We start from the raw sequence: 55927 nt of genomic DNA on the forward strand, positions 1-55927 counted from the left end.
TGGAAGTCCCGTAGCGGTACCAGCCCGGGCCCGTCGGTGTGTCCCGCTTGATCACGCGGTCCACGACGCCGAGCGACGCGGTGACGTCCGGGTCGTTCGCGGGCAGCACACCGAGGCGCGTCAGCTCGAGGAACCCGGCGTCGACGACCGCGCGCTGGTCGGCGTCGACCGAGCCGTTGCCGAGGTTGTAGATCCACTCGGAGTCCGGGTCGCCGTTCTTGGTCAGCCGCAGGAAGTACCGGCCGCCGTACGGCCCGGTCGACGTGACCGTCCACCCCTTGATGCCGCGCTGGAAGTGGTCCGCGGTCGCCCGGTAGACGCGGGCGCGCGCCGGGTCGCCGTTGCGGTCGGCGATCACGCCGGCGGCGACGAGCCCGGCGATCTCCGCGGCGATCGTCGAGGGGGAGTAGCCGCCCTGTTCTTCCCAGCGCTCGGAGCCGAACGACGGCCCATGTGCGACGACGAAGTCCGCGGCCGCGCGGATGTGGTCGGTGTAGAGCGTGCGGTCCCGGTCGAGCCCGGCCTGCAGCGCCATCAGGATCGGGTACGCGCTCTCGTCGAGCTGGTCGCCGCCGGAGTCGGGCGCCTTCTTGCCGTTGAGCATGGAGTTGCGCGGGAACCGGCCGTCCGGTTGCTGCTGGCGGCCGAACAACCACCGGACGCTCGCCCGGGCCGTCTCGCGGTCACCCGCGGCGAGCAGGCCCGAGAAGCTTTCGTAGAGGTCGCGGGCGAAGATCTCGCGGTAGGACCCGAAGTAGACGGGCTTGCCGCCGGGCGCGTCGCCCGCGGGAACCGCCTGGCCCCACGGGCTGCCGAGCGAGGCGACCACCGCACCGGGGAAGGTCTTGTCCTCACTGGCCTTCAGCACGTTGACCGACTGGTAGTAAGCGTCGGAATCCTTGCCCCGTAAGGGGATCAACCCGTTGTCGTAGTCACGCCAGCCGCGTGCGTAGTCCCGGTAGCTCTGGTCGAACGGCGTGCGCAGGCTCGCGCCGGCGGTCTGGACGGCCGCACGAGCGTCCGGGCCGAAGCCCAGTGCCAGCGTGGCCGGGCGGCGCGGCTGCAGGTCCAGCTGCGCGGTCTGCACGACGTTGCCGTTCACCGCCGACGGCGTCCGGTCGGTGAGCCGGTGGTCGCGGTCGAGCTGGGCCAGCCCGTCGCCGGCGGTGCCGGCGAAGCCGCTGGACGTGCCGAGGAACCGGCGGTCGGCGCGCAGGGCGGCGGCCAGCGGGGTGGCGTAGTCCCGGGCCGGCGCGCTCGACACCGTGTTCGCGTCGGCGCTGACCAGCGCGCTCGTCGCCGCGTCGACGGTCGCGGTGTCCCCGCCGCCGTTCGCCGGGCCGCCACCGCCGTTGCCGTTGATGCTCGCGTCGAACCGCACGTACACCTTGAGGTCCTGGCCGGACCCCCGCAGCGGGTCCAGCCGGGTCCGGATGAGCACGCCGGTCCGCGCCGGGTCGGCCAGGTACTCGGTGACCAGCCGGTACCGGCCGCTGCGCGGGGTCGACGTGATCTCGCACGCCATCCCGCCCGCGCTGGTGCGGACGGTGTAGGTCATGTCCCGCGCCTGCAGGTCGGTGAACGTGCGGCCGTCGGTGACGGCGAACTGCAGCGTCTCGACGTTCGTGTTGTCGATCACCGGCGCGTACACGTCGGACAGCACGCCGCCGGCCACCGTGAACCACGCCTTGCTCGTCGTGTTCCGCGCGGTACCCAGGCAGTCCTTGCGGGCCAGGCCGAAGTGCGAGATGGCACCCGGCCCCGGATCCGCGGCGGCGACCGCCGCCGGTGCGGGGAGGAGAGCCGCGGCGAGCACCGCGCAGAGCACCACGGACCACGTCGACCGAGTCATCCGCCCATCCGATCACGCCGGTCCGCGGCGCACCAGAGCCGAACGCAGCAGGAAAGTCGTGACCCGTGATTGAGAAATCCGACCGGTGGGTAGCAAACGAACAGTCCCCCGAGGAGGTGAACGTGGAAGAGCACGGAGCGGACGGCTGGCGGTACCGCGGCACGATTTCGCCACGGACGCTGCCGAGTTTGCGGCGGCACCTCGTGTCGTGGCTGCGCAGACGCGCCGGTGACGAGGTCGGCAGGCAGGCCGACGACGTCGTCCTGGCCTGCTGGGAAGCGATGGCGAACGTGCTGGACCACGCCTACCGCGGCCGGCCCGGGCTGATCGACGTCCGGGCGAAGATCGACGAGGACGTCCTGATCGTCACCGTCGCCGACCAGGGGCGCTGGACCACGATCGCGGACCGGTCGGACGGCGGGCGCGGCCTGCGGCTGATCCAGGCCCTGGTGGACGGGCTCGATCTCCGGTCGACCGACGACGGCACGGTGATCACGCTGACCTGGCCGTTCCCGGTCCGCCGGACCGCCTGAGCGTCAGCCGGTCGAGAGGCTTTCGACGAACCGGGTCGCGACGTCCCGGAGCTTCACGTTGCTGTGCTGCGACTCCGCGATCAGGCGTTTCATGGCCTCGTCGGCGGGGATCCCGTGCACGGCCATGAGGATGCCCTTGGCCTGCTCGATCACCGCCCGCGAGGTCATCGCCGTCTCCAGCTCGGTGGCCCGCTGCCGGGCCCGGTGGTAGCGGCGCGTGGTGCGCAGCCCGAACGAGACGATCGTCGTGTAGAGCCGCAGCAGCCGGGAGTCGGTCTCGGCGAAGCCGTGGCCGCCGTAGCCGAAGAGGTTGAGCGCGCCGGCGAGGGAGCCGTCCACGCGCAGCGGCGCGGCGAGGTAGCTGCCGACGCCGAGGCTCAAGGCGTGGCTGGTGAACTCGGGCCACAGCGCGCCGGCCGTGGCGAGCGGCAGCCGGACGATCTCCCCGGTCTCGGCCGCCCGCAGGCACGGGCCTTCGCCCGCCGCGTACTGGACGCGGTCGATCTCGACGGCGCGTTCGTCGGTGGAGGCGGCGGTTTCCGGCTCGCCGTCGCGGATCGCGGTGATGCTGGCCAGGTCGGCCCCGGGGATGGCCCGGACGGCTTCGGCGCAGACGGCGTCGAGGATCTCCTGCTCGGAGGGCTCGGCCTCCAGAGCACCCGTGAGGTCCGCCATCGCCGCGGTCAGCTCGTCGAGGTGCTCGGACGGGATCGGGTCCCCGGTCACTGCGCTCACCTCCGTCCTCGGTTCCTGCGCGCACAGTACCCGCGGGCAGCACGGCTCCGGCGATCGAGGAGGGCGGTGACTCCGGACCGGCGCTCGCTGCTGAACGTCATGGGTTGGGCGCCGGGGTCACCTCGCGACGACCGGCGCAACCCACCCGGCGACCGTCACTGAGCTGTGCGTACCCGGGTGCCGCGACGACCAACCCCTCAGCGGATCATCACTTTCGTCACCTGGGCGAGGCCGGAGACGCGCAGGACGCGCTCGAGCAGACGGGGCGCGGCCAGGCGCAGGTCGTGGGTGGCGGTCCGGTCGAACAGGGCCGCGATGCCCGCGCTGTCGACGTAGGTCACCCCGGTCAGGTCGACCGTCAGCGAGACACCGGGAGCGAGCTCGCGGTCCAGGGCCGCGCTGAACTCGGCCACGTTGCTCAGGTCGACCTCACCGGTCACGGTCAGGGTCCGGTTCCCGTCGTCGCCCGCGGAGGCGACCAGCGTGAGTGCCGTCGTCACGAACCGAGTCTCCATTCCAGCATGACGGTGGTGCCGTGTTCGTCGTGGCGGACCGCGACCGCGTCGGCGAGGGCTTCCATCATCGGCATCCCGCGGCCGCGCAGTACCTGGTTGTCCGGCGGCGGCCGCTTCCAGTGGCCGCGGTCGGACACCGTGACGACCAGGCGCGGACCGGCGAAGCGGGCCGAAAGGTGCGCGTTGCCCGCCGCTTCGGGGTAGGCGTGCTCGACGGCGTTCGCGCAGGCTTCGCCGGTGGCGACGAGCACGTCCTGCGCGAGGTCCTCCCCGAGCGAGGCCGTGCCCAGCCACGCGCGCAGCCAGTGGCGCGTCGAGGCGAGGCTGTCCGGGTGCGCCGGGAAGTCCAGCTCCAGCGGCGGCACCGAGCGGCGGTAGAGCAGCAGCGCGACGTCGTCCTCGTAGCCGTCCGCCGGCCGGAGCCGGCCCATCAGCGTGGCCGCCAGGTCGGTGAGGTCGGCTTCCCGCGCGTCGTGGGCGACCGAGGTGGCCCGGTCGATGCCGTCGTCCAACGACTCGCGGCGGCGCTCGACAAGACCATCGGTGTAGAGCATCAGCAGCGAGCCGACCGGGACGACCGCCGTGGCCTCCGGGCGGACGGCGGGGATGCGGACCGCGAGCGGCACGCTGCCGCCCGCGTCGAGGAACTCCGCCGTGCCGTCGCGGTGCACCAGCGTGGCCGGTGGGTGCCCGGCGCTGCTGTAGGTCAGCGTGCCGGTGGCGGGGTCGAGGACCCCGCAGAAAACGGTGGTGCACAAGGCACCCGGCAGCCGGTCGGCGAAGCGGTCGAGCGTGGTCAGGGTGTGCGCCGGGCCGTTGGCCTCCAGCAGCAGCGCGCGGCACGCACTGCGCAGCTGGCCCATCACCGCGGCCGCGGCGAGCCCCCGGCCGACGCAGTCGCCGACGACGATGCCGATCCGGTCGCCGGCCAGCGGGACGACGTCGTACCAGTCGCCGCCGACTTCCAGCGGCGGGTTCGCCGGTTCGTAGCGCACCGCGAAGCCGTCGGGCAGCAGGGCCGGGCCGAGGATCGAGCGCTGCAGCGCGATGGCGACCTCGCGCTGCCGGTCGTCGCGGTGGGCGCGGCGCAGGGCGTGCGCGACCGTCCCGGCCAGCAGCGCCAGCAGCGTCCGGTCCTCGGTGCCGAGCGGGCGGCGGGGGTCCGGTTCGACCCAGAGCGTCAGCCGGCCGCCGGGGTGGTCGAGAGTCGCGCCGACCCCGCTCCCCGCCGCGGTCGCGTGCAACGCCGGGAGCGAGCGCACTTCGTCGAGCTTCGCGCGCAGCGGCGCGGCGAGGCCGGTCCACAGCCGGTCGCCGGGGTCGGTGGACGTCAGCTCCGGCTCGCCGTCGTGCGGCCAGGTCACCGCGAGCACCCGCTCGGCCTGCCACAGCTCGCGCAGCAGGTCCAACGCGGTGTGCAGCGCGTCCGGCACCCCGCTGACCCCGGCGAGGCGCTGGTTCATGGCGGCGAGCGCGTTCTCCCGCTGCACGGCGTAGCGCTCCGCGGTGACGTCGCGGATCGTGCCGACGAACCGGCGGCTGCCCTCGTCGTCGTGCAGCTCGTTGTAGGCGACCGCGGCCCACACCCGGTGGCCGTCGCGGTGCCGCAGCGGCAGCACGAAGCTCCCGGCGGGCTCGTCCCGCGCCCGGGCGAAGGCGTCGGCGACCTGCCGGTACGCGTCGGGGTCGGCCTCCCGGCCCGGCCACCACGGGTGCGGCGGCGCGTAGGGGGCTCCGTCGGGCTCGAAGCCGAGCAGCTCGGTGCACGCGGCGTTCAGCTCGACGACCCGCCCCTCGGCATCGCAGACGAAGAAGCCCTCCTGCAGGGAGTCGATCATCGCCGCGCGCCACCGGGCGTGCTGCGTCCGCAGCCGGGCCAGCCGGATGGTCGTGCGGACGCGGGCGAGCAGCTCCAGCGCGGAGAACGGCTTCACGAGGTAGTCGTCGGCCCCGGCGGACAGCCCGTCGACGGAAGCCTCCTGGCCGGCGCGGGCGGACAGCAGCACCACGGGTACGGCGGCGGTGCGCGGGTCGCGGCGCAACGCGGCGAGCAGGCCCAGGCCGTCGAGGCGCGGCATCATCACGTCGCTGATGATCAGGTCGGGCGGCTCGGCCGATGCTGCGGCGAGCGCCTCGACGCCGTCGCGCACGGTGGTCACCGTGTAGTCCTCGCGCAGCAGCCGCAGGAGGTAGTCGCGCATGTCGGCGTTGTCGTCGGCGACCAGCACCCGGGCGCCCGTCGCCGGCCCGGGGGCGACGTCGGGAGCCGGCTCGCCCTCCGGCAGCCAGCGCAGGGCCTCCTGCACGTACGGCTCGGCGGTCTCCGCGGCGATCCCGGCCGCCGACGGCGCCGGCGCGACGTGTTCGGGCGGCAGGTGGGCGGTGCCCAGCGGCAGCCGGATCCGGAACGTCGTGCCGGCTTCGGGGATGCTCTCGGCGGTGACGGTGCCGCCGTGCATGCCGACGAGCTCGCGCACCAGGGCCAGGCCGATCCCGCTGCCCTCGTTCGAGCGCGCCCGCGCCGACGGGATCCGGTGGAACCGCTCGAACAGCCGGGGCAGCTCGGCGGGCTCGATCCCGATCCCGGTGTCGGACACGGTGACCACGGCGTGCTCGCCGTCCAGGGCGGTGCGGACCCCGATCTCGCCTTCGAAGGTGTACTTGACCGCGTTGGACAGCAGGTTGAGGACGACCTTCTCCCACATCCCGCGGTCGACGTGCACCGGGCGGCCCAGCGGGTGGCAGCCGACCTCGAACCGCAGCCCGGCCCGTTCGACGGCGGCGCGGAACACGCTCGCCAGCTCCGCGGTGAACGCGGCGAGGTCCACCGGTTCGAAGCGGGCCTGCATCCGGCCGGCCTCGATCCGCGAGAAGTCGAGCAGGTTGTTCACCAGCCGGCCCAGCCGCAGCGCGTTGCGGTGGATGACGGCGATCTCCTCGCGGACGCGCTCGTCGGCGTCGCCGAGCGTCTTGTCCAGCTCGGCGACCGGGCCGAGGATCAGCGTCAGCGGCGTCCGGAACTCGTGGCTGATGTTGGCGAAGAAGGTGGTCTTCGCCGCGTCCAGCGCGCTCAGCTCCTCGGCGCGCCGCTGCTGGGCCTGGTACGCGAGCGCGCCGTTGACCAGCGCCGCGGTCTGCTGGGCGACCAGCCCGAGGAACGTCCGGTAGGACTCGTCGAGCGCGCGCCCGGCGCTCGCCGCGAGCACGACCACGCCGCTCGCGGCGGTGCCGGGGGCGCCGGGCAGCGGCAGCACCATCGCCTCGGTGGGCGGGGTCGACCACTCGCCCGAGGGCAGCTCGCCGAACGCCGCCGTCAGGTCGGCCACGGTGCGCGCGGTGCCGTCGGCGAGCACTTCCCGGAGCGGCCAGCCGCCGGAGTGCCCGGCCTCGCCGGGGGTGACGGCCGCGAGGGCGAGCTCACCGTCGTCGCCGCGGACGTGGATCGAGGAGTAGGGGACGTCGGCGCCGGCCCGCCCGAGCACGTCGGCGACCAGCTCGCAGGCTTCGCCGACCGTGTGGGCGATGCCGGCCTGGGCGCCGAGCTCGCGCAGGGTCGCCATCCGGCGTTCGCCGATCACGCGCTCGGTGGTGTCGGTGACCGCGGTGAACACGGCACGCACGGCGCCGTCGTCGTCGTACACCGGGCTGTAGGAGTAGGTCCAGTAGGTCTCTTCCCAGTAGCCGTGCCGGTTCATCGGCAGCAGCAGGTCCTCCGACCAGGTCGCCTCGCCGGTGGTCATCACGCTGTCGAGCATCGGGCCGATGATGTGCCAGATCTCGCCCCAGACCTGCGCGCCCGGCTTGTCCAGCGCCGGGTGCTTGGTGCCGAGCAGCGGCAGGTAGGCGTCGTTGTAGAGGAACCGGAGCTCGGGTCCCCACCAGACGATCATCGGGAAGCGCGAGCTGAGGCAGATCCGCACGGCCGTGGTCAGGCTGGCCGGCCAGTCCGCCGGGTTGCCGAGCGGTGACGACGTCCAGTCGAACTCCTGCATCCGGGCGGCCATCTGGCTGGTTCCCGGAAAGGCGGCGCGCTGGCCCGATTCCTCGCCGACGCTCATCACCACTCCCGGTTGACGCGGTCCCGGCGAGCCTACCCGCCCGGAGCCGGAGCCGCCGTGTCGTGGACCGGGGGTGCTCAACCGCCGGAAAGCCAGGTCATCGTGACCGTCGTGCCGTCTTCGCGGTGCACCTGCACGCTGTGGTCGGCGAGGCTGTCGATGAGCAGCAGGCCGCGTCCCCGCAACCCGTTCGTCGCGGCCGGGGCGCGCCAGGCGCCGTAGTCGGTGACCGTCACCGTCAAGCGGCCGTTCAGCGCCTCGGCGTGCACGTCGATCGTGCCCGCGTCCCGGTCGCGGTACGCGTGCTCGGCGGAGTTGGCCATCGCTTCGTAGCCCGCGAGGACGACGTCCTCCTGGCGTTCTTCGCTCAGCCCGAGCGTGCCCAGCCAGTCCGCGAGCGCCCCGCGCAGCTCCGGTAGCCGGTTCGCCACGGCGGCGGTGCGCCGGTGGAACGTCGCCGGGGGCGCGGGCGCTCCCGGGGGGAGAGGGTCCGTCATGCTTCGTCCTCTCCGCGGTGGTGCACGTGGATCAGCGCGATGTCGTCGTCGTGCCGGCCGCGGGTCAGCTCCGCGACCAGCTTGTCCCAGGCCTGGCCGAGGTCGGCCGCGCCCAGTACCGCCGGGATGCCCGCCACGAGCCATTCCACACCCAGAACGAGGTCGCGCGTGCGGCTTTCGACGAGTCCGTCGGTGTAGAGGACGAGATCCGCCCCCCGTGGGAACCCGGTGCTGCGCTGGGGGAACTCGGTGCCGATGCCCAGCGGTTGCGCCAGCGCCTCGCCGATCTCTTCGGGCGCGGCGCCCGGGCGCACCAGGATCGCCGGCAGGTGACCGGCGTTGGCGAAGGTCAGCGTGGCGTCGTCCGGCCGGTGGACCGCGTAGAAGCACGTGACGAAGCTTTCGCCGAACAGCCCGCCGGTGAGCGCGGAGACGGCGCGCAACACCTCCGACGGCGGCAGCTCGAGCAGCGCGTAACAGCGGATGGCCGTGCGGACCTGGGCCATCACGGTCGCGGCCGTGACGCCGTGGCCGACGACGTCGCCGATCACGAAGGCCGTCGCGCCGGACGGGAGCCGGATGACGTCGAACCAGTCGCCGCCCACCTTGCTGCCGGTCGCCGCGGGCAGGTACCGGGTGAGCACGTCGAGGCCCGGGGCCGAGGGCGCGACCGGCAGCATGCTGCGCGACAGCTCCGAAGCGAGGGTGCGCTCGCGCTCGTACAGGCGGGCGTTGTCGAGCGCGATGGCGGAGTAGGCGGCGATGCCTTCGGCGAGGTACTCGTGGCGCGCGGTGAACCGGTCCGGCCGCGAATGCCCGAAGAAGAACCCGCCCAGTACCTCTTCGCTGGTCGGGCTGATCACCGGCACCGCGAGGTAGCTGCACACGGGCAGGTGCCCGGCCGGCATCCCGTGGTGCGGCGCGTTCTTCCCGAACCGCGGGTCCCGCGTGATGTCGGGGCTGCGGACGGTGCCGTCGCCGTCGAACGTCGGCGCGAACACCGCGGTGTTGCGCGGCATGGGGAACCGGTCGAACGTCTCCCGCGGCACCCCCGAAATCGTGTACAGCGTGTAGGACTCGCCGAGCTCGTCGATCAGGTTGTAGAAGAACGCGCCGAACTCCGCGCCGGTCGCCCGGGTGGCCGCGTCGGTCGCGTCCTGCACCATTCCGTCGATGTCGAGCTGCGCGGTGAGCTCGCGTCCGGTGGAGTGCACCGCGTCGAGCACCGCCGCTTCGTCCCGCAGCTGCCGCACGGTGGCCGCCAGGTGGGCGGTCGCGGCTTCGACGGCTTCGGCCACGGCCGAAGGTGTCCCGCCGACCTCGCCGGTGGTGTGGACCAGCACGCCGTGCCCGTCGCCGGCGACGGCGATCGCGGCGGTGACCTCGCGGCCGGGCAGCAGATCCGCCAGGACCGCGCGGTCGGTCACGGCGACCGCGACGTGGTCGCCGAGCACCCGGCGCGCTTCGGCCGGTTCGAGAGGCCGGACCTCGGTGGCCGCGGCGGTTCCGGCGCCGTCGACGAACGCCCGGCGCACGGCGTCGATCAGCTCGGCGAAGTCCGGTGCCGTCATCCGGTGGCCAGCGCCTCGGAGAGCGACGGGTAGATGGCGAGCTCGTCGGTCAGCCGGGTCAGTTCCAGCGGCCGCAAGGTGATCCGGCCGGTGGCCACCACCCGCAGCGGGGTGGACACGGTCCGCCCGCGGTGCGCCCGCACGAGCTCGGCCATGCCGGCGGAGGCGAGGAACGTGACCCCGGTCAGGTCGATGACGAGGACCGCGGGCCCGAGGCGGGCGGCGCGTTCGGCGAGCTGCCGGAGCTTGGGGGCCAGCGCGAGGTCGAGGTCCCCGTCGACCCGGAGCACGGCGGTGCCGTCCCGGTCCTCCAGTGCCACCGCGCCCGCCGAGCTCGCGGCGTCGCCGAGGGTGTTCCCGGTCTCGTCGGTGTCGGCCATGACGCTCATCCTGCCTGCTCGTGGGCGGCGCGCAAAACGGAAGTGGTGCTGACACGGCGGTCTCCGGCGAGGACGGGCATGATTGATCCCGGTTGAGCAGACAGCCTTGGCGATCACGCGCGCCCACCGGAGGGTCGCGGGCGCTGCCGAGGGCAAGGAGAAGCACGATGACGGAGCACGTTCACACTGAGGGCTCGGCCACCCCTGTGCCATTCGGCGAGTTCCGGATCGCCCGAATGGAGCAGGGCGACGCGCTCGTCCTCGAGGTGGCCGGGGACGTGGACACGACCACCGCGCCGGCCCTCGTCCGGGCGGCCGGAGAGGCACTGGCCGAGAAACCGTCCCTGCTGGTGGTCGACCTGACCGGGGTGGAGTTCCTCGCCTCGCCCGGGTTGACGGCGCTGCTGACCATCCACCGCGACGCCGGCCCCGGCACCGCGGTGCGGATCGTCGCGTCCGGCCGGGCGACGTTGCGCCCGATCCAGCTGACCGGGCTCGAGGAGAGCCTTTCGCTGTTCCCGACCCGGGAAGCGGCGCTGGCCTCGTCCTGACCGGTGTCGTCCCGGCCCGCCTCATTCGCCGACCGGGACGACCTGGCGCTCGATGACCAGCAGGGCGACGTCGTCCTGCGCGGCCTGGTGGCCGATCAGCGAGGCCATGATCTGCGCGCAGGCCCGTTCGGGGTCTCCGGCGCGCAGGGCCTCCGCCAGCTGCAGCATCCCCACGTCCACCGGCCGGTCCCGGCGCTCGACCAGGCCGTCGGTGTAGAACGCGAGCACACTGCCCGGCGTCAGCTCGACCACCGTCGTGCGCCGCCGGGGCTGCCCGATGGTCAAGCCGATCGGGGGGTCCGCGGGCACGTCCAGCAGCCGGCCTGCTCCGCCGGCCGCGGTCTGCACGGGCGGCAGGTGCCCGGCGAGGGACAGGGCCATGGTGTCGCGGCCCGGCTCGACGATCCCGTAGGCCACGGTGGCCATCGCGCCGTGCTCGAAGTGGTTGGCCTTGCGGTCGAGCTTGGCGAGCACCTCGTCCGGGCTTTCGCAGTCGAGGGCGTAGGCACGCAGGGCGCTGCGCAACCGTCCCATGATCACGGCGGCCTCGAGTCCGTGGCCGGAGACGTCGCCCATCACGACGCCGAGCCGGTCGCCCGGCAGCATGAACAGGTCGTACCAGTCGCCGCCGAGGCCGGTTTCCGCGCCGGGCACGTACCGGGCGCCGAAGGCGAGGCCGGGCACGTCGGGCAGGCTGCTGGGCAGCAGGCTGCGCTGCAGCGCCATGGTGGCGGAGCGGTTCTCCTCGAGCGACTCGACCTGGATCGCCATCGCCAGGCGATCGGCGAGCAGCTGCATCGTGGCGATTTCGGGCTCGGTGAACTGCCGGGGCGAGACGGCGCCGACGTGCAGCACCCCGACGAGCTCGCTCCCGGCGAGCATCGGCACGCCGAGCAGGGAACGCAGTCCCCGTTCCCAGAGCAGGGAGTTCACGACGGTGGTTTCGTCGACGCAGTCGAGGACGACGGGCGCGCGCTCGAGCGCCACCCGGCCGGCGAAGCCGCTGCCGATCGGCACCCGCACGCCCTGGTGGACCTCTTCCTCGATGCCGGCCGCCGCGAAGGCCACCAGCTGACGGCCACTGGGCTGGTACCGCAGCACGGTCGCGGTGTCGACGCCCATGACCCCGCGCAGCCGCTGCAGCGTTTCGGCGAGCAGCTCGGCCAGCCCGAGGTGCTCGGCGGGCACGCCGATGATCTCTTCCAGCTGCCGGAGCCGGTCCTGGGTGTCGAGACTTCGCGACATGGAAAGACCCTAACCGGAAGTCCTTGGGGCGCCCAGCCGTGCCGGGTTTCACCGGCGGGTCCCGGCGGGTAACCAGCCCGGCGTGAGCGTCGACTTGGAGTGGGTGGCCGTGCTGCGGCACGGGCAGAGCACCGGGAACGTGGCCAGGGAAGAGGCGGAGTCGGCCGGGGCGGATGTGATCGACGTCGCCGAACGCGACGCCGACGTCCCGCTGACCGACCTGGGCCGGGAACAGGCGAAGGCGGCGGGGGAGCTGTTCGCCGCCCGCCCGCCGGACCTCGTGGTCACCTCGACCTACCGCCGGGCCTGGGACACCGCCCGCCTGGCCGCACCCGCGGGGGTGCCGATCGTTCCAGACGAGCGGCTGCGTGACCGCGAACTCGGCGTCCTGGACCTGCTGACGTCGCACGGGGTCCGCGAGCGGTGGCCCGACGAGCTGCGGCGCAAGCGGCGGCTGGGCAAGTTCTACTACCGGCCGCCGGGCGGGGAGTCCTGGGCGGACGTCGTGCTGCGGCTGCGGTCCCTGCTGCGCGAGCTGAGCGCGGACCACCCCGGCAAGCGCGTTCTGCTGGCCGCGCACGAGATGACCGTCTACGCGCTGCGCTACCTCCTCGAAGGGCTGCCGGAACCCGACCTGCTGCGCGTCGCCGGCAGCACCGAAATCCCGAACGGCTCGGTCACCTCCTGGGAGCGCGACCGCGACGGCGGGTTCACCATGGTGCTGGCCCAGGAGGTCGGCCACCTGCGCGCCACCGACACCCCGCCGACGGCGGACGACGATGCCGCCGAGCAGCTCTCCTGACCCGGTCCCGATCAGCCCGGCCCTGTTGCGGGACAGGCTGATCGGCACCGGGGACCGCGGAACCGTGCTCGTGCTCGGCGGCGCCCGGACGGTGCCGGGCGCGCCGGCGCTGTCCGGTACCGCCGCCCTGCGCGCCGGCGCCGGCACGCTGCAGCTCGCGGTCAGCGAACGGCACGCGGTCGCGATCGGCGTCTCGGTCCCCGAGTCCTCGGTGTACGGGCTGCCCGAGACCGGGTCCGGCGCGATCGGTGCCGACGCCGTCGACCGGCTCGCCGAGGTGCTTCCCGGCGTCGGCACCCTCGTCGTCGGTCCCGGCCTCACGGGCGCCGGGGAAACCGAAGACCTGCTGCGCCGCTTGGTCCCCGCCCTCGCCCCGGACGCCCGGGTGGTGCTCGACGCGTTCGCGCTCGGGGCGCTCAGCCGGGCCCCCGAACTGGCGAAACCCCTGGCGGGCCGGCTCGTGCTGACGCCGAACCGGACCGAAGCCGCGTTCCTCGACGACTGCGCCGAAGAGGACGTCGACGACCTCGAGACCGCGGTCCGGATCGCGGATCGCTACGACGCGGTCGTGCTGCTGATGGGCGTGATCGCCGAGCCGGGCGGGCGCACCTGGCGCGACGGCAGCGGCCACGTCGGGCTGGCGACGTCCGGCAGCGGCGACGTCCTGGCCGGGCTGACCGGCGGTTTCCTCGCCCGCGGGGCGGACCTCGGCCAGGCCGCCTGCTGGGCGACGCACGTCCACGCCGTGGCGGGCCAGCGGCTGATCCCGGACACCGGGAGCACCGGCCTGCTCGCGCGGGAGCTGGTCGCCGAGATCCCCCGCGTGATCGCGGAGCTGGAACGCTGAGCCGTCACCGCTGCGCGGTCGGGCGCACGATGACCTCGTTCACGTCGACGCCGTCGGGCTGCCCGATCGCGTACGAGATCGCCCCGGCGATGGTGTCCGGCGGCAGCGTCACCGCGCGGTAGGTGCGCATGGCTTCGCGCGCACCGGGCTCGGTGATGGTGTCGGCCAGCTCCGACTCGACGACGCCCGGCGACACGGTCGTGACGCGGATGCCGGGGTCGGCCTCCAGGCGCAGGCCTTCGGTGATCGCGCGGGCCGCGTATTTCGTGGCGCAGTAGACCGCGGCCGTCGGCACGACCTCGTGCGCGCCGGTGGAGGCGATCGTCACGAAGTGCCCGCCGCCTTGGCGCCGGAAGTGCGGCAGCACCGCGGCGATCCCGTGGAGCAGGCCGCGGACGTTGACGTCGAGCATCCGGTCCCACTCGTCGACGTGCAGGGAGTCCAGGCGGGACAACGGCATCACGCCGGCGTTGGCGACGAACACGTCGAGCCGGCCGTGCGCCGCCACAGCGGCGTCGGCGAAGGCGGCGACCTCCGCGCGGTCGGTGACGTCGAGGCGGTGCACGTCGGCGGTGCCCCCGGCGTCGTGGATCTCCTTCGCCAGCGCGGTCAGCCGGTCTTCCCGCCGGGCGCCGAGCACGACGTGGTGGCCTTCGCGGGCCAGCCGCAGCGCCGTGGCGTGCCCGATGCCGCTGCTGGCACCGGTGATGAGAACGATCTTCACGATTTCTCCTTGGCTGGGAAGTCGGCGCCGAGAGTGGTCTCGCGCCAGGTGTCGAAGCCGGCCCGGAGGGTTTCGAGCCGGGCGGTGGCGATGTCGTAGGCGGCCTTGCCGAGGAGCAGCCGCAGGGGCGGTTCCTCGGCGTCGACGGCGGCGAGGACGGCTTCGGCCGCGCGGACCGGGTCGCCCGGCTGGTGGCCGTAGGTCGCGGTGGTCGCGGCCCGGCGGGCACCGGCCGTCTCGGCGTAGTCGTCGATGTGCGTCGCGGACTGGCGCATCGACGGGCCGGACCAGTTCGTGCGGAACGCGGCGGGCTCGACGATGGTCACCTTGATGCCCAGGGGGGCCACTTCGGCGGCCAGCGACTCGGAAAGCCCTTCCACGGCGAACTTCGTCGCGTGGTAGTAGCCGGTGGCCCCGAAGGCGGCGAGCCCACCGAGCGAGGACACGTTCACGACGTGCCCGCTTCGCCGGGCGCGCATGCCGGGCAGCACCGCCTTCGTGACGTCGGCGAGGCCGAAGACGTTGGCGTCGAAGAGCTTCCGGACTTCGTCGTCCTCGCCTTCCTCGATCGCGGCGAGGTAGCCGTAGCCGGCGTTGTTGACCAGGACGTCGATCCGGCCGAACGCGGTTTCGGCCCGTTTCACCGCGTCGAGGACCTGCGCGTGGTCGGTGACGTCGAGCGGCAGGGCCAGGGCGCGGTCGCCGTGCTTGGCGACGAGGTCGGCGACCCGCGCGGGGTCGCGGGCCGTGACGACGGCCCGCAGGCCGCGGTCGAGCACGGCTTCGGCCAGCGCGCGGCCGAGGCCGGTGGAGCAGCCGGTGATGAACCAGTTTTCGGGCATGACGAAGTACTCCGTCCATGGTGGAAATGACAGAAAGGGGGTGTGCTCAGCCGGCGGCGAGGCTGCCGAGCAGGGCGAGCCCGGCTTCCGACGGGCTGCCGGGCTCGGCCTGGTAGACCACCAGCTGCTGGCCGGGCGCGCTGTTCACGGTCAGCGCCTCGTAGCTCAGGACCAGCTCGCCGACCAGCCGGTGGTGGAACCGCTTGGTCTCGTGGGTCTTCTGGCGGATGTCGTGCCGGGCCCACAGTCGGCGGAAGTCCGCGCTCTTGACCGACAGCTCGCCGACCGTCTCGATGAGCCGGGGATCGTCCGGATCGAGGCCGGCGGCCACGCGCAGGCCGCCGACGGTGTTCACCGCGACGCGCTCCCATTCCGGGTAGAACTCGCGCGCGTCCGGGTCGAGGAACACCAGCCGGACGAGGTCACCGCTGTGGGTGTGGCCGCCGAACAGCGCCTCGCCCAGGGCGTTGTGCGCGAGCACCTCGAGGCAGCGGCCGAGCACGAGCGCGGGCGTGTCCGGCCAGCCGTCCATCAGCCGCAGGAGGTTCGGGCTGACCTGCTCCCGCCGCCGCGCGCGACGGCGTTTCGGAGCGGGCTGGGCCAGCCGGTGCAGGTGGGCGGTGGCGTCCTCGTCGAGGGCCAGCCCGTGGGCCAGCGCGTCGAGGACCTGCGCCGACGGGTTGCGCTCCCGGCCCTGTTCGAGCCGGACGTAGTAGTCGGTGCTGACGCCGGCCAGCACCGCGACTTCTTCGCGGCGCAGCCCGGCGACCCGGCGCGACCCTCCCGCGGGCAGGCCGAGGTCGTCCGGTCCGACCTGTTCGCGGCGGGCCCGGAGGAACTCTCCGAGAGCGTTTTCCCTGGCCATGATCCGAGGCTAACGCCGATCAGCCCGGGAAGGGTGGCCGCGCCGCACCCACCCTCACGCTCAGGTGAGCTTGATCGGCTGCCCGTCCTGTTCCGGCCGCAGCAGCGTCGCCGTGGCCGTGCGCCCGTCGACGTCGAAGGTCATCACGGCGTTCCCGAAGTGCGGTCCCGAAACGCAGCCCCAGGTCAGCGGCGCGGGCGGGACGCCGACCCGGCGGGCCAGCCCCTCGCTGAGCCGGGTCAGGCCCCGCGCCCAGCCGGCGCGGAACAGGCGGTTCATGTACCAGGGGACGGTGTTGTGCACCGGCGAGCAGGTGAGCTGGTGGACCGGCGCTCCCGGCAGGTCGGCCCGGGCGACGTACGCGTGGTGGACGTCGCCCGAGAGCACGCTCACCGACGCCGGGCCGTCGTCCGCGACGCGGGCGATCAGCCGCGTCAGCCGGTCGAACGAGTCGCGGAAGGCCGGCCAGTGCTCGAGGTCGGCCAGCTGCCGGAACCACTCCGACACCCGCCCGACGCGCCCCGGCCGCGCACAGAGGCGCTCGTTGACCGACTGCGCGGCCGAGAGCGCGGTGGGCATCAGCCACGGCAGGGACGTCCCGATCAACAGGTGGTCGAACTCGCCTTCGGACTGCTCCTCGATCCAGCGGAACTCGGCGTCGCCGACCATCGAGCGCTCGCCGCCGCCCAGGATGCGACCCGCCCGCGAGTCGATGACCAGCAGCCGGACCGGGCCGAAGTCGCGCCGGTAGGACCACCGGGTGCCCTTGGCGCCGTCGGCTTCGCGGTCGGCCTGGTCGGCGAACTCGCGCAGCAGCGGCGCGTTGTCCGCCCCCGACGTGCTCACCCGCTGGTAGAGGTCGTCTTCGGCCAGCTCGCGCGGCCCGAGGTTGCCGAGGTGCTGGTAGACCCAGTACGACACGAGCGCGCCGCGGATCCGCTCCGGCCACCACGACGCGCGGGTCATCTCCTCGCGCCAGGCCTGCGAGGTGTTCCAGTCGTCGCGCACGTCGTGGTCGTCGAAGATCATCGACGTCGGCACGGTGGACAGCAGCCACCGCACCGCCGGTTCGCACCAGGCCTCGGAGTACAGGTGGCAGTACTCCTCGAAGTCCGCGACCTCGGTGCCGGGCGGCTCCTTCGTGTCGCGCCGCCCGGCCAGCCACTCCTGCGTCGCGTCGGTGGTCTCGTCGGCGTAGACCTGGTCGCCGAGCAGCAGCAGCGACTCGGGCCACTCGCTTTCGTCTAGCCGGGCCATCCGGTGGGCGTACGCGGCGAGCGCGTCCGGGCCGAGCGCGTCCTCCTCCCGCGGCTTGCGGCACGACCCGAACACCAGCCGGAACCGCGGGTCACCGGGGGTGAGCGTCCGGATCCGGCTGGGCGGCAGGTCGCTGTCCGGCTCGGGCCAGACGAGCTCGCCGTCGAGCCGCACCTCGTACGGAGTGCTGCGGCCGGGTTCCAGCCCGGTGAGCACGACCAGCGCGTAGTGGTGCCCGGAAACCTCGAACGTCCGGGCTTTCGCTTCCGCGACAACGACTTCACACGGACCGCCGGTCTCGACCCAGATCGTCGCCGAGGTGGCGTCGACGTGCCGGAGCAGCGGTCCCAGGAGGAGCTCGGTCATCCCCGGATCCTTTCAGCAGTACGGCCGATCGGCAGTTCGAACGATCGCGAAACATTCCGAAAATCGTTGACCGGTCCCGGGTCGCGAACCAACGATCGTCACAGCTGCGCCCTGCTCCCGGAAAGGATTGACTCGAGTGCGAAGATTCGTCACCGCCCTCCTCGCCGCCGTGTTGTCGATCGCCGCCGCCATCGTGCTGGTGATCACGGCGCAGCCCGCGTCGGCGGCCACGCTCACCCGCGTGACCGGTTTCGGCGCCAACCCCAGCAACCTGAACATGTACGCCTACGTCCCGGACCACGTCGCCGCCAAGCCGGCGCTGCTGGTCGCGCTCCACTACTGCACCGGTTCGGCTTCGGCGGTCTTCAACGGCTACGCCCGCGACTACGTCACCGCGGCCGACCAGGCCGGCTACGTCATCGTCTTCCCGGAAGCCACGCGCAGCGGGCAGTGCTTCGACGTCTCCTCGCCGCAGGCCCTCACCCGCGGCGGCGGCAGCGACCCGGTCGGCATCCTGTCGATGGTCGACTACGCCAAGCAGCACTACAACGTGGATCCGGCCCGGGTCTTCGTCACCGGCTTCTCCTCCGGCGCGATGATGACGAACGTCCTCGCGGCGGAGTACCCGGACGTCTTCGCCGCCGGTTCGGCGTTCATGGGCGTCCCCGCCGGCTGCTTTGCCACCACCGACGGGTCGAGCTGGAACAGCCAGTGCTCGGGTGGCCAGCTCATCAAGACCGCGCAGCAGTGGGGCGACCAGGCCCGCCAGATGAGCGGCGGGCGGACCGGCCCGTACCCGCGCATGCAGCTGTGGCACGGCACCGCCGACGACACCCTGCGCTACCCGAACTTCGGGGAGGAGATCAAGCAGTGGACCAACCTGCGCGGGGTGAGCCAGACGCCGTCGTCGAGTGACGCGCCGCAGTCCGGCTGGACGCGCACGCGCTACGGCAGCACCGGCACGCAGGCGCCGGTCGAAGGGATCAGCGTCCAGGGCGCCGGGCACGCGCTGCCGCAGAACGGGATGGTGGCGTACGCGATCGCGTTCCTCGGCCTGGACAGCGGCGGCTCGTCGACCACCACGACCACGCCGGGATCCTCCGGCGGCACCACGCTGGGCAGTGCGGCGAGCGGGACCGGGCGCTACTTCGGCACGGCGGTCTCGGCGAGCAGGCTCTCGGACAGCGTCTACACCGGCATCCTGAGCCGCGAGTTCTCCATGATCACGCCGGAGAACGAGATGAAGATGGACGCCACCGAGCCTTCGCAGGGCCAGTTCTCCTACGGCAACGCCGACCGGATCGTCGCCCAGGCGGCGAGCCAGGGCGCCCGGATGCGCGGGCACACCCTGGCCTGGTACGCGCAGCAGCCCGGCTGGATGCAGGGCATGGAGGGCTCCGCGCTGCGGTCGGCGATGCTGAACCACGTCACCCAGGTCGCGACCCACTACCAGGGCAAGATCTACGCCTGGGACGTCGTCAACGAGGCCTTCGCCGACGGCGGCTCGGGCGCCCGGCGCGACTCGAACCTCCAGCGCACCGGCGACGACTGGATCGAGGCGGCGTTCCGCGCCGCGCGGGCGGCCGACCCGGGCGCGAAGCTCTGCTACAACGACTACAACACCGACGACTGGAACCAGGCGAAGACCCAGGCCGTGTACCGCATGGTGCAGGACTTCAAGTCCCGCGGCGTGCCGATCGACTGCGTCGGCTTCCAGTCGCACTTCAACAGCAACAGCCCGGTGCCGTCGAACTACCAGACCACGCTGCAGAACTTCACGAACCTCGGCGTGGACGTGCAGATCACCGAGCTGGACATCGAGGGGTCGGGCACCACGCAGGCCGGCAACTACCGCACGGTCACGAACGCCTGCCTCGCGGTGGCGCGCTGCACCGGGATGACGGTGTGGGGCATCCGCGACACGGACTCGTGGCGGGCGTCGGCCACGCCGCTGCTGTTCGACGGCAACGGCCAGAAGAAGGCGGCCTACACCGCGGTGCTCGACGCGCTGAACGGCGGTACGACCCCGACGCCGACCACCACGCCGACGACGCCGACCACCCCCACCACGCCCACCACACCGACGACCACCACCCCGGCGCCGGGCGGGTGCACCGGGACCTACCTCAAGACGGCGGAGTGGAACGTCGGCTTCAACGGGCAGGTGACCGTCACCGGCTCGAACAACTGGGTGCTCACGATCACCTTCACCGCACCCCAGAAGGTCATCGGCAGCTGGAACTACACCGGGACGTACGACAGCACCGGCTACGTGCTGACCGCGCGGCCCAACGGGAGCGGCAACGTCATCGGGTTCACCGTGCAGCACGGCGGGAACCTGACGGCGCCGACCGTGACCTGTTCGGTCGGCTAGAACAGCCGGCCGACCTCGTCCGCGGGCGGTTCCTCCAGGCTGAGGAGGAACCGCTTGCGGGTGAGGCCACCGGCGTACCCGGTCAGGCCGCCGCTCGTGCCGACCACGCGGTGGCACGGCACGATGACGCTGATCGGGTTCCAGCCGTTGGCGTTCCCGACCGCCTGCGCGGCCCCGGGATCGCCCAGCTCGGCGGCCAGCCGGCCGTACGTGCGGGTTTCGCCGTACGGGATCTTGGTCAGCAGCGCCCAGACCTGCTTCTCGAACGCCGAGCCGCGCGGCGCGAGCTCGAGGTCGAACTCGCGCCGCGTGCCCGCGAAGTACTCGCCGAGCTGCTGCCGCGCCGCCTCGAAGGCGTCGTCGTCCCGGGGGCCGAGGTCGGTGAGGCGGGGCGTCCGGAGATGGCCGTCGAAGTAGAGCCCGGCCAGCGCCGCGCCGTCGCCGACCAGGGGCAGCGGTCCGATCGGTGACGCGATGACGGCGTGCTTCATGGCGCCCAGCCTACAAGTCAGCCCTGGCTGGTCTTCACCGAGAGCGAGTCGATGCTCATCTCCGCGCCGGGCGTGATGTCCGCACTCGGGGAGGTGCACCCGCAGACCTTGTTGGGGTACGAGCCGCCGATGGCGACGTCGAAGATGACGAAGAACCCGTGGTCGACGGCGGCCTTCCAGGTCGCGTCGGACACCTGGTTCTGCTTCACCGCGAAGGTCTGGTTGCCGTCGAGGTAGAAGCGCAGCTCCTCGGCCGCGGCGTCACGGCGGTCCACGATCACCGAGTAGGTGTGGTAGCCGTCCTGGCAGCCGGCGCAGTCCTGCAGGTCGCTGGTGATGCCGTCCGGGTCGTGGCACTCGCCCTGCCACTGTCCACAGTGGAAGGTGGTGGAGTGCTTGCTCAGCGCGTTGACGTCTTCCATGATGTCGAGCTCGCCGATGCTCGGCCAGTTCGTCGCGCCGACCGGGCGGGCGTCGGCGCCCATCGCCCAGAACGCCGGCCAGTAGCCGAGGCCGCTCGCGGGGGAGGGCTGCTTCAGCGTCGCGCTGATCTCCAGCTGGCCGCCTTCGGGCGCCGCGAAGTCGGTGCGCTGCGTTTCGATCCGGCCGGACGTCCAGTTTCCGGCCGCGTCGCGCAGCGGCTTGATCGCCAGGTGCCCGGCGCCGTCGTGGTAGACGTTGTCCGTCGAATTCGTCGCAGTCTCGAGTTCGCCGGTGCCCCAGTTCGCGGCGCCGCCCGGGTAGCCGGTTCCCGTGTCGTAGAGCCAGTCCTGGGCGTCGAGTCCGGAGCCGGCGGCGCCGTCGAAGTCGTCCTGGAACACGGTGGTCCACCCGGCTTCGGCGTGCGCCGGGGCGGCGGTCAGGACGAAGGACAGCGTGGCGAGCACGGCGGTGAGCCGCTTGGCGGTGCGCATGAGATCTCGCTTCCGGAGGGGAATGGGGTCGTCCACGACCTGCGAGGCCATCCACTGTCACCGCTGGTCCGCGCCCGAGTCAAGGGATGTGCCCGGAAGTACCGGGCGCCCGGTACCCGTGGGCAGTACCGGGGGAGTCCCGTTTGGAATTCGCCGCGGCGGGGCAGCGCGCGGGCCGGGTGAGTCGGTGGTCTGGACCTTCTTTCGAAGGGTTGCCAGGTAACGAAACCGGAGTCATAGTTTGTTGACGTCCACAACGAATCCTGCGAACCGCCCTCGGAAGTCCTCTTTGGACTCCGCCGTATCCTCAGAGTGGAGGACGCCTTGATCTCCCGTCGCTCGTTCCTCGGCCTCACGGCGGCGACGCTCGCCACCGCCACCGCGCTGCCCCTCGCGCGGTCCGCCTCCGCGGCGACGCCGGACACGTTCGCTCTCGAGCTGGTGAACAATTCCGGCTCCGGCACCGTGTACGCCTACGTCACCGGCACGACGCCGGACGGGCGCCTGGTGCTGCTGCGCGCCGACGGTACGCCGTACTACCCGGACTCGCCGTCGGCGCCCACGACGCCGCTGCCGGAGGACTGCGCCATCCCGGTCTCCTCGGGTGCGCGGGTGTCGGTGCCCAGGATGGGCGGCGCGCGCATCTACGTCGTCACCGACGCGAAGCTGGACTTCTTCCTCGACCCGGGGCCGAACCTGGTGCACCCCAGCTTTCTCAACTCCGGTGATGCGAACTTCGGCAAGAACTGGTCGTTCAGCGAGTTCACGTTCAACGACACGCAGCTGTTCGCCAACATCAGCTACGTCGACTTCGTGGGCATCCCGATGGGACTTTCGCTGACGTCCGGGTCCGGCACGTCGTCGGTCAGCGGACTGCCGGCCGGTGCGCTGGACCAGATCGCCTCGTCGCTTTCCGCGCTGGGCGGCGAGTGGGGCGGCCTGGTGCAGACCGGCGGAAGCGGCACCCTGCGCGTGCTGTCGCCGCACCACCACGCGGCGCAGTTCGGTGGGTACCTCGACGCCTACATCGACCAGGTGTGGCAGAAGTACGCGGGCACGGACCTGGTCGTCGATTCGCAGAACCCGGGCGTGGGAACGTTCACGGGCCGCGTCTCGGGCGACCAGCTGGTGTTCGGGGCGGAGTCGTTCGCCAAGCCGGCGACGGCGGACGTGTGGGGCTGTGACAGCGGCCCGTTCGCCCTGGCCGCGGGAGCGAGCGACGCGCGCAAGGCGATCGTCCCCCGCCTGGCGGCGGCGCTGAACCGCACGACGTTGCTGGACAACCCGAACCAGCCCACGGCGGAGGACCCGGCCCGCTTCTACGGCGGCGAAGCGACCAACCACTACGCGCGCATCGTCCACTCGAAACTCCCGGACAACCGCGGATACGCGTTCCCGTACGACGACGTGAGCCCGGGCCCCGACTTCAGCGGCGCGGTCTTCGCGGGCGACCCCCAGGTACTGACGATCACGATCAACGCGGCGCACGGCTAGAGGCGCACGGTCAGAGGCAGTGCGAAAACTGTCGGTGGTGACGGCTAGCCTCATGGGCATGAACACGGACGACGCGACGGTCCCGGCGGACCAGCTGACCAAGGGCCAGTGGTTCTGGCACGAGCCTGCGCCGGGCCTGCCCGCGTGGCAGCTGCAGGTGACCTCGGCGGAGTTGCTGGAGGACTCCGTCGAGATCTTCACCACGGATGAGGAGAGGGAGTTGGTTTCGTATCCGCGGAACCGGTTGGTTCGGTTGGCCGGGGCCGCTTGAGGGTGGGGTTGTGAGGTAGGGCACTTTCTGGCCGGGGGGCCGGGAGTGCGGGGGCCGGAGGGGGAGTGCAGGGGCCGGGCCGGGGCAGAAGGGGAAGTGCGGCGGCCGGGCCGGATCCGGTAGCGCTCGCGGCCGGGTGCGCTCGCTCTGCTGCCGGTGTACGGCGGCTGGTTCAGGATCCTGGAGCGCTAGCGGTGGGGTAGCGACCGCTCTGCCGCCGGGAGTGCGGTAGCTGGGGCGGGTTCCTGGTATGCCAGCGGCCAGTCGCGATCGCGCTGCTACCGGTGTGCGGCGGTTGCGGCAGGATCCCGGAGCGCTAGCGGCTGGGTAGCAACTGCTTTACGCCGGAACTGCGCTGCTTACCGCTCGGCCGGTTCGGGCCGACCCCCACTCCCATGCACGGTTTTCGGCCGGTTCGGGCCGATCGCCACTCCCATGCGCGGTTTCGCGTGAATTTGCCGCCCTGTGCGACTTCTCTCGGCCCATCCGTCTCGGCCGTACTTCATTCCGTGCCGCCGTGCCGCCGTGCCGCCGTGCCGCCGGACCGCCGGACCGCCGGACCACTGTCCGGATCCGGCGCCAGGTGATCAGCCCGGGTTCCGGTCCCGCAGGGCCGCCGGGCGCCAGGTCATGCGGACCGTCGTCCCGGCTTCACTTGTGTCGATGTCCGTCTGGTCCGTCACCTTCTCGATCAGCACCAAGCCCCGGCCGCCCGAGGTGTGCGCGCTTGCGCGGCGCGGGCGGGTCTGGGGGATGCCGCACCCCGTGTCCGTCACCGTGACCGTCACCGCGTCGCCGGCTCGGGATGCCTGGAGGCGGGCCCAGCCGTGGCCGTCCGGGTAGGCGTGGGCCGCTACGTTCGCCAGCGCCTCGTACGTCGCCAGCGTGATGTCGTGCGTGCTCGCCGGGTCGAGGGGGAGCTCGGCCAGCCAGCGGGTCAGCTTGCGGCGCAGGTCCGCCATCTCGTTCGGGAGCGCGGGCGCCAGCTCTTCTAACGTCGAGGTGGCCACGGCACCGGCGACGGTGCGCGCCGGGGGCGTGGCCCCCGTTTGGCCCGCCTCGGTGTTCTGACCCACATCGACGTCGGGTTCCGAGGTGTGTCGATACACGATCCGCTCCCATCATCAGCCACGGTTTCCCCCGTGCTTCGGGCTTCTCTGGAGAGCTACCCATCGCGATGGGGTCTTACCCGTTGTGCTTTCCGTGACATCGCGCTACCTTGGAGTTGCTCCTCGCGGATGTCGGCCCCTCGGCCGCCCGGAGGAAGCTCCCGGATCAGGCCACTCGGCCCTCTTCCACTCGTTTGAACCACTTCACCGGCTTCGCGGTCCACGCGAGCCGAACCTCATCAGGAGAACACCCATGTCTTTTCACGGAATCCTTGACCTGTCAGGAAAAACCCCGTTCGTCCGCTCCGCCTACCGGCCGGAGCCGGAGGACGTCGCGCTCCCGCTTTCGGTCGTCCGCAAGCACAAGCTGCGTCCCGGCGACGAAATCACCGGCACGGGCGAAGAAATCGCCAGCGTCAACGGCGCCGATCCGGCCGAACCACGCCCGGACTTCGCCGATCTGGTCCCGCTGCACCCGGATCAGCGCCTGTTGCTCGAAACCACCCCGACGCGCCTGCTGACGCGCGTCATCGACCTCGTCACCCCGCTCGGCAAGGGCCAGCGCGCGCTGGTCGTTTCGCCGCCGAAAGCCGGGAAAACCACGGTGCTGCGGGAGATCGGCCACGGCATCTCGGTCAACCACCCGGAATGCCGGCTGATGGTGCTGCTCGCCGACGAGCGCCCGGAGGAGGTCACCGATCTGCGCCGGACCGTGCGCGGCGAGGTGATCGCGTCCACTTTCGACCGTCCGCCCGCCGAGCACGTCGCGGTCGCGGAACTCGCCGTCGAGCGCGCGAAACGCCTGGTGGAGCGCGGCGAAGACGTTGTCCTGCTCCTCGACTCGCTCACCCGCCTCGGCCGCGCGTACAACCTCTCGGCCCGCGCCTCCGGCCGCACGCTCTCCGGCGGCGTCGACGCGGCCGCGTTGCAGCCGATGAAGCGCATCCTCGGCGCGGCCCGCAACCTCGAAGGCGGCGGCTCGCTCACGATCGTCGCGTCGGCGCTGGTGGAAACCGGTTCGCTGGCCGACACGGTGTTCTTCGAAGAACTGAAGAGCACCGGCAACGCCGAGCTGAAGCTCGACCGCAAGATGGCGGAACGCCGGGTGTTCCCGGCGGTCGACCTCGCCGCCTCCGGCACCCGCCGCGAAGAACTCCTGGTGACACCGGGCGAATTGGCCGCGATGCGCGAGGTTCGCCGCGCGCTGCCGGGCCCGCAGGCGGCCGAGCAGCTGCTCGACCAGCTCCGCAAGACCGGCTCCAACGCGGAGTTCCTGCTCCGCGTCACCGGCGCCGCGCTTCCCGCCGCCGCCTGAGTCAGCGCCGCTCCCGGAGTTCGCCGATCACCTTCAGCCCGACGCCGTGCGCTTCGTCGACGCTCTCGGGCGGATCGCCTTCCCCCGGCTCGTAAAGGTCGTCGTCCGGCCGGCCGGGGTCCGGGGTGCCGGGCCGCGCGATCTCGGGTTGCTCGTTCGGGTGGGACATTCCCGGGTGGTACCCGGCCCTTCCCGTGGTCAACCCGCCACCCCGTGCCCGGCCGCCGTCAGTTGCCCCGCCCCGTGGCCTGCTGAAGCTCATCGATCCGTGCCGAGGCCTCAGCCTTCGTCAGACCGTCCGGAACCTCTTCACCGGCCTCCTGGGCCAGCGTCGACAGATACGACTTCTGCGGCCCGGTCATCGGCTCGTCCCCGGTCGTCCACTCGCTCGGGTCCTTCTCCGGGTTGGGTTCCACCTGATCAGTCATCACAGCCTCCAATCGAACACGTGTTCGCTCGAATCCGACTCTAGCGCAGGGGTCCGACAATCGCCGGTCACGAGCCGGCCGGCGGGGTGCTCGGCGGCCCCGCCTCGTGGCCTGCCCGGCCGCGGGTCCGGCGCTCGTCCTTCATCCGCTGTTCCGGCACGTGGCGGCGCCCGTCGTTCAAGGACTCCAGCAGCTCGCGGTGGAAGTCGCGGAAAGTCGCGTAGAACCCGTCGTCGTACTCCTCGACGAGCTGGAACGTCCACCGATCGGGGACGACGTTGAGCCCGATCAGCTCCTCGCCGATCCGCCGTGCCCAGTCCGCGTGACCGGCCTTCTCCAGCGCCTCCACGGCCTCGTCCAGCACGAGGTCCGCGTTGCCCGTCAGCTGGTGGAACGAGTAGAGGTGGCCCCGCGCGCGTTCGATCGTCTCGAACGCTTCGATGACCTTGCCGACCGCCGTGACCGTGGCGGCGTCGTAGTTGTCGACCATGACGGAAAAGTGCCCCGTCCCGGGATTTCTACACCTCCCGGAACGGGGCACCTGCCCGAAGCGCGAAACTCAGGCCGTCGGCCGCGTCGCTCCCGCGTACTCCTTCAGCAGCGGCGAGATCTTGACGACGTCGCCGCTGGTCGGCGCGTGCACCATCTTGCCGTCGCCGATGTACATCCCGATGTGGGACACGGGGGAGTAGTAGGCGACCAGGTCGCCCGGCTGCAGCTGGTCGCGCGGCACCGGCGTGCCGAAGCCCGCCTGCGCCGAGGACGTCCGCGGCAGCGTGATGCCGGCCTGCTTGTAGGCCCACTGCATCAGCCCCGAGCAGTCGAACGTGCTCGGGCCGGTGGCGCCGTAGACGTAGGCGCTGCCGAGCTTGCTCAGCGCCGCATCGACCGCCTTCTGCGCGGCCGAGGAGGCCGCCTTGACGGTCGGGGCCTTGCCGCCGGTGTCCTTCTGGGCGGTCTTGTCGGCGGTGCTGAGGGTCTTGCCCTGGGCCTCGATCTGGTCGATCTGGGCCTGGAGGTTCTTCTTCTTGCCCTCGATGTCCGACGCCAGCTTCGCCGCGGCGTCCCGGGCGTCGGTCGCCCGCTTCGCCGCGTCGGTCGCCGCCTTCTCGGCTTCGGTGGCCTTCGCGGCCGCGCCGCTGAGGTTGCCCATCGCGGCGTTCTTGTCGGTCGCGATGACCTCGAGGGCCGCCGAGCGGTCCAGGAAGTCCTGCGTCGACGTGCCGGCCAGCAGGGCCGACAGCTTGTTGAGCTGGACGCCGCTGGTGAACGACGCGCCGGCGAACTTGTCGACCTGGCCCTGGTACTTCTGCTTGGCCTCGATGGCCTGCGCACCGGCGTCCTTGGCGGCGGTGACGTCGGCGTTGGCCTTGTCGAGCTCTCCCTGCTTCGCGGTCAGGTCGTCCTTCGCCTTGAGCAGGTCTTCGTTGAGCTTCTCGGCCTGGGCCGAGAGGTCGCGGTACTTGGCGAGGGCGTCGGACCCGGTGGGCGGGGCCTGGAGGACGGGGATGGGGGCGGCGGTGGCCGTCGGTTGGGCCATGGTGACGAGGGTGATCACCGAAGCCGCGGCGAGGGCACCTGACACCACGCGCTTGACGGGATGCGAACGCATTCTCGCGCGGGTCTCCTTTGCTGATCGGCCGCCGTCGGGCACCGGGGCGAGTCGGGGGCCTCGCCGTGTCCGGCGCGTGCTCGACCGCAACAGGAAGAGCACGCGGTGGGGTCCGGTACCCGGCAGGGGGTATCGGCGGCGATCTCGCGTCGCCGTCTCATCGACGACCGGGGGCCGCGAGATCTCGAACAGGTTACGAAAAGAACACGGCACCGTCCAGGGGTCCTCTCTGAGAACTCTCCGTGACGACAAGAAACACGCTTGGACCAGTGGTAACCGGATCGACTGTGGCCTGGATTACATTCCGCGAGGCGGTTAAATACCCTACCCCTCCAGGGTATTTATGACTCGTGGGAGGCACGGCCTGCACCGCCACCGGCGCGGCGATGGCGCTCAGTTCGGTCTTCGTGGTCACGAACAGCCTGCGCTCGCGCGGCTTCTCGGCCGGGTGACTTTGTACGGTCCTTGTATCGGCTCGGGTGATGCTGGCCGGGTAGTGATTCCGACCAGTGGAGGACAGGGATGTTCACGAAGGCCGCCGTACTCACGGCACTCACCGCAGCGGCGTTCGCCGTGGCCGCACCGGCGCAGGCCGCGCCCGCGGCCACGACGGCGCTGCCCACGGCGAACATGGAGGCCGTGCTGAAGGCGGCCCAGATCGACCCGCGCCGGGCCGACGACACCCAGACCCCGGGTGCGCACGACAGCGTGCTGCTCGTCGAACAGGCGTTGCAGGCGAAGGGCTTGCTGGCCGCGACCTACGTCGACGGGTACTTCGGGACGACGACGATCACGGCGTACTCGCAGTACCAGAAGTCGTTGGGGTACACCGGGATCGACGCGTCCGGCCTGCCGGGCAAGACGTCGCTGGAGAAGCTGGGCGAGGGCCGGTACACGGTGACTTCGCCGGTTTCAGCGGGCAGCCGGATCGCTTATCGCGGGGTCACGACGAACACCCGCACCAAGGCGATGCTCCTGGCCGCCGAAGGGATCGCGGGCCTCACGGTCAGCCTCACCCAGGGCGGCTACAACCCGGGCGGCGTCGACGCGTCGGCCGGCACCCACGACGGCGGCGGAGCGCTGGACATCTCGGTGTCCGGTATGTCGTCGACGACCCGCACGAAGCTGCTCACGGCACTGCGCAAGGTCGGGTTCGCGGCCTGGTACCGCACTCCGGCGCAGGGCTTCGACTACCACATCCACGCGATGGCGATCTCCGACCCGGATCTCTCTTCGGGCGCCCAGCACCAGACCGGGGACTACTACCTGGGGATGAACGGGCTCGCCGGGCGCGGGGCCGACGACGGTCCCGCGGTCACCAAGGTCACGTGGGAGGAGTACCAGCGCGGCTGATCCCGCGGATCTGGCTGTGCCGGGGCGCGGGATCGGACCGCGCCCCGGCACTGGCACGCCCGGCCCGAGCGGTGGTTTGATCGGAAGCACCAAACGACCAGGGGGTGCTCCGATGGCCGGCAAGGCTTTCCGCTTCGGTGTGGTGGCGGGCGCGACCGAAGGCGGCGCGAAATGGCTGCGGACCGCTCGCCGTGCCGAGGAACTGGGCTACGCCACCCTGCTCTGCCCCGACAACCTCAACCTGCCCACCCCGACCGCGGCTCTCGCGGCGGCCGCGGCCGTGACCACCGACCTCAATGTCGGTTCTTTCGTCCTCGCCAGCCCGCTGCGGACCGCGCGGGCCGCCGCCTGGGAGTCGCACAGTCTCTCCGTCGTCACCGGCAACCGGTTCGAACTCGGGCTCGGGACCGGCCTGCCCACCATGCGGCAGCAGGCCGAAGAGCTCGGCCTGCCCTACGGCTCGGGCCAGGAACGGCTCGACTCCATCTCCGAGACCATCGACCACGTCCGCCGGCTCGACGGCGACGCCCACACGCCCGTCATGATCGCCGCCGGCGGGCCGAAAGCACGGCGGCTCGCCGGAGCGAAAGCCGACATCGTCACGCTGGCGGGTGGTGTCTTGACCACCCGCGAAGAAATGGCAGGCTACGTCGAAGAAATCCGGGCCGCCGCCGGTGATCGCGACATCGAGCTCGCGCTGAACATCTTCGTCGTCGGCGAGCAGGTGCCGCCCTGGATCCGGGGGTTCATCGGGGTCGACGCCGAGACGCTCATCGAGCACGACTCGCTCACCATGCTCCGCGGCAGCTTCGACGACATGGCCGCCGAGCTGGAACGGCGCCGGGAGGAGCTCGGCGTCTCCTACGTCAGCGTCAACAGCGCCTTCATCGAGGAGTTCGCGCCGCTGGTGGAGCGGCTGACGGGGAAGTGAGCGTCGCCGGGTCGGTGTTCGCGCCGCACAGCAGGACCGCGATGCGTTCCCCCGGCTCCGGCCGGTAGGCGCCGGCCAGCAGCGCCGCGTAGGCCGTCGCTCCGCCGGGCTCGACCGCCAAGCGGTAGCGGTCCCACAACGCCAGCCGGGCCGACACGATCGCCGCGTCGTCCACCAGCACCGAGCCCACCTCCGCGCGGACGGCCACCGCGAAGGCGATGTCGCCGAGCCGGGAGGCGCCCAGGGAATCCGCGGCGACGCCGGACACCTCGACGGGGACCGGCTCGCCGGCCGCCAGCGCGGCATTCAACGTCGGGGCCGTGCGCGGTTCCACGCCGACGACGCGCGCCCGGCCTTCGACCGCCGCCGCGATGCCGGCCATCAGCCCGCCGCCGCCCACCGCGACCAGGATCGTGTCCAGCCCGTCGAGGTCGGCCAGCAGCTCGAGGCCCACCGTGCCCTGGCCCGCGCAGATCTCCGGCTGGTCGTACGCGTGGCAGAACAGCGCGCCGCGGTCCGCCGCGTCCTTCACCGCCGCGTCGTAGGCGTCCGCGTACTTGTCGCCGACCAGCTCGACGGCGGCGCCCAGCTGCCGCAGCTTCGCCACCTTGACCGCCGGCGCGTTCACCGGGACGTACACCCGCGCGGCCACGCCGAACTCCCGGGCGGCGTGGGCGACGGCGAGCCCGGCGTTGCCACCCGACGCGGCCACCACCCCGGCCGCCGAAAGCTCGCCCGCCGCGATGATCCGGTTGAAGGCGCCGCGGGCCTTGAACGACCCGGTGTGCTGCAGGTGCTCAAGCTTGAACCACACGCCGTCGTCGCCGAACACCGGCGTCCGGCGGACGTGGCCCGCGATCCGGGCGGCGGCCCGCTCGACATCCGAAGTGCTGATCATGCGCTCCAGCATGCGCGCGGACCGCCGTAAGCACCAGCGACGTCTCCTATGCTGGCATCAGCGATGCTTACGGCTGGAGGTCCCGTGCTCGACGCCCACCGCCTGGCCCTGCTCGCCGAGGTCGCGCACGCCGGGTCGATCGCCGGGGCGGCCCGGAGACTCGCCTTCACGCCGTCCGCCGTCTCGCAGCAGCTGGGCAAGCTCGAACGCGACGTCGGCGCGCCCCTGCTGCACCGCAACCCCCGCGGGGTCACCCTCACCCCGGTCGGGGAGGCGCTGCTGAGTCACGCGGAGACCATCGTCGGGGAGCTGCGCACCGCCGAGCGGACCGTCCGCGCCCTGCTCGACGAGGAACCGGCGCAGCTGACCGTGGGCACGTTCGCCAGTGCCGGCATGACGCTGGTGCCCGCCGCGCTCGCCGGGTTCCGCCGCGACCACCCCGCGGTCGCACTGCGGCTGCTGGACCTCGAACCGCCCGACGGGTACGGGCTGGTCAGCTCGCGCGACCTCGACCTGCTGATCACCCACCGCTATCCCGGCGCGCCGCTGCCCGACCCGCGCGGGCTGACCCGGTCGCTCCTGCGCTCCGAGCGGTTCCGGCTGATCCTCCCCGAAGGACACCCGAAGGCCCGCGTCCGCCGGCTCACGCTGGGCGCACTGGCCGGCGAGGCCTGGATCTCCGGCAACCCCGGTGTCCCCAACCGCGTCTGCCTGGACCAGCTCGCCGACGCCGCCGGGATCACGCTCGGCGTGGCCTACGAAACCCGGGACTACCAGGTGACCCTGGCGCTGGTCGAGGCCGGGCTGGGGGTCGCGTTCGTGCCGGAGAGCGTGCTCGCCCGGATGGCGCCCGCCCGGATCGCGGTCCGTGACGCCGCGGACGCCCGGCCGGCGCGGGACATCTTCCTGGTGCACCACCGGCGGCCGGGAAAGCTGGTGACCGAGATGGCCGAGCGGCTCAGCCGTCCACAGTAGGCACCCGGGCGGAGAACCGCGCGGAGGCGCCCTTCAGCGCGTCCAGGCACGCGCGGACCGCGCCGCGATCCTCTTCGCCCGCCCGGCAGATCGCGTAGATCGTCCGCGTCAGCGGCGGGCGCGTCGCCAGGATCCGGACGCCCCCGGGCTGCGGCTCCCGGGCCAGCCGCGGCACCAGCGCCGCGCCGAAGCCGGCCGCCACCAGGGCCAGCTGCGTCGGGTAGCCGCCGACCGTGCAGCTGATCCGCGGCTCCAGCCGTTGCTTGCGCAGCACCTGCACCAGCCACTCGTAGCAGCCGGACCCCAGGGTCCAGCCGATCCACGGCAGATCGTCCACTTCGGACAGATCGACCGTCTTGCGGTGCGCGAGGCGGTGCCCGGCGGGCAGGGCGAGGTCCGCGACGTCGGAGAACAACGCGATCCGCGTCGTCGACGGCGGGAGCACCGTCGGCCGGTCTTCCCAGCTCTCCAGCACCGCGACGTCGAGGTCGCCGGCCAGCACGCGGGGCATCGTCTGCTCCGCCTCACCCTCGTGCAGCGTCACCGCCAGCCGCGGGTGCTGCGCGGCGAGCGTGGCCAGCGCGGGCGGCAGCAGCGCGTGCACGGTCGTGGGGATCGCGCCGACCCGCAGCGGCCCGATGACGTCCTCGCGCAGCAGCTCCAGGTCCGCCTTGGCCTCGGCGACCTGCGCCAGGATCAGCTCGGCGTGCCCGGCCAGCACCTGGCCCGCCTTCGTCAGCCGGACGCCCCGGCCGCGCGGCTCCAGCAGCCGTTGCCCGGCCTCGCGTTCCAGCTTCGCCAGCTGCTGCGACACCCCCGACGGCGTGACGTGCAGGGACGCGGCCGCGGCGGCGACCGAGCCCTGGGTGGCGACCGCGTGCAGCGCGCGCATCCGCTCGATTCCGAACACGGTAGAGATCCTACTGAATTATCCGCAGAAACATTCGCTTGTCCTTGACAGTTGCCGCCCGCACGCTGGAGCGGTGACCACGACCGCGCCCCGCCCCACGATCGCCGCCACGCCGCTCACCGAGCGCTTCGACCCGCGTCTGCTCGCGGCGCTCGGCAGCTTCTGCATCTCCCTGTCGTCGGTCTTCATCAAGGTCTCGCACGCCAGCGGCAGCACCAGCGCGTTCTGGCGCTGCCTGCTGGCCCTGCCGGTGCTGGTCGTGCTCGCCCTGCTGGAACGGCGGAAGGCCGGCCCGGCGCCGCGCCGCCGCGTGCTCCTCCCGCTGCTCGCCGGCACCGGGCTCGGCCTCGACTTCGTGCTGTGGGGTGAGGCGATCCCGCGGATCGGCGCCGGCATCGCGACCGTGCTGCTCGCCGTCCAGGTGGTCATCGTGCCGCTGCTGGCGTTCGCCTTCCTGCGGGAACGGCCGGCGAAGCGGTTCCTCCTCGCCGTGCCCGTGCTGCTCGCCGGCGTCGTGCTGGCCGGCGGGTTCGCCGGGAGCGGCTCGTTCGGCCCGGACCCGGTCACCGGCGCCGTGTTCGCGATGCTGGCCGGCGCGGGGTACGCGGTGTACCTCTTCCTGATCCGGCTCAGCGGCGGCGCGGGCGCGCGGGCGCAGTCCCTGGTGCTGGCGACGCTCTCCGCCGGTGTCGTCGCCGTCGTGCTCGGCGTCCCGACCGGCACGCTCGACCTGAGCCCGAGCCCGGCGACGTTCGGCTGGCTGGTCGCGCTCGCCGTCGTGGGTCAGCTGATCGGCTGGATTCTCATCTCCGCCGCGCTGCCCCGGATGTCGGCCACCACCGGCGCGACGCTGATGCTGCTGCAACCGGTCGGCGCGGTGCTCCTGGGCATCGGCCTGCTCGGGGAGACGCCGAGCGCGCTGCAGCTCGTCGGCTGCGCGGGGGTGGTCGCGGCCGTCTGCTTCGCCGGGCGGACCCGCCGCGGGTGATCTGCGAGCCGGGGCCGTCACGGCTAACGTCCCCGGTATGCGTGTGCTGGTGGCCGGGGCTTCGGGGTTCGTCGGCGGCCGGTTGTGCCCGGCGCTGGAAGAGGCGGGGCACGACGTCCTCGCGATGACGCGGCACCCCGAGAAGTACGACGGCGCCGGGACGCCCGTCCGCGGCGACGTCGCCGACGTCGGTTCCCTGCGGGACGCGCTCAAGGGCGTCGACGCCGCCTACTACCTGGTGCACTCGCTCGACAGCGCGGACTTCAAGCGCCGCGACGCCGACGCCGCGCGCGCGTTCGCCCGGGCGGCCGCGGACGCGGGGGTGGGCCGGATCGTCTACCTCGGCGGCCTCGGGGATGACGACGACACGCTTTCGGAGCACCTGGCCAGCCGGCGCGAGGTCGAGCGGCTGCTGGGGGAGACCGGCGTGCCGGTCACCGTGCTGCGCGCCGGCATCGTCATCGGCCACGGCGGGACGTCGTGGGAGCTGACCCGCCAGCTGGTGGAGCACCTGCCGGCGATGGTGACGCCACGCTGGGTCGGCACGCGCACCCAGCCGATCGCGATCGCCGACGTCGTCCGGTACCTGGCCGGCGTGCTCGACCACCCGGAGGCCGAGGGCCGGACGTTCGACATCGGCGGGCCCGAGGTACTGGCCTACCGGGACATGCTGCAGCGGGTCGCGGCGATCGAGGGGCGGCCGCTGGTGATCGTGCCGGTGCCGCTGCTCTCGCCGAAGCTCTCGTCGTACTGGCTTTCGCTGGTCACCGACATCGACGTGCCGACCGGCCGGGCGCTGATCGACTCGATGACGAACGAGGTCGTCGTCCGCGACGACGCCATCCGCCGGATCGTCGAGTTCGAGCCGATGGGCTACGACGAAGCCGTGCTGCAGGCCCTGGGCGAGCGGGCGAAGAGCCGGCGGCCCGCGTGAGGAAGCGGCTCCTCGCCGGGGTGACGGCCGCCGGGTCCGGCCTGCTCGGCGCGTCCTTGGCCAGCCCGCCGGGTTCGCGCCGGTTCCACGTGCTGACGGCGGCGGTCGCGGCGACCTGGTTCGCCGGCGCGGGGCCGGTGAACCGCGGCCGCCGGGACGTCGTGCAGCCGGTCCTCGTGGGGGCCGGCGCGTTCGGCGTGTTCTACGCCGGCGCGCTGGTGTCCCGCCGCATTCCGTTGCTGCGCCGCGCGATCGCCGGGGTGCTCTCCCACGCGCACCGCGGTTCGACGCCCTCGGTGGTGGCGACGACGCTCGTGACGGGCGCGGCGGAGGAGTTCTTCTTCCGCGGCGCGCTGTACGACGCGTTCGGCGCCCGCGGATCGACGGCGCTGTACATCCTTTCGACGACGGCGACCCGAAACCCCGCGCTGGTACTGGCCTCGACGGTGATGGGCGCGCTCTTCGCCGTGCAGCGCGGCCGGTCCGGCGGGCTGCAAGCACCGGTGCTGACGCACGTGGTGTGGTCGGCGCTGATGCTGGCCTTCATGCCGCGCCTCTTCCCGCCGGATCAGAACGCTTCGTAGGCGGCCATCACCACGCCGAGACCCCGGTCGTACCCGCCGTCCCAGAGGACCTGGTTCATCACGTACGCCACCACCATGCGGTTCTCCGCGTCGACGAGGACCACCGAGCCGCCCCACCCGCCCCACGAGCACGTGCGGCCCTCCAGCCGGTAGCCCAGGCCGTAGCGCATCTGCGCGCCGAGCACGCGGTCTTCGCCGTGGAACTGCTCCTCGAAGACCCGCTCGGCGCCGGCCGCCGACAGCAGCCCGCCGCCGCCGACGAGTGCCGACTGCGCCGCGGCGACCGAGCGGGCGTTGCCGTACCCGTTGATGGCGGGTACTTCCGCGCGCCGCCAGGCTTCGGAGTACGAGTCCGAGACGCCGACCAGGAAGCCCGGCGGCTTGTCGCCCTGGGGGTCGGGGATCAGCGGCGCCACGCGGTGGTCGTGTTCGGCGGCGAGCCCGATGTGGAAGTCGGCGCCCAGCGGGCCGGCCACCTCCTCGGCGAAGAACGTGCCGAGGGTGCGCCCGGTGACGCGGCGGACGACTTCGCCCACCAGGAACCCGAACGTGACCGAGTGGTACCCGCCCGCCGTCCCGGGCTCCCACGCCGGGGCCTGCGCGGCCAGCCGCGCCGTCACGGCCGGCCAGTCGAAGAGGTCCTCGACCGCGATCGGGCCGGTGAAGTCCGGCAGGCCCGCGGTGTGCCCGAGCAGGTGCCGGACGAGCGTGTTTTCCTTGCCCGCGGCGGCGAATTCGGGCCAGTACGCGGCGACCGGCGCGTCGAGGTCCAGCTCGCCGCGGTCGGCGAGGACCAGCGCGCACAACGCGGTCATGGTCTTGGTGGTGGACCAGACGGTGGTGATCGTGTCGCGGTCCCAGGCCTTCGTGCGGCCGGGGTCGACGTACCCGCCCCACAGATCGACCACGGGCTCGCCGTCCACGAACACGGCGACCGAAGCGCCCACGTCGTCGGCGTCCAGCGATGCCGCGAGGACGTCCCCCACCTTGCCGAACCGGTCTTCGCACGTTCCCCAGATGTCAGCCACGGCGGCCAGCAAACTCCGTCCGGACGGGTCACACCACTCATTTTCGGGTGGAGAACCTTTGTCCGGAACGAGCCAGAACCGGGCGGAAACCTTCAGAACCGCGCCGGGATTTCCTATCCTGGACCAAACCCCGGTGCGTGGAGAGGGATGTCGATGCGGACATTGCTCGTGCTGCTGCTCGTCCTCGGTTCCTTCACCCCGATGTCCCTGCGACCCGCCGAGGCGGCCACGGCGGTGTGCGTGACGTCGTGCGACACCCTCGACCCGTCGCGGGCCGCGCGGGAGAGCTTTCCCTTGCCCGACAAGGTGATCAACAACCGCGTCGTGCGGCTGCACGCCTCCGACCCCGACGGCATGGCGTGGGCGAGCATCGACAACGGCGTCGCCGGCGACGCCGTCTGGCTCGACCGCTCCTGGGACGGTGGCGCCACCTGGGAAGGCCTGCTGGGCAAGGCGACCATCCCCGGTACGTGGACCGGCACCCGCACGCTCATGTACAACCTCACCGACCCGCAGCACCACCGCCGCGGACTGGTCCGGGCCTGCGGGGACGCGCAGGGCGTCGCGTGCACCGCGTGGATCTACCCGGACGTCTGCGACGCCGCGTGCGACCGCACCGCGCCGGGTGCGGGGGACAGCCAGCCGGTGGTGCCGACGACGCTCTTCGGCCGCACGATCCGGCTCCACTTCGACGGCCGGGGCCTGGCGTGGGCCGGGATCGAAGCCGGCGGCGCCGGGGATGAGATCTGGCTCGACCGCTCGTGGGACGCCGGCGCGAGCTGGCCGGACGGCTCGTCGCTGGGCCGCACGAGCGTCGCCGCGGGCGCGACCGGTACGCACACGACGGCGTTCGCGACGCGCGATCCCCGCGGCCGGCTCTACGGCGGCGCGGTGCGGGCGTGCGGCCGCGAAGCCACGCACGCGCAAGGGAGCTGCACGGCGTGGGCGCGGCCCGCGACGACCCGCGCGGGCGGCGCGCTCGACGCGCTGATGTGGTCCTACGACCCGTACACCGCGTGGTGGCCGTCGAGCTGGTGGAACTCGGCGGTCGCGGTGACGGCGGTGGCCGACGCGGGCGGGTTCGACGCCGCGCTGGCCCGCACCTTCGACGTCAACCGGGCCGCTTTCCCCGCCGGGGCAAGGAGTTCCGACGCGATCGAGGGCGACTTCGTGAGCCGCGCGATCGACGACAGCGGGTGGTGGGGCCTGGCCTGGGTCGCCGCCTACGACCGCACCCACGACGCGCGCTACCTCACCGAGGCGACGACGATCGCGAACTACGTCCACGGGTTCTGGGACACCGGCAGCTGCGGTGGCGGGGTCTGGTGGAACCGCGAGCGGACGTACAAGAACGCCGTCACGGCCGGGTTGTACCTGCGGCTGACCGCGTCCCTGCACAACCGGCTCGCCGGTGACACGGTGTGGGGCCAGCGGGCCCGGACCGCGGGCGACTGGTTCCTCACCAGCGGGCTGATCAACTCCTCGGGCCTGGTGAACGACGGGCTGACGTCGTCGTGCGCGAACAACGGCCAGACCGTCTGGACGTACAACCAGGGCCTCGGCATCGGCGGGCTGCTGGAGCTGTGGCGCGCGACCGGCGTCCAGTCCTATTTGGACGCGGCGAAGCGGCTCGCGGACGCGGCGATGGCGCGGCTCACTTCGGGTGGCGTGCTCGTCGAGTCCTGCGACACCGGCACGGCGTCCTGCGACGACAACCAGAAGCAGTTCAAGGGAATCTTCCTGCGCTACTTCGGCGACCTGGCGGCGGCGACGGGCTCGGCGACCTACCGCGCGTTCGCGCAGAAGCAGGCGGACGCGCTGTGGACGGGTGATCGCGACCCGCTGAACCGGATCGGCCAGCGCTGGACCGGGACGACGCCGAACGTGACGGACTGGCGGACCCAGGCGTCGGGCCTCGAAGCGATCCTGGCGGCGGGGTAGGTCCGCACGCCGGAATGGGCGCCGAGCTACCGCCCGGCCCGCGACAGCGCCGGCGGCTGACGCTCAGCAGGTCGGCGGCAGGTCGGCGCCCGTGCAGGCTTCGGTGTCCGTCTTGCTCGTCGCCTGGTGCAGGAGCTCGTAGAGCTGCTCGCGCTGCTCGTGGCTGAGCCCGCACAACACCTCGTCCTCGATCGCGGCGAGCGCGAACTCGGCCCGCGCGAGCAGCTTCGCGCCCACGTCGGTGAGCTCCACCACGTGACGTCGCCGATCGACGGCCGAGCGGCGCCGCTCGATCAGGTTCTCGGTCTCGAGCTCGTTGAGCAGCCCGACGACGTTCGTGCCGTCCATCTGCAGGGTCTTCGCGAGGTCCTGCTGCGAGCTCCCGCCCAGGTCACGCAGCACGGTGAGGGCGATCAGGTGGCGCGGCCGCAGCCCGAGCGGGGTCAGTACCGACTCGCTGCGCAGCCGCATCCGGCGGGAGAGGTGGTCGAGCAGCGCTCCGCACCGGTGGGGCGGCTGGTTGACGACCGGCAGCGAGGTCATGCGCCCAGTATATGGGCAGCTCAATGGTCGGTGTGCTATTAATGGTTTGTCTAACACCAACGATCTATGGGCGGCTAACGACATGGCGCATCTCCTCCACATCGACTCGAGCATCCAGGGCGAGCGCTCGGTGAGCCGCCGGCTCAGCGCGCGGGCCGCGGCCGCGTGGCGGGCCGCGCACCCGGGCGGCACGACCACCTACCGCGACCTCGGCGCGCACCCGCTCCCGCACCTCGACGCCGAGAGCGGGTCGGCCCGCGCGATCCCGCCGGAGCAGCACACGCCGGCCCAGGCCGCGTCGTGGGCGCTGACGCGGGAGCTCGTCGGCGAGATCCAGGCGGCCGACACGGTGCTCCTGGGCCTGCCGGTCTACAACTACGGCGCGCCGAGCAGCGTCAAGGCGTGGGTGGACCACCTCATCGCGCCCGGGCTCTCGGTCGACCACGAGACCATGACCGGCCTGCTCGGCGGCCGCGAGTTCATCGTGCTGGCCTCGCGCGGCGGCGGGTACGGCGAAGGCACGCCCCGCGAAGGCTGGGACCACGCCGAGCAGTGGCTCCCGCACGGCGTCTCGCTGACCGGCCTCGAGCCGCGGTTCGTCACGGCGGAGCTGACCCTCGCGCACGTCAACCCGGCGATGGCGGAGCTGATCCCGCTGGCGGACGCGAGCCTGGCGACGGCGGAGAAGACCATCGACGACCTGTGGGTCCCGGCGCGGGTCTGACGACCGTTCGGCGCGCAGAACCCGGTCTTCGACGACTGCGCCCCGGGCCCCGGCGGTAGCGGTGCGGGCACAGCCGGTACCGTGCCGCCGGAGGCCGGGTGGCAAGATGCGGAAACCCGGACGGTCCGCACCTGGGCGAGGAAGGTCAGGTTTGAGCGCGCACACCTCCCAGATGGACGATATCCGGCTGGTCGCGCAACCGAGCGCGTTGCCGGTCACGGAACTGTTCGTCCGCCTGATTCTCACCGACTGGTCCCTGATGCCCATGCTGGAGCAGGTGACCGCCACCGCGAGACGGCTGGTCGAGACCGTCATCGACGCCGGTGACCCCCGATCGCCCTCCTTCGTCACGCTGCGGCTGCGGCTGCGCGCCGACGTGCTGGTCGTCGAGGTCGACGACGACGTCCCCGGGCTGCCGGAGCCGAAGGTCGCCGGGCCCGGCGAGCGCGTGGGCGTCACGCCCGGCGCCGGCGGGGCCCGCACCACGTGGTGCGAGCTGGAGCTGCCCGGCGGGATGAACGCGAAGCAGGTGCGCCTGCCGCGCCGGCAGGACCGCCGGACCCTGGTCGACGAGCCGGTCTCCGGCGCCCCGGTCGCCGCCGACCCGGAGGTGCTGGAACGCCTGCTCACGCGGCTGAGCGGCTGGTCCGGCCAGAGCTGACGTGCGCAGCCGTCCCGTCTTGGTCGTGCTCTACGACGGCGTCCGCTTGCTGGACGTCTCCGGGCCCCTCGAGGTGTTCGCCGAGGCCAACGAGCACGGCGGCCGGTACGAGCTGAAGACGGCCTCGCCCGGCGGCGCCGACGTCCGCGCCAACACCGGGACGCGCCTGGGCGCCGATCTCGACCTCGCGGCGGCCGACCCGCGCGGCGCGACCGTGCTGGTGCCCGGCGGCCCCGAATGGGCCCGCACGATCGCCGACACCGGGCTCGTCGCGCAGATCCGGCGGCTGGCCGGCGGCGCGACCCGCACGGCGTCGGTGTGCGCGGGCGCGTTCGCGCTGGCCGCGGCGGGCGTCCTCGACGGCCGTCGCGCCACCACCCACTGGGACCTGACCGACCAGCTCGCCCGCCGCTTCCCGCGGGTGCGGGTCGACGCGGACGCGATCTTCGTCAAGGACGGCCCGGTGATCACCTCCGCGGGTGTCACGTCCGGCATCGACCTCGCCCTCGCGCTGGTCGAGGAGGACCTCGGCGCCGAGGTGGCCCGGCTGGTGGCCAAGCACCTGGTCGTCTTCCTGCAGCGGCCCGGCGGGCAGTCGCAGTTCAGCGTGCGGCTGGAAACCGGCCGCCCGCGCACCGAGGTGCTGCGGGCCGTGCTCGACGCGGTCGCGGCCGACCCCGCGGCGCCGTACACCCTCGCCGACCTGGCCGCCCGCGCCGGGGTCAGCGCGCGGCACCTGACCCGCTTGTTCCGCGAAGAGCTCGGCCGCACACCCGCCCGGTTCGTCGAGCAGGTGCGGCTGGAATCCGCCCAGCAGCGGCTGGAACGCACGACCGAACCGCTGGACGTCGTCGCGCGCCGGTCGGGCTTCGGATCCGTCGAGACGCTGCGACGCGCCTTCGCGCGCGGCCTCGGCGTGACCCCGAGCGACTACCGGGCCCGATTCCGGACCACGGGCATCGGCTGAACCGGTTCCGGGCTCCGATCCGTGCATCCAGGCAGGGAGAGGACGTGGAGGCGAGGAGGCAGCCGAGGTGCGCATTGTCATCGCGGAAGAAGACGCCCTGTTGCGGGAGGGGCTGGTCCTGCTCCTGCACAGCGAGGGGTTCGACGTCGCCGCCGCCGTCGACCACCCCGGAGACCTGCTGGCCGCGGTCGTCGCGGAGGAGCCGGACCTGGCCGTCGTCGACGTCCGGATGCCGCCGACGTTCACCGACGAAGGCCTGCGGGCCGCCCTCGAAGCGCGCCGGGTCGCACCCGGGCTGGCGATCCTGGCGCTGTCGGCGTTCGTCGAAGACGGTTACGCCGGCGACCTCCTGGCCGCCGGCGGGGGCGGCGCCGGGTACCTGCTCAAGGAGCGCGTCGGGAAGCCGGACGAGTTCCTCGACGCACTGAAGCGCGTCGCCGCCGGCGGCACGGTGCTGGACCGCGACGTCGTCGCCCTCCAGCTGGCCCGGCCACGCCCCGGCGACCCGGTCGCGACGCTCACCGCGCGCGAACGCGAGGTCGTCGCGCTGCTGGCCGAAGGCCACTCGGTGCCGACGATCGGGCGGCTGCTCGGCATCGGCACCGCCGCGGCCCGGCAGCACGCCGGGGACGTCAGCGCGAAGCTGCGCGTCCCCGACGAAGCCCAGGCGATGCTCAGCTACCTACGAGCGTGAGGACCTCGGCCTGCTTCTCCCGGTACCGGGCGACGTTGGCCAGCTTGACGTCCTCGTAGCCGCGCACCAGGTCCGGCAGCTCGGCCAGCGCCAGGACGCGGGCCCGGTCGGCGTCTTCGGCGCGGAAGGCCCGCAGCACCGTGGCGCGGTAGTCCTCGATCAGCTCGCGCTCGACGCGGCGCACCTCGGCGCGGCCGAACGGGTCGAAGCGGGTGCCGCGCAGCTTGCGCGACGCGTGCAGCAGCCGGAACGCCGGCCGGAACCACGGGCCCAGGCTGATCTTGCGCTTCATGCCGAGCGCCCGCAGGACCGGCGGGTGCAGGCGGTAGGCGTACTTCGTGCCCTCGCCGAACTGCCCGGCGAGATCCGCGGTGAAGGCCGGGTCCAGCGACAGCCGGGCGACCTCGTACTCGTCCTTGTAGGCCATCAGCTTGTACAGGTGCTTCGCGACCGCTTCGGTGATCTCCGTCGGACCGTCCTCCAGCACCCGCACCTGCTCGACGTACTCCGCGTACGCCCGCGCGTACCGCTCGTCCTGGTAGGCGACCAGATCGGGGATCCGGACGTCGAGCAGCCGCGCCAGCTCCGAGCCCGGCTCCGCGTGCACCAGCTTCCGCGCGGCGGGCTGGGTGACCGGCCGCGTCTCCTTGGGGGCGGCCGTGAGCGCGGCCGGGTCCGCGACCAGCTGACGTCCGCGGCGGAAGGCCTGCAGGTTTGCGGCCACCGCGGTGCCGTTCAGCTCGATCGCGCGCTCGATCACCGCGGCCGGCAGGCCGATCGCGCCGGTCTGGAAGGCCGCGCCGAGCTGCAGCACGTTGGCGAACTGGTCGTCGTCGAACAGTTCCTCGGCCAGGCCGCGCGCGTCCAGGGACACCGTGCGTTGTGCCGCCGCTTCCAGCGGCGCGAGGACGCTGCCCGGGGACGGGAAGGACACCGTCGTGTCGACGACCATCCGGCCGGTCGGCACCTCGGTGGTCGAGACGACCGCCGTGGTGCGGGCGGCGTCGGCCACGCCGAGGTTCGCCGCGTCCGCCCCGACCAGCGCGTCGCACGCCAGGTAGAGGTCGCACTCGCCGGTGGCGAGCTTCGCGGCCTGCTCGACCGGCTCCGCCGTCACCTTCAGGTCGGACACCACCGCGCCGCCCTTCTGGGCCAGCCCGGTCTGGTCGAGCGTGCGGACGTGCCGCCCGTCGAGCACCGCGGCGGTGGCGAGGATCTGGGTCACGGTGACCACGCCGGTGCCGCCGATCCCGGTGATCCGGACGGTGAAGTCCTTCTCGTCGGCCGGGGGAGCGGGGACGGCGTCCGCGGCCAGCTCGCCGAGCTTCCGGCGCTGCTTCTTCGCGGTCGGCACCACGGTGACGAACGACGGGCAGTCCCCGGCCAGGCACGAGTAGTCGACGTTGCACGACGACTGGTGGATCGCGGTCTTGCGGCCGAACTCGGTGGCCACCGGCTGCACCGAAAGGCAGTTCGACTTGGTGCCGCAGTCGCCGCAGCCCTCGCAGACGCGCTCGTTGATCACGACCCGGGTCGCGGGCGCGGTCTGCTTGCCACGACGGCGTTTCCGCCGCTTCTCGGCCGCGCACTCCTGCTCGTGGATCAGCACGGTGACGCCCTTGATGGCGGCCAGTTCCTCTTGCGTGCCAAGAAGTTCCGTGCGGTCGCGGACCTCGACGCCGGCGGGGAGCTTGCGGCGCCGCAGCTTCGCGGGCGCGTCACTGGTGATCACGACCTTCTTGGCGCCTTCGACCAGCAGCAGCTCGGCCACCTTCTCCACCGGCAGCCCGCCGACGGCGTCCTGCCCGCCGGTCATCGCGACGGCCGAGTTGTAGAGCAGCTTGTAGGTGATGTTCACGCCGGCGGCGACCGCCGCGCGCACGGCGAGGCTGCCGGAGTGGGTGAACGTGCCGTCGCCGATGTTCTGGACGAAGTGCTCGGCCTCCACGAACGGCGCCATGCCGATCCACTGGGTGCCCTCGCCGCCCATCTGCGTCACGCCGAGGACGGTGCCGACCTGGTCGGGCTCCATGAACAGCGCCATGGTGTGGCAGCCGATGCCGCCGCCGACCAGCGTGCCCTCGGGCACCTTCGTCGACGAGTTGTGCGGGCAGCCCGAGCAGAAGTACGGCGTCCGCGCGAGCAGCGGCACGGAGATGCGCTCGCGACGGCGGCGTCCGCGGTACTCGTCCACCGACGCGATGCCCTCCGGCAGCCGCCGGGCCAGTCCGGTCGCGACGGCGTCCGGGTCCAGCTCGCCGAGCTCGGTGAACAGCGTCCGGCCGTCGCGATCCTTCTTGCCGGTGATGGCGGGCGCGCCGGGCACGCCGTAGAGGACCTCTTTCAGCGCGCTTTCGATGAACGCGCGCTTCTCCTCGATGACGACGATCTCGTCGAGGCCGTCGGCGAACTCGCGCACGATCCCGGGTTCCAGCGGGTGGATCGCGCCGAGCTTGAGCACGCGGATGCCGTGCTCGCGCAGGGCTTCCGCGTCGAGACCCAGTGTGCGCAGTGCCTGCTGGAGGTCCAGGTAGGACTTCCCGGCGGAGACGATGCCGATCCGGTCGGCCGGGCCGCGCGCGGTGATCTTGTTGACGCCGGCCGCGCGCAGGTAGTCGAGCACCAGCGGCAACCGGACGGTGAACAGGCTGCGTTCCAGCTCCGCGAGGCTCGTGCCGAGCAGGCGCGAGGTCGGCGTGTGGCGGTAGGCCTTCTCGATCTCCGGCGCGGTCCACCGCGGACTGACGGTCGCCGTGCCCGAAGCGTCGGCGACGTTGGCGACGATCTTCAGCGACGTCCACACCCCGGCGGCGCGGGACAGCTCGACCGCGTGCATGCCGAGGTCGAGGACGTCCTGGGAGTCGGCCGGGTAGAGGATCGGGATGGCCAGGTCGGCGAGCGCGAGCTCGGACGCGCACGGGACGGTCGAGGACTTCGCGTTCGGGTCGTCGCCGACCAGCGCGACGGCGCCGCCGCGCGGGTCGGTGCCGGCCAGGTTGGCGTGGCGGAGGGCGTCGGAGGCGCGGTCCAGGCCGGGCGCCTTGCCGTACCAGAACCCGGTGACGCCCCGCTGCCCGCCGGCGCCCGCGACGAGCTGGCTGCCCATCACCGAGGTCGCGGCCAGCTCCTCGTTGAGGCCCGGGCGGTGGACGACGTCGTGCTTCTCCAGCAGCTTCGCGCGGCGGCCGAGTTCGAGGTCGTACCCGGCCAGCGGCGAGCCCTCGTAGCCCGAGACGAACACGGCGGGGTCGCCGCCGCGGGCGCGGTCGTGGCGGACGCGGTCGAACAGCAGCCGGACCAGGGCCTGCACCCCGCTCAGGTGCACGGTTCCGGCCTCTCGCAGGTACCGGTCGTCCAGCGTGAACGTCTCCACGGCGCGGGCCTCCTTCGCGTCGGTTGTGCTCTCGGGCACAGTGCGATCTTCGGGGCACAGTGCGGCGCGGACCACAGCCACGCAACAGCCAAGGCTCGGCCGGGCCTCCACACGCAAAGTTCAGCGTATCCAGTGACGGAATGGTCCCGATTTTTGCGTCCGTTTACGCTCGGACGCATGACCGACGACCTGCTCGACGCGACCGACCACGAGATCCTCGGCCTGCTGCGCGAAGACGCCCGCCGGACGCTGTCCGACATCGCCGGCCGCGTCACGCTGTCGACGGCCGCGGTCAAGCGCCGCATCGACCGGCTGCGGGAGACCGGCGTGATCACCGGGTTCACCGTGCAGGTCGACCACGCGAAGCTGGGCTGGGGGATCGAGGCGTTCACCGAGCTGCGGTTCGTCGGGAACACGAAGGTCGCGGAGATCCTTCGCACCACAACGCGGATGCCCGAGGCGCAGGCGGTGTTCACGATCGCCGGCGACCCGGACGCGCTGGTCTGGCTCCGGGTGCGCGACATGGCTCACCTGCAGAAGACGATCGACGAGATCCGCCGCCACCACCAGGTGACGGGCACGAAGACGCTGATCGCCCTCGAGTCGTGGTCGAGAGGGAACTGACGTGCTCGTGACGCTGGCCGAGCGCCCGGACCTCGCTTCGGCCACCTACTCGATCCCGTACCCGCCGGACTCGCCGAAGTTCATGACCGGCAGCCTCACGAGCCTGCTGGTCCGCGGCCGCCGGGTCGTGCGGCGCTGGCCGCACCTGGTGGTCGCCCTGCTCGAAGCCGACATCCCGGTGGCGCGCGGGATCATGGTGCCGTTCCGCTCGCGTGCGTCGTTGCCGGCGCGGGGCTGGGACGAGGTCGCCGTGTGGGCCGCCGAGGACGCGCTCGACGACGTCGCTCCCGACACGGCGTGCGCGTTGGAGATCGCCGTGCACCCGGATCACCAGGGGCGCGGCCATTCCCGCGTGGTGCTGGAGGGGATGCGCGCGGCGGCTGCCGGGTTGACGTCGCTGGTGATCCCGGTCCGGCCACCGGACAAGGCCTCGGCTCCTCGGGTGTCGATGCGCGAGTACGTCGCCGAAACGCGGGCGGACGGTCTGCCCGCGGATCGCTGGCTGCGGACCCATGTGCGTGCCGGTGGGCGGATCGAGGCCGTCGCGCCTTGTTCGGCGACGGTCCAGGCGCCCCTCGAAGACTGGCGGCGCTGGACCGGGCTGCCGTTCGACCGCGACGGCGAGGTGATCGTCCCCGGCGCGCTCGCCCCGGTGTTCGTCTCGACCGGGCAGGACTTCGCGGTCTACGTCGAACCCAATGTCTGGGTGTCCCATCGCGTGGGTTAGCCGCGTAGCAGGACTCCGGATGCGCGCTCGCGGTCGAAGAAGAACTCCGGCCACTCGAGACCGTCCGGCGGCGCGTCGATGGCCGTCGCGCGCCGGCGCAGCTCGTTCAGGAAGTCCGTGTCCAGGATCGCCCGCGCCGACAACGGCTCGCGCAGCAGGAGGTCGACCGGGCCCTGGTACAGGTATGCGTCCACCCCCGGGAAACCGCGAGTGCCCGGCGGGTAGTCGCGGTTCGTCGGGAAGTACGTCGTGTCGAGCGTGCCCAGCCAGGAACCCGCGATCGGGGTCAGTGACGGCCACGAGCCCAGCCGCTGTTCGAGGCGCTTGTTGTCCGTCGTGAACCCGTAGTGGTCCGCGACCACGTACGCCGCGCCGGGGTACTCGCGCTCCAGCTGGGCGACCGCGCCGCTGCCGCCGTCGTGCTTCAGGTGGCTCAGCCCGAACAGCATCAGCGCCTTGCGGTGCTTCTGCAGCACCTGCGTCTTCACCACCGACACGATCGACCCGTCCCGGTCGTGGAACGGGTCCATGTCCGCCGGGCTCGTGATCCGGCTCCAGTCGATCGGCGGGTCGCCCGCCAGCACGCGGATCTTCTTCGCGGCCGGTTGTGTCGTGTTGACCTGCCGCACCAGCGCGAAGAGCTGTTCGTAGAACAACGAAAACCCGCAGCTCGGCTGGGTCGTGTCCCGCCAGACGTGGCTGATGTCCGGGACGTCGCCGCCCGCGATGTAGGCGTCGAGCATCGGCTGGAGGCGCGAGTTCCCGCATTCCACGACGACGTCGTTCACGCGGCCCGGGAAGCGCGGGTCGCGGATCAGGTCGAACACGAAGGTCCCGGGATCCGGGCTGGACTTCGCGACGATCGAATGGGTGCCGAGCGCGGCGAGCAGGGCGCCGGCCGGATCGGACGGTGGCCGGGGCTGACCCGCGTCGGCGGGCGCGGCCACCAGTGTGGCGGCCGCGAGCACGGCCAGGACGGTCTTGAACAAGCGCATGAGGGCTCCCCAGAACGAAATACCTGCTGTCTTACGACAGTAGGACAACTCAGCCAGCATCCAGCTCGCCCAGGGCGCTGTCAAGGGCGGTGCAGGGCCGGATCACTGCCGGGGCGGTGCTGGGTCACTGCCGGGTCACCGCCGGATCACCGCCGGATCAGTGTCGGAACGCCTCCGCCAGCCACCACGACCCACCGTCGTCGGTGATCTTCGCGTCGATGACCAGCGGCTCGGCGCGCGGACCCGCCAGCCAGTCGCGCACCGCGAAAAGGTCTTCGGACGACCGGACCGTCACCCCCGCGCAGCCGAAGCCGCGGCCGATGGCGGCGAGGTCGGAGTCGGGGAACCGGACCGTGGTCATGTCGGCGTCGCCGAAGTGGTGGACCTCCGCGCCGTACGCGGCGTCGTTGTAGACGATCACCACCAGCGGCAGGCCGAGCCGGACCGCGGTGTCCAGTTCGGACAGTGCCATGTGGAACCCGCCGTCGCCGGTGCCCAGCACCGGCAGCCGGTCCGGGCGGGCCAGCGCCGCGCCGATGGCGGTGCCCAGGCCCAGCCCGATGCTCTGGAACGCCTGGGTGAAGCAGAACCCCTGCTCGTCGGGCACCGAGAGGTAGGCGCTCGGGTAGCCCATGAAGTTGCCGGAGTCGATCGAGACGATCCGCTCCGCGGGCAGCAGCTCGTCCAGGAGCTTGCTCAGCGTCCGGGGGTCGATCCGGCCGCCCCGGGAGAGGTCTTCGTGCTCGACGTCGTTCCAGCGGCCGGCCGCGATCCGGGCGGCGACCTCCTCGGTGCGGTAGCCCTGCTGCTCCTTCGCCACGGCGAGGACGTCGACGGCGGTGGCCGCGACGTCGCCGACGACCCCGAGGTCGATCGGCCGGTGCGCGCCGAGCGCGCTCTGCTCGACGTCGACCTGCGCGAGCTTCGCGTGCGGGCTGAGCAGCTTCCCGTGGCGCGTGGTCCACATGTTCAGCGCGCAGCCCCAGCCGACGACGAGGTCGGCGCCCACGATCAGCTCGGCGGTCGAAGGAGACGCGAACCCGCCCGAAATGCCGAGCGCGAACTCGTCGCCGTGGAAGAGCCCGTGCGCGACGGCCGACGTCGCCAGCAGCGCACCACACCGGGAAGCCAGCTCCCGCAACGGTTCCCGGCTGCCGCGGGCACCGCGTCCGGCGACGAACACCGGCCGTTCGGCGGCCGCGAGCAGGTCCGCCAGCCCGGCCACCGCGGCGGCGTCCGGCCGCAGTACCGCCGGTCCCGGGATGTCCGGCAGCGAGGGCGGCGCCGGTGCCGGCTCGGCCTGCACATCCAGGGGCAGGTTCAGCACGACCGTCCGGCGCTGCTGCCGCGCGGTCCGGAAGGCCCGCACGGTGTCGGCGACCGCGCTCGCGGCCGAGTGCACGCGTTCCGGCACCGCGCCGACCGCCGCGGCCAGGCCGTCCTGGTCGACGCGGAAGTTCGACAGCACCGACGCGCTCGCGGAGTCGGCCGTGAGCACGAGCATCGGCGTCCGGCTCTTGGCCGCCTCGGTGATGCCGGTCATCGCGTTGGTCAGCCCGCAGCCCTGGTGCAGCGACAGCACCGAGACCCGGCCGCTCATCCGCGCGTAGGCGTCGGCCATGCTCGCCGCGCCGCCCTCGTGGCGGGCGGCGACGAACCGGACGCCGCCCGCGCGCAGCGCGTTCGTCACCTCGAAGTTGCCGCTGCCCACCACGCCGAACGCCGTGCCGACACCGAGGCCGGTCAAGGTGCGGCCGACGAGTTCGGCGACGTTCACCGCTCCACCAGGGCCAGCACGCGGGCCGGGCTGCCGGACCCGCCGACGATCGGCAGCGGCGAGACCACCAGCAGCGTCCCGGTCGGCGGCAGCGAAGCGAGGTTCTGCAGCTGCGTCAGGCCGTGCTTCCCGGCGCCCAGCAGGAGTTCGTGGCACGGGAACATCGGCTCGAAGGTGGGCGCCTGGCCCGCGTCGGTGCCGACGGTCTCGACGCCGAGCCCGGTGATCGGCGTTTCTTCGGCGAGCCACCGCGCGCACTCCGGCGAGACGCCGGGGGCGTGCGACCCGGCCTCGTCGGCGTTGAGGAACCGCTCCTGGTCGTCGCTGCGCTCGTCCCAGCCGGTCCGGTAGAGCAGCCAGCCACCGTCGGGCAGCGGGCCGTGCTCGGCCGTCCAGGCGCGGACGTCGTCGATCGACAGGAGGAAGTCCGGGTCCGCCGCGGCGCGCGCCGAGAAGTCCAGCACGACCGCGGGGGCGACCAAGGTCTTCAACGGCACCTGCGAGACGTCGTGGCCGTCCTTTCCGGACACCCAGTGCACGGGCGCGTCGAGGTGGGTGCCGGTGTGCTCGCCGGTGTGGATGTCGTTCCAGTACCACCGCGGGCCGCGGTCGTCGTAGCGGCTGATCTCCTCCAGCCGGAACGGGATGGTGTTGGCGAACGGCTCGGGCAGCCGCAGGATCGGCGTGCTCGCGCTCAGCGGAGCGGTGAGGTCGACGATCTCGATCGTCCCCTCGGTGATCGCCTTGCTCAGCCCGTCCAACAACGACATGCCTGCCTCCCGGTGCCGGTGTGCGTCCCGATCGAGACCCTATGCCCGGCGGGCGCTCCTTGACAGCGACGCGTTCTCCGGTGTTGTCTTAATGTCGTAAGACAATAGGAAGGTGTCGGGTGATCGAGTTCGTCCTCGACGGCCGCTCGCGGGTCGCCACGTACATGCAGCTCGTCGTCCAGGTGAAGCAGGCGCTGCGGGTCGGTCTGTTGCGCCCGGGTGACCAGCTGCCGAAGGTGCGGGAAGTGGCCCAGGCACTGGCGATCAACCCGAACACCGTGCTCAAGGCCTACCGCGAGCTGGTCCTGGAGGGACTCGCGGAAGGCCGGCCGGGGGTGGGCACGTTCGTCACCGGCAGCCTGGCCGGGCCGTCGCTGGGCAGCCAGGGGCAGCTGCGCGACGAGCTGGTGGCCTGGCTGGAGCGCGCCGAGGCCGCCGGGATGTCCGCCGACGACATCGCCGCCCTGATCGAGACCACGTTGCGCGGCACCCCGGTGCCCCGCAACCTTGCGTAGGGAGTTCCGAGATGGAGCTGGCCGTGCGGGCCCGGGCGCTGGGCAAGCGCTACGGGCGCACCTGGGCGTTGCAGGACTGTGCGCTGGAGGTGCCCGCCGGGCGCATCGCCGCGCTGGTGGGGCCGAACGGTGCGGGCAAGACGACGGTGCTGCACCTGGCCGTCGGGCTGCTGCGGCCCGACGCGGGGGAGGTGCGCGTGTTCGGCCGCGAGCCGCGGTCCGTGCTGCCCGACATCGGGTTCGTCGCGCAGGACACCCCGCTGTACCGGGACTTCACCGCGGCGGAGCTGGTCACCATGGGCGGCAAGCTCAACCGCCGCCGCTGGGACGCGACGCTGGTCCGCGAACGGCTCGCCATGCTCGGCATCCCGCCGGACAAGCCGGTGGGCAAGCTGTCGGGCGGGCAGCGGGCGCAGGTCGCGCTGGCGCTGGCCCTGGCCAAGCGGCCGCGGCTGCTGCTGCTCGACGAGCCGATCGCGAGCCTGGACCCGTTGGCGCGCCGCGAGTTCATGCAGACGCTGATGGGCGCGGTCGCCGAGAGCGAGACGACCGTCCTGCTGTCTTCGCACCTGCTCGCCGACCTCGAACGCAGCTGCGACTACCTGGTCGTCCTGCAGCAGTCCCGCGTCCGGCTGACCGGGGCGGTCGACGAGCTGCTCGAGACGCACCGCACGCTCGTCGGCCCGCGGGCCGGCAGCGAATCCATCGCCGGCGTCGCCGAGGTCGTCCGCGCGAGCCACACCGAACGGCAGTCGACGCTGCTCGTCCGCCGTGGCGACGGGCCGATCGATCCTTTGTGGACGGAACATGAGGTGACCCTGGAGGACTTGGTGCTGGCCCACCTCGCCGAAGCGGAGAACCGCGTCGCCGCGACCGCGTGGGGGGTGCCGGCATGATCTGGCTGACCTGGCGCCAGCACCGCAAGCAGGCGCTGTTCACCCTCGGCGCCCTGATCGCGCTCGCCGCGATCATGGTGCCGACGGGCCTGGCGATGCACGCGAAGTACGACAGCCTCGGCCTGCCCGCCTGCCGGGCTGCACTCGGCACGGCGTCGATGATCACGCAGACCGAGGCGACGTCGAACTGCGAGGGCCTGGGCCACCAGTTCCAGCAGCAGTTCAGCGGCATGGTGTTCGTGGCCGTCCTGTTCGTGGTGCTCCCGGTGCTGGTCGGCGTGTTCTTCGGCGCGCCGCTGGTCGCCCGCGAGGTCGAGCAGGGCACCCACCGTCTCGTGTGGACCCAGGGCGTCAGCCGCCTGCACTGGGCGCTGGTGAAGTTCGGCCTGGTCGGCGCGATCACGGTGGTGCTGGCGGTCGGGTACGCGCTGGGCGTGTCGTGGTGGTTCCAGCCGCTGGTCTCCGCTTCGACGGGCCGGCTGACGTACTTGTCGTTCGACGTCCAGGGGATCGTCCCGGTCGCGTACACGCTGTTCGCGCTCGCGCTGGGCGTCTTCGCGGGGACGTACGGGCGGAAGGTGCTGCCGGCCATGGGGATCGCGCTGGTGGGGTTCGCGGTCGTCCGCGTGGCGATCGAGGTCCTGGCCCGGCCGCGGTACCTCCCGGCGCGGACGTTGTCGTTCGCGACATCGGGCGGCCGGACGCCGAACCCCGGCTCGGGGGACTGGGTGATGTCGGAGGGCGTCCGCAACGCGGCGGGGGAGATGGTGCTGCCGGACGCCCGGATCGGCCCGTGTCCGCCCGCCGGTTGCGGCGGCGGCGCCGCGGGGCCGGGGGCGTACAACTGGATGGAGTACCAGCCGGGCGATCGCTTCTGGACGTTCCAGGGCATCGAGACGGGAATCTTCGCGCTCCTGACGGCGGCACTGGTGTACTTCGCGCTCCGCCGGCTGCGCACGATCGCCTGACCGTGGCCGTTTCCCACCGGACGCCGCGGCCGGCGGTGAGTTGCTCACGGTGACTCCCCGCCCTGCGGCCGATCGGGTGGTCTGGCGGGGGAAGCGGCCCAACCCGGCGCGGGCGGCCGGTGCGCCGCCGTAAGGTCGCTCACGGTGAGGGAGCACGACGGAGCTAGTTCCGCTGGGCGCGCGGGGGATTCGGAACCGTGGCGGGTGTGCTTGCTGGACTCGTCGGGCCGGGCACTGGGTGCCGGCATGCTGCTGGGCGAGTCCACGGTCCTGACCTGCGCGCACGTCGTGCAGGCCGCCGGGGAGGAAGCGCTTTCGCCCGACGGCCCGGCCGCCCAGCTCGTGGTCCGCTTCGTCGGCCTCCCCGGGACACCGGAGGCGTACGCCGGCGTCCGGCCGGGGTGCTGGGTGCCGCCGCTGGCCGACGGCCGCGGGGACATCGCGCTGCTGGAGCTGAGCGAAGCGTTCCCCGGGGTGCCCGGTGCGCCACTGGTGCGCCTCGGTGCCGTCCGCGACCGGGTGGTCCACACCTACGGCTTCCCACCCCCGCACCAGCACGGCGTGTGGGTCAACGACGCCGAGCTGGCCGGCCCGGCCGGTGCGGGCAGCGAGTGGATCCAGCTGAACTCGAAACCGCCGGGGGAACGCGTCCGCCGCGGGTTCAGCGGCGCCGGCGTGATCGACAAGGCCACCGACGCGGTGCTCGGCATGGTCGTCACCGAATACACCGACGAACGGCTCGGGCTCGCCTACCTGATCCCCGTCGAGACGATCGTCCGGCACGTCCCGGAGGTCGCCCGGTGGGTGGGCGAGCCGCCGCGGCCGGCGTGCGGCCCGCTGGTCGTGGTCATCGGCGACCGCGACTCGGCGGTGGTCCGGGACTTCCTGACCCAGGTCCGGCGCGAGCGCCGTGGGTCTCCGCCCGGCCGCGGCGAGCGGCTCGCCGCGATCGTCGACGCCACCGGCAAGACCGCCGACGAGGTGGCCGAGAAGGTCAGCGCCGGCATCAGCACCGAGGAGGTCACCACGGTGCTCGCGACCAACCCGGAGGACGTCGCGGTGGCGGTGGCCGGCGTCGACGCCGCCCGCGCGCCGGAAGAGGTCCTGACCGGTGCGGTGAAACCGCTGATGGACAAGGGGGCCACCGTGCTGGTCCAGTTCAGCGGGCCGGACTCGCCCGGCGTGCACCTGGCCCGCCGCTGGGAGAGCGAGCGGAACGCGCGGCGGCTGGACCGGCTGGCGCTGCTGGTCGAAATGGTGGAGCACGAAGAGGAGCGCACGCGGGAGCGGGCCGCCCAGGTCGGCACGCGCGCGCACCCGGCGGCGGAGGTGCCCGGCCCCGCCGCGGACCTGCGCCTGCGACTGGCCGCCCTGAGCTCGGCGGGCGAGCACATCGACCCGGGCCGCGTCCGGCGCGCCCTGACGGTGACCGAACGCGACGCCGAGACGGCCCGCCGGGAGCTCGTCCGGTTGCACGCCGACCTCGACGCGCACGCGGCCCGCCACGACGAGCTGCTCGGACGGCTGCGCGCGTACAACGCGAAGGCCACCGACGCGGGCCTGATGGAGGACGAGGAGCTGGCGGAGCGGTACCGCCCGGCGATGACGGCGCTCAACGCACACCCCGCCGATCTCGTGGCCGCGGCGGAGCTGGTCGAGGGTTACATCCGCGCGGTGCGGCACCGATTGGAGGGCGCGTGAAGGCCGGGGACGGTTCGGGGATGTGGCTTCGCGGGTTGTGTGGTGTCGGCGGCTCGGGGGTGCGGCACCGCCGATACCCGGCCAAGCAGCGGCACCGGGTGGCGGGCGCATGACCGCCGGGCCGGTGTGGTGCCACGGGCAGCCCGTCGGGCCGACGGGCTTCTGCGAAGTGTGCGGCCACCGCCGGGTGCCGGTCGAGGCCCCGGCCGCCGCGCTGAGCACGCCCGCGCCGGAAAGCACCCGGCGCAGCGTCGAGCTGTGGGGCGGCGAGGCCGACTTCCAGTCGCTGCCCGCGGTCGAGGTGCCCGATCCCGCGAAGCTCGTCCTCGCCGATCCGGACTACCCCGAGCAGCACCGGTTCTGCGGCCGCTGCGGAGAACCCGTCGGCCGCGCGTACGCCGGCGAACCCGGGTTCGCCGAAGGGTTCTGCGAGGGTGAGAACTGCGGCGAGCCGTTCTCCTTCCTGCCCAAGCTCTCCCGCCGAGAGCGCGTCGGCGACCGCTACGAGGTTCTCGGCTGCTTCGCCCGTGGCGGGCTCGGCTGGGTGTACCTCGCCGCCGACACCGCACTCGGCGGCCAGCACGTCGTGCTCAAGGGGGTGATCAACAGCGAAAGCGCGATGCTGCGCGCGCTGGCGCGGGTCGAACGGGACGTCCTGATCCGGCTCGACCACCCGAACATCGTGCGGATCAACGACTTCGTCGAGCACACCCCGCCCGCCGGCGGCGAGCCCGACACCTACCTGGTGATGGAGTACGTCGGCGGCCGGTCGCTGCGCGACCTCCTCGTGAAGGGGCCGCCGCCGCGCGTCGAGCACGTCATCGTCTACGGCCGGGCCATCCTCGCCGCGCTGGACTACCTCCACGGCGAGGGCCTGCTGTACTGCGACATGAAGCCGGAGAACGTGATCCACGGCGACAAGCGCGTCAAGGTCATCGACCTCGGCGCCGCCCGCGCGATCGACGACTCGGCGAACCCGAGCGTCGGGACCGAGGGGTTCCAGGTTCCGGCGCACGAGCTCACCCGGCACGGCCTGACCGTCCGGTCCGACCTGCACACCGTCGGCCGGACGCTGCAGGTGCTGCTCGACGCCGCGAGCGAGGACGCCGACCCGGACCGCGTCGCCGGCGGCCTCGACTCCCTGCGCGCGGTCCTCGAGCGCGCGGTCGCGCCGTTCGAGCGCCGGTTCGCCACCGCGTCCGAGATGGCCGAGCAGCTGGACGGCGTGCGCCGGGAAATCCTTTCGCTGCGCGACGAACGGCCGCGCCCGGTGCCGTCGGCGCTGTTCGAGGACACCGCCGAGCTGCTCGACGACGGCCTCGGCGCGGTCCCCGGCCTCGACCGCTGGGTCACCGCCGCCTCCCGCGGCGGAGCGCTGGACCCGGGGTTGCCGAGCGCCGCCGACGGGGCCGGCCGGCTGCCGATCCCGCGGGTCGCGCCGGACGACCCGGCGGTGGAGTTCATCGCCGCCGCGGGTGCGCCCGGGCCGCACCGCTGGCTGGACAAGCTCGCCATGTTCGGCGGACGCTCGGTCGAGATCGAGCTCGCCCGGACGCGGGCGCTCATCGCGCTGGGGGACTCCGGCCGCGCGGCCGCCGCCCTGTCCGCGGCCGAAGAGCTGCTCGGCGCCGAGGCCGCGCGCGACTGGCGGGCGGCCTGGCACCACGGGCTGCTGGCGCTCGTCCGCGGCGACGCCGAGCCGGCCGCGGCCGCGTTCGACCGGGTGCACCGGACCTGGCCGGGCGAGATCGCGCCGAAGCTCGCGCTCGGGTTCTGCGCCGAACTGCGCGGGGACACCGGGC

The 55927-nt window shown here is 72.7% G+C and carries 53 protein-coding genes (2 of these 53 running past the window's edge); 26 read left to right on the forward strand and 27 right to left on the reverse strand.

The genetic code is table 11. The features are described from left to right. Positions 1–1852: the 5' portion of a glucodextranase DOMON-like domain-containing protein gene (locus tag ABZ342_RS02910; protein ID WP_360468322.1), read on the reverse strand. Its footprint begins 1418 nt before the window's first position; only the first 1852 of its 3270 coding nucleotides appear in the window; the start codon lies at positions 1850–1852; its stop codon lies off the left edge, out of view. A gap of 122 nt (positions 1853–1974) precedes the next feature. Here ABZ342_RS02910 and ABZ342_RS02915 point away from each other — a divergent pair, with 122 nt between their 5' ends. Continuing rightward, positions 1975–2385: an ATP-binding protein gene (locus tag ABZ342_RS02915; RefSeq protein WP_155546359.1), complete on the forward strand. Its 411-nt coding sequence runs from the start codon at positions 1975–1977 to the stop codon at positions 2383–2385. Between the two features lie 3 nt (positions 2386–2388). Here the strand turns inward: ABZ342_RS02915 and ABZ342_RS02920 are convergent, their stop codons facing one another. From ABZ342_RS02920 to ABZ342_RS02945, 6 genes are all read right to left on the reverse strand, one after another. Further along, on the reverse strand, positions 2389–3111 hold the full coding sequence (locus ABZ342_RS02920) for a GAF and ANTAR domain-containing protein (protein WP_360468323.1): 723 nt from the start codon (positions 3109–3111) through the stop codon (positions 2389–2391). Between the two features lie 206 nt (positions 3112–3317). Then, the gene (locus tag ABZ342_RS02925; protein WP_360468324.1) at positions 3318–3620 is read right to left on the reverse strand and encodes an STAS domain-containing protein; all 303 of its coding nucleotides are present in this window, start codon (positions 3618–3620) and stop codon (positions 3318–3320) included. Beyond that, positions 3617–7693, reverse strand: a complete 4077-nt coding sequence (locus tag ABZ342_RS02930) for a SpoIIE family protein phosphatase (RefSeq protein ID WP_360468325.1) — start codon at positions 7691–7693, stop codon at positions 3617–3619. Before ABZ342_RS02930 ends, ABZ342_RS02925 begins: the two co-directional genes overlap by 4 nt. Before the next feature lie 77 nt (positions 7694–7770). Then, positions 7771–8190, reverse strand: a complete 420-nt coding sequence (locus ABZ342_RS02935) for an ATP-binding protein (protein ID WP_360468326.1) — start codon at positions 8188–8190, stop codon at positions 7771–7773. Next, positions 8187–9761 carry a GAF domain-containing SpoIIE family protein phosphatase gene (locus ABZ342_RS02940; RefSeq protein WP_360468327.1) on the reverse strand — a complete coding sequence of 525 codons (1575 nt, stop codon included), beginning with the start codon at positions 9759–9761 and terminating at the stop codon, positions 8187–8189. Before ABZ342_RS02940 ends, ABZ342_RS02935 begins: the two co-directional genes overlap by 4 nt. Beyond that, entirely contained in the window at positions 9758–10150 is a 393-nt protein-coding gene (locus tag ABZ342_RS02945) for an STAS domain-containing protein (protein ID WP_360468328.1), read from the reverse strand. The genes ABZ342_RS02940 and ABZ342_RS02945 overlap by 4 nt, the downstream gene beginning before the upstream one ends. A 158-nt stretch (positions 10151–10308) precedes the next feature. Here ABZ342_RS02945 and ABZ342_RS02950 point away from each other — a divergent pair, with 158 nt between their 5' ends. Further along, positions 10309–10692 (forward strand): STAS domain-containing protein, encoded by a 384-nt coding sequence (locus ABZ342_RS02950; RefSeq protein WP_360468329.1) that lies wholly within the window; start codon positions 10309–10311, stop codon positions 10690–10692. A gap of 21 nt (positions 10693–10713) precedes the next feature. Here the strand turns inward: ABZ342_RS02950 and ABZ342_RS02955 are convergent, their stop codons facing one another. Continuing rightward, positions 10714–11937 carry a GAF domain-containing SpoIIE family protein phosphatase gene (locus tag ABZ342_RS02955; RefSeq protein WP_360468330.1) on the reverse strand — a complete coding sequence of 408 codons (1224 nt, stop codon included), beginning with the start codon at positions 11935–11937 and terminating at the stop codon, positions 10714–10716. Positions 11938–12019: 82 nt separating this feature from the next. Between ABZ342_RS02955 and ABZ342_RS02960 the strand changes: the two genes are divergently transcribed. After that, the gene (locus ABZ342_RS02960) at positions 12020–12739 is read left to right on the forward strand and encodes a histidine phosphatase family protein (protein WP_360468331.1); all 720 of its coding nucleotides are present in this window, start codon (positions 12020–12022) and stop codon (positions 12737–12739) included. A gap of 25 nt (positions 12740–12764) precedes the next feature. Beyond that, a complete protein-coding gene (locus ABZ342_RS02965; protein ID WP_360468332.1) occupies positions 12765–13586 on the forward strand; it encodes an NAD(P)H-hydrate dehydratase in 822 nt (273 codons plus the stop codon). Positions 13587–13590: 4 nt separating this feature from the next. On the opposite strand, the gene ABZ342_RS02970 is transcribed toward ABZ342_RS02965, so the two are convergent. The 4 genes from ABZ342_RS02970 to ABZ342_RS02985 are packed head-to-tail and all read right to left on the reverse strand — an operon-like array spanning position 13591 to position 17640. After that, positions 13591–14310 (reverse strand): SDR family oxidoreductase, encoded by a 720-nt coding sequence (locus tag ABZ342_RS02970; RefSeq protein WP_155546370.1) that lies wholly within the window; start codon positions 14308–14310, stop codon positions 13591–13593. After that, positions 14307–15152, reverse strand: coding sequence for an oxidoreductase (locus ABZ342_RS02975; protein ID WP_360468333.1), 846 nt, complete (start codon positions 15150–15152; stop codon positions 14307–14309). The genes ABZ342_RS02970 and ABZ342_RS02975 overlap by 4 nt, the downstream gene beginning before the upstream one ends. 46 nt (positions 15153–15198) lie before the next feature. Then, positions 15199–16017, reverse strand: coding sequence for a helix-turn-helix transcriptional regulator (locus ABZ342_RS02980; protein ID WP_360468334.1), 819 nt, complete (start codon positions 16015–16017; stop codon positions 15199–15201). 60 nt (positions 16018–16077) lie between these two features. Next, on the reverse strand, positions 16078–17640 hold the full coding sequence (locus ABZ342_RS02985) for an alkaline phosphatase D family protein (protein WP_360468335.1): 1563 nt from the start codon (positions 17638–17640) through the stop codon (positions 16078–16080). 136 nt (positions 17641–17776) lie between these two features. Between ABZ342_RS02985 and ABZ342_RS02990 the strand changes: the two genes are divergently transcribed. Beyond that, complete coding sequence (locus tag ABZ342_RS02990; RefSeq protein ID WP_360468336.1) at positions 17777–20014, forward strand: PHB depolymerase family esterase; 2238 nt, start codon at positions 17777–17779, stop codon at positions 20012–20014. Here the strand turns inward: ABZ342_RS02990 and ABZ342_RS02995 are convergent. Then, a complete protein-coding gene (locus tag ABZ342_RS02995; RefSeq protein ID WP_360468337.1) occupies positions 20011–20505 on the reverse strand; it encodes a methylated-DNA--[protein]-cysteine S-methyltransferase in 495 nt (164 codons plus the stop codon). The genes ABZ342_RS02990 and ABZ342_RS02995 overlap by 4 nt on opposite strands. Positions 20506–20522: 17 nt before the next feature. Next, a complete protein-coding gene (locus ABZ342_RS03000; RefSeq protein ID WP_360468338.1) occupies positions 20523–21419 on the reverse strand; it encodes a glycoside hydrolase family 16 protein in 897 nt (298 codons plus the stop codon). Positions 21420–21743: 324 nt separating this feature from the next. Between ABZ342_RS03000 and ABZ342_RS03005 the strand changes: the two genes are divergently transcribed. Further along, positions 21744–22913 (forward strand): beta-1,3-glucanase family protein, encoded by a 1170-nt coding sequence (locus ABZ342_RS03005; protein ID WP_360468339.1) that lies wholly within the window; start codon positions 21744–21746, stop codon positions 22911–22913. Between the two features lie 58 nt (positions 22914–22971). Continuing rightward, positions 22972–23184 (forward strand): hypothetical protein, encoded by a 213-nt coding sequence (locus tag ABZ342_RS03010; RefSeq protein WP_155546378.1) that lies wholly within the window; start codon positions 22972–22974, stop codon positions 23182–23184. A 587-nt stretch (positions 23185–23771) separates the two neighbouring features. On the opposite strand, the gene ABZ342_RS03015 is transcribed toward ABZ342_RS03010, so the two are convergent. Continuing rightward, positions 23772–24293, reverse strand: coding sequence for an ATP-binding protein (locus ABZ342_RS03015; protein ID WP_360468340.1), 522 nt, complete (start codon positions 24291–24293; stop codon positions 23772–23774). A 253-nt stretch (positions 24294–24546) separates the two neighbouring features. Here ABZ342_RS03015 and rho point away from each other — a divergent pair, with 253 nt between their 5' ends. Further along, positions 24547–25608: a transcription termination factor Rho gene (rho, locus tag ABZ342_RS03020; protein WP_360468341.1), complete on the forward strand. Its 1062-nt coding sequence runs from the start codon at positions 24547–24549 to the stop codon at positions 25606–25608. Between the two features lies 1 nt (position 25609). Here rho and ABZ342_RS03025 read toward each other — a convergent pair whose 3' ends face one another. The 4 genes from ABZ342_RS03025 to ABZ342_RS03040 all read right to left on the reverse strand — a co-directional run bounded on the left by ABZ342_RS03025 (position 25610) and on the right by ABZ342_RS03040 (position 27648). Further along, positions 25610–25810, reverse strand: a complete 201-nt coding sequence (locus tag ABZ342_RS03025; RefSeq protein ID WP_360468342.1) for a hypothetical protein — start codon at positions 25808–25810, stop codon at positions 25610–25612. Positions 25811–25835: 25 nt separating this feature from the next. After that, positions 25836–26036 carry a DUF3072 domain-containing protein gene (locus ABZ342_RS03030; RefSeq protein WP_360468343.1) on the reverse strand — a complete coding sequence of 67 codons (201 nt, stop codon included), beginning with the start codon at positions 26034–26036 and terminating at the stop codon, positions 25836–25838. Positions 26037–26103: 67 nt separating this feature from the next. Further along, positions 26104–26526 (reverse strand): hypothetical protein, encoded by a 423-nt coding sequence (locus ABZ342_RS03035; protein WP_360468344.1) that lies wholly within the window; start codon positions 26524–26526, stop codon positions 26104–26106. Positions 26527–26595: 69 nt separating this feature from the next. Further along, positions 26596–27648 carry a C40 family peptidase gene (locus tag ABZ342_RS03040; protein ID WP_155546383.1) on the reverse strand — a complete coding sequence of 351 codons (1053 nt, stop codon included), beginning with the start codon at positions 27646–27648 and terminating at the stop codon, positions 26596–26598. A gap of 522 nt (positions 27649–28170) precedes the next feature. Between ABZ342_RS03040 and ABZ342_RS03045 the strand changes: the two genes are divergently transcribed. Next, entirely contained in the window at positions 28171–29001 is an 831-nt protein-coding gene (locus tag ABZ342_RS03045; protein ID WP_360468345.1) for a peptidoglycan-binding protein, read from the forward strand. Positions 29002–29113: 112 nt separating this feature from the next. Beyond that, entirely contained in the window at positions 29114–29932 is an 819-nt protein-coding gene (locus ABZ342_RS03050; protein WP_360468346.1) for an LLM class flavin-dependent oxidoreductase, read from the forward strand. Here the strand turns inward: ABZ342_RS03050 and ABZ342_RS03055 are convergent. Further along, on the reverse strand, positions 29886–30830 hold the full coding sequence (locus ABZ342_RS03055; protein WP_360468347.1) for a threonine/serine dehydratase: 945 nt from the start codon (positions 30828–30830) through the stop codon (positions 29886–29888). The two genes, ABZ342_RS03050 and ABZ342_RS03055, sit on opposite strands and share 47 nt — an antisense overlap. An 84-nt stretch (positions 30831–30914) precedes the next feature. Between ABZ342_RS03055 and ABZ342_RS03060 the strand changes: the two genes are divergently transcribed. Next, entirely contained in the window at positions 30915–31805 is an 891-nt protein-coding gene (locus tag ABZ342_RS03060) for a LysR family transcriptional regulator (protein WP_360468348.1), read from the forward strand. Here ABZ342_RS03060 and ABZ342_RS03065 read toward each other — a convergent pair. Beyond that, positions 31789–32715, reverse strand: a complete 927-nt coding sequence (locus ABZ342_RS03065) for a LysR family transcriptional regulator (protein WP_360468349.1) — start codon at positions 32713–32715, stop codon at positions 31789–31791. The genes ABZ342_RS03060 and ABZ342_RS03065 overlap by 17 nt on opposite strands. A gap of 73 nt (positions 32716–32788) precedes the next feature. Here ABZ342_RS03065 and ABZ342_RS03070 point away from each other — a divergent pair, with 73 nt between their 5' ends. From ABZ342_RS03070 to ABZ342_RS03080, 3 genes are read left to right on the forward strand one after another with little or no spacing between them, the layout of a single operon-like run. After that, complete coding sequence (locus ABZ342_RS03070) at positions 32789–33703, forward strand: DMT family transporter (protein WP_360468350.1); 915 nt, start codon at positions 32789–32791, stop codon at positions 33701–33703. A 37-nt stretch (positions 33704–33740) separates the two neighbouring features. Continuing rightward, positions 33741–34637 (forward strand): NAD(P)H-binding protein, encoded by an 897-nt coding sequence (locus ABZ342_RS03075; RefSeq protein WP_360468351.1) that lies wholly within the window; start codon positions 33741–33743, stop codon positions 34635–34637. After that, on the forward strand, positions 34634–35221 hold the full coding sequence (locus tag ABZ342_RS03080) for a CPBP family intramembrane glutamic endopeptidase (protein ID WP_360468352.1): 588 nt from the start codon (positions 34634–34636) through the stop codon (positions 35219–35221). The genes ABZ342_RS03075 and ABZ342_RS03080 overlap by 4 nt, the downstream gene beginning before the upstream one ends. Here the strand turns inward: ABZ342_RS03080 and ABZ342_RS03085 are convergent. Further along, on the reverse strand, positions 35206–36249 hold the full coding sequence (locus tag ABZ342_RS03085; RefSeq protein ID WP_360468353.1) for a serine hydrolase domain-containing protein: 1044 nt from the start codon (positions 36247–36249) through the stop codon (positions 35206–35208). The two genes, ABZ342_RS03080 and ABZ342_RS03085, sit on opposite strands and share 16 nt — an antisense overlap. 153 nt (positions 36250–36402) lie before the next feature. Between ABZ342_RS03085 and ABZ342_RS03090 the strand changes: the two genes are divergently transcribed. Further along, positions 36403–38190: a glycoside hydrolase family 76 protein gene (locus ABZ342_RS03090; protein ID WP_360468354.1), complete on the forward strand. Its 1788-nt coding sequence runs from the start codon at positions 36403–36405 to the stop codon at positions 38188–38190. Positions 38191–38253: 63 nt separating this feature from the next. Here the strand turns inward: ABZ342_RS03090 and ABZ342_RS03095 are convergent, their stop codons facing one another. Then, the gene (locus ABZ342_RS03095; protein WP_360468355.1) at positions 38254–38733 is read right to left on the reverse strand and encodes a MarR family winged helix-turn-helix transcriptional regulator; all 480 of its coding nucleotides are present in this window, start codon (positions 38731–38733) and stop codon (positions 38254–38256) included. A gap of 82 nt (positions 38734–38815) precedes the next feature. On the opposite strand from ABZ342_RS03095, the gene ABZ342_RS03100 reads away from it, so the two are divergent. From ABZ342_RS03100 to ABZ342_RS03115, 4 genes are all read left to right on the forward strand, one after another. Next, positions 38816–39457 (forward strand): NAD(P)H-dependent oxidoreductase, encoded by a 642-nt coding sequence (locus ABZ342_RS03100; RefSeq protein WP_155546395.1) that lies wholly within the window; start codon positions 38816–38818, stop codon positions 39455–39457. Between the two features lie 151 nt (positions 39458–39608). Continuing rightward, positions 39609–40118 carry an ATP-binding protein gene (locus ABZ342_RS03105; RefSeq protein WP_360468356.1) on the forward strand — a complete coding sequence of 170 codons (510 nt, stop codon included), beginning with the start codon at positions 39609–39611 and terminating at the stop codon, positions 40116–40118. 1 nt (position 40119) lies between these two features. Beyond that, entirely contained in the window at positions 40120–41085 is a 966-nt protein-coding gene (locus ABZ342_RS03110) for a DJ-1/PfpI family protein (protein ID WP_360468357.1), read from the forward strand. A 67-nt stretch (positions 41086–41152) separates the two neighbouring features. Then, positions 41153–41779, forward strand: a complete 627-nt coding sequence (locus ABZ342_RS03115; RefSeq protein WP_155546397.1) for a response regulator — start codon at positions 41153–41155, stop codon at positions 41777–41779. On the opposite strand, the gene ABZ342_RS03120 is transcribed toward ABZ342_RS03115, so the two are convergent. Beyond that, a complete protein-coding gene (locus ABZ342_RS03120) occupies positions 41760–45152 on the reverse strand; it encodes an indolepyruvate ferredoxin oxidoreductase family protein (protein WP_360468407.1) in 3393 nt (1130 codons plus the stop codon). The two genes, ABZ342_RS03115 and ABZ342_RS03120, sit on opposite strands and share 20 nt — an antisense overlap. A gap of 177 nt (positions 45153–45329) precedes the next feature. Between ABZ342_RS03120 and ABZ342_RS03125 the strand changes: the two genes are divergently transcribed. Both ABZ342_RS03125 and ABZ342_RS03130 read left to right on the forward strand, forming a co-directional pair. After that, positions 45330–45776, forward strand: coding sequence for an Lrp/AsnC family transcriptional regulator (locus ABZ342_RS03125; protein ID WP_155546399.1), 447 nt, complete (start codon positions 45330–45332; stop codon positions 45774–45776). A gap of 1 nt (position 45777) precedes the next feature. Further along, complete coding sequence (locus ABZ342_RS03130; protein WP_360468358.1) at positions 45778–46503, forward strand: hypothetical protein; 726 nt, start codon at positions 45778–45780, stop codon at positions 46501–46503. Here ABZ342_RS03130 and ABZ342_RS03135 read toward each other — a convergent pair. From ABZ342_RS03135 to ABZ342_RS03145, 3 genes are all read right to left on the reverse strand, one after another. Then, positions 46500–47498: a hypothetical protein gene (locus ABZ342_RS03135; protein ID WP_360468359.1), complete on the reverse strand. Its 999-nt coding sequence runs from the start codon at positions 47496–47498 to the stop codon at positions 46500–46502. The two genes, ABZ342_RS03130 and ABZ342_RS03135, sit on opposite strands and share 4 nt — an antisense overlap. Before the next feature lie 157 nt (positions 47499–47655). Further along, positions 47656–49275 carry a thiamine pyrophosphate-binding protein gene (locus ABZ342_RS03140; RefSeq protein WP_360468360.1) on the reverse strand — a complete coding sequence of 540 codons (1620 nt, stop codon included), beginning with the start codon at positions 49273–49275 and terminating at the stop codon, positions 47656–47658. Continuing rightward, a complete protein-coding gene (locus tag ABZ342_RS03145) occupies positions 49272–50045 on the reverse strand; it encodes a cyclase family protein (RefSeq protein ID WP_360468361.1) in 774 nt (257 codons plus the stop codon). Before ABZ342_RS03145 ends, ABZ342_RS03140 begins: the two co-directional genes overlap by 4 nt. A gap of 119 nt (positions 50046–50164) precedes the next feature. Between ABZ342_RS03145 and ABZ342_RS03150 the strand changes: the two genes are divergently transcribed. The 5 genes from ABZ342_RS03150 to ABZ342_RS03170 all read left to right on the forward strand — a co-directional run. After that, complete coding sequence (locus ABZ342_RS03150) at positions 50165–50560, forward strand: GntR family transcriptional regulator (RefSeq protein WP_360468362.1); 396 nt, start codon at positions 50165–50167, stop codon at positions 50558–50560. An 11-nt stretch (positions 50561–50571) separates the two neighbouring features. Continuing rightward, complete coding sequence (locus ABZ342_RS03155) at positions 50572–51456, forward strand: ABC transporter ATP-binding protein (protein WP_360468363.1); 885 nt, start codon at positions 50572–50574, stop codon at positions 51454–51456. Next, positions 51453–52424: a transporter gene (locus tag ABZ342_RS03160; RefSeq protein WP_360468364.1), complete on the forward strand. Its 972-nt coding sequence runs from the start codon at positions 51453–51455 to the stop codon at positions 52422–52424. Before ABZ342_RS03155 ends, ABZ342_RS03160 begins: the two co-directional genes overlap by 4 nt. 204 nt (positions 52425–52628) lie before the next feature. Continuing rightward, positions 52629–54125 (forward strand): trypsin-like peptidase domain-containing protein, encoded by a 1497-nt coding sequence (locus ABZ342_RS03165; RefSeq protein WP_360468365.1) that lies wholly within the window; start codon positions 52629–52631, stop codon positions 54123–54125. A gap of 109 nt (positions 54126–54234) precedes the next feature. Then, positions 54235–55927: the 5' portion of a tetratricopeptide repeat protein gene (locus ABZ342_RS03170; protein ID WP_360468366.1), read on the forward strand. It continues 503 nt past the right edge of the window; only the first 1693 of its 2196 coding nucleotides appear in the window; the start codon lies at positions 54235–54237; the stop codon falls past the right edge of the window.

The organism is Amycolatopsis sp. NPDC005961, from assembly GCF_040629235.1.
Classification (GTDB): domain Bacteria; phylum Actinomycetota; class Actinomycetes; order Mycobacteriales; family Pseudonocardiaceae; genus Amycolatopsis; species Amycolatopsis camponoti.

What these genes read in the sequence shown, in the direction of transcription:
- ABZ342_RS03045 (WP_360468345.1), top strand. Translation starts at nt 28,171, where the DNA reads ATGTTCACGAAGGCCGCCGTACTCACGGCACTCACCGCAGCGGCGTTC.
- ABZ342_RS03010 (WP_155546378.1), top strand. Translation starts at nt 22,972, where the DNA reads ATGAACACGGACGACGCGACGGTCCCGGCGGACCAGCTGACCAAGGGC.
- rho (WP_360468341.1), top strand. Translation starts at nt 24,547, where the DNA reads ATGTCTTTTCACGGAATCCTTGACCTGTCAGGAAAAACCCCGTTCGTC.
- ABZ342_RS03030 (WP_360468343.1), bottom strand. Translation starts at nt 26,036, where the DNA reads ATGACTGATCAGGTGGAACCCAACCCGGAGAAGGACCCGAGCGAGTGG.
- ABZ342_RS02935 (WP_360468326.1), bottom strand. Translation starts at nt 8,190, where the DNA reads ATGACGGACCCTCTCCCCCCGGGAGCGCCCGCGCCCCCGGCGACGTTC.
- ABZ342_RS03135 (WP_360468359.1), bottom strand. Translation starts at nt 47,498, where the DNA reads ATGCGCTTGTTCAAGACCGTCCTGGCCGTGCTCGCGGCCGCCACACTG.
- ABZ342_RS02980 (WP_360468334.1), bottom strand. Translation starts at nt 16,017, where the DNA reads ATGGCCAGGGAAAACGCTCTCGGAGAGTTCCTCCGGGCCCGCCGCGAA.
- ABZ342_RS03050 (WP_360468346.1), top strand. Translation starts at nt 29,114, where the DNA reads ATGGCCGGCAAGGCTTTCCGCTTCGGTGTGGTGGCGGGCGCGACCGAA.
- ABZ342_RS02930 (WP_360468325.1), bottom strand. Translation starts at nt 7,693, where the DNA reads ATGAGCGTCGGCGAGGAATCGGGCCAGCGCGCCGCCTTTCCGGGAACC.
- ABZ342_RS03075 (WP_360468351.1), top strand. Translation starts at nt 33,741, where the DNA reads ATGCGTGTGCTGGTGGCCGGGGCTTCGGGGTTCGTCGGCGGCCGGTTG.
- ABZ342_RS02995 (WP_360468337.1), bottom strand. Translation starts at nt 20,505, where the DNA reads ATGAAGCACGCCGTCATCGCGTCACCGATCGGACCGCTGCCCCTGGTC.
- ABZ342_RS03160 (WP_360468364.1), top strand. Translation starts at nt 51,453, where the DNA reads ATGATCTGGCTGACCTGGCGCCAGCACCGCAAGCAGGCGCTGTTCACC.
- ABZ342_RS03090 (WP_360468354.1), top strand. Translation starts at nt 36,403, where the DNA reads ATGCGGACATTGCTCGTGCTGCTGCTCGTCCTCGGTTCCTTCACCCCG.
- ABZ342_RS03055 (WP_360468347.1), bottom strand. Translation starts at nt 30,830, where the DNA reads ATGATCAGCACTTCGGATGTCGAGCGGGCCGCCGCCCGGATCGCGGGC.
- ABZ342_RS02940 (WP_360468327.1), bottom strand. Translation starts at nt 9,761, where the DNA reads ATGACGGCACCGGACTTCGCCGAGCTGATCGACGCCGTGCGCCGGGCG.
- ABZ342_RS03095 (WP_360468355.1), bottom strand. Translation starts at nt 38,733, where the DNA reads ATGACCTCGCTGCCGGTCGTCAACCAGCCGCCCCACCGGTGCGGAGCG.
- ABZ342_RS03000 (WP_360468338.1), bottom strand. Translation starts at nt 21,419, where the DNA reads ATGCGCACCGCCAAGCGGCTCACCGCCGTGCTCGCCACGCTGTCCTTC.
- ABZ342_RS02985 (WP_360468335.1), bottom strand. Translation starts at nt 17,640, where the DNA reads ATGACCGAGCTCCTCCTGGGACCGCTGCTCCGGCACGTCGACGCCACC.
- ABZ342_RS03040 (WP_155546383.1), bottom strand. Translation starts at nt 27,648, where the DNA reads ATGCGTTCGCATCCCGTCAAGCGCGTGGTGTCAGGTGCCCTCGCCGCG.
- ABZ342_RS02975 (WP_360468333.1), bottom strand. Translation starts at nt 15,152, where the DNA reads ATGCCCGAAAACTGGTTCATCACCGGCTGCTCCACCGGCCTCGGCCGC.
- ABZ342_RS03100 (WP_155546395.1), top strand. Translation starts at nt 38,816, where the DNA reads ATGGCGCATCTCCTCCACATCGACTCGAGCATCCAGGGCGAGCGCTCG.
- ABZ342_RS02950 (WP_360468329.1), top strand. Translation starts at nt 10,309, where the DNA reads ATGACGGAGCACGTTCACACTGAGGGCTCGGCCACCCCTGTGCCATTC.
- ABZ342_RS02955 (WP_360468330.1), bottom strand. Translation starts at nt 11,937, where the DNA reads ATGTCGCGAAGTCTCGACACCCAGGACCGGCTCCGGCAGCTGGAAGAG.
- ABZ342_RS03145 (WP_360468361.1), bottom strand. Translation starts at nt 50,045, where the DNA reads ATGTCGTTGTTGGACGGGCTGAGCAAGGCGATCACCGAGGGGACGATC.
- ABZ342_RS03155 (WP_360468363.1), top strand. Translation starts at nt 50,572, where the DNA reads ATGGAGCTGGCCGTGCGGGCCCGGGCGCTGGGCAAGCGCTACGGGCGC.
- ABZ342_RS02945 (WP_360468328.1), bottom strand. Translation starts at nt 10,150, where the DNA reads ATGAGCGTCATGGCCGACACCGACGAGACCGGGAACACCCTCGGCGAC.
- ABZ342_RS03035 (WP_360468344.1), bottom strand. Translation starts at nt 26,526, where the DNA reads ATGGTCGACAACTACGACGCCGCCACGGTCACGGCGGTCGGCAAGGTC.
- ABZ342_RS03125 (WP_155546399.1), top strand. Translation starts at nt 45,330, where the DNA reads ATGACCGACGACCTGCTCGACGCGACCGACCACGAGATCCTCGGCCTG.